Below are 55962 nucleotides of genomic sequence, written 5' to 3'. Positions count from 1 at the left end.
GGTCGAGGCCGACCAGCTTGCCGAACGTGGTGGAGTCGACGCCGTTGACGTTGGTGTAGCTGCCGTCGGCCTCGCCGTACGCGGTGCGCAGCGGGCTGGTGGCCTCGACGTCGGGGATCTTGTCGATCTTCTGGCGGACCTCGGGGGCCAGCGGCTCGTAGTTCGCCATGGAGACGCTGTAGTCGGCCTTCAAGGAGCCCGCGGCCATCTTGTTGATGGCGCTGCCCATGGAGGTCGCGACGACCGTCATGGCGGTGATGAGGGTCAGGCCGATCATCAGCGCCGCGGCGGTGGAGGCCGTGCGGCGCGGGTTGCGCACCGAGTTCAGGCGCGACAGCTTGCCGGTGACGCCGAACGGCTTCAGGAGCGGCGCGGAGGCGGCGATGAACGGGCGGGAGAGCAGCGGGGTCAGGATGATGACGCCGACCATGATGGTGGCCGCGCCGCCCGCCATCACGTAGTTGTCGTCGTTGAACAGCAGGACCGCGCCGAGGGCGACGATGATCGAGCCGATGGTGTTGCGGACGACGAGGCCGCGCGTGGTGGGCGTGGCGTGGACGCTGTTCATCGCGGCGACCGGCGGGATCTTCGCGGCGCGGCGGCCCGGCAGCCAGGCGGCCAGCATGGTCACGAGCACGCCGATCACGAGCGCGGCGACGATCGTCGTCGGGGCGATGATCAGAGGTCCGTCCGGCAGCGAGGCGCCGCCGGCGTTCATCAGGGCCTGCAGGCCGACGGCGACGCCGAGGCCGAGGGCGAAGCCCGTGACGGCGGCGACCAGGCCGACCAGGAACGCCTCGATGAGCACGGAGCGCGTCACCTGGCGGCGCGAGGCGCCGACGGCCCGCATCAGCGCGAGCTCCTTGGTGCGCTGGGCGACCAGCATGGTGAAGGTGTTGGCGATGATGAAGATGCCGACGAAGAGCGCGATGCCCGCGAAGATCAGCAGGACCTGGCTCATGGAGCTGGTCTGCTGCTCGATCTGCTCGTCCTGGTCGGAGGAGAGCTGGGCGCCGGTGACCGCGTCGGTCTCCTTGGGCAGGATCTTCTCGACGGAGGACTTGAGCGCGGCCTCGGAGGTGCCCGCGGCGGCCTTGACGTCGATCTCGTCGTACTCGTGCTTGCCCAGCGCCTTGAGCGCGGTCTTGTTGTCGAGGACGACGAGGCTGCCGCCCGCGACGACGCTGCCGTCGTCCGTGTCGAAGATGCCGCTGACCTTGGCGGTGTGCACGGGGCCGTCGGTGGAGAAGCGGACGGTGTCGCCCACCTTGTAGCCGGTGCGCTCGGCCGTACGGGAGTCGAGGGCGATGTCGGCGGCGGACTTCGGTCCCGTGCCCTCGGTGAAGTCGTACCGCGGGTCCTTGCCGTCCTTGGCGGGGAAGAAGTTGGTGCCGGTGGTGCCCCACTCGCCGCCCACCAGCTTGCCGTCCTTGTCGGCGAGCGCGGTGAAGCCGGACACGGTGCCGATGGCGGAATCGGCGCCGGGCAGCGACCCCGCCTTCCGGAGCAGGCCGTCGGTGAGGCGGCCGGGCTGCTTCTCGGAGTCGAGAGGGACGCCGTCGGGCTGGATGGCGACGGAGACGTGGTCGAAGCTCTTCGCCGACTTGTTCTTGTAGGCGTTGCCGAAGGTGTCGGTGAAGACGAGGGTGCCGGAGACGAAGGCGACGCCGAGCATGACCGCGAGCACGGTCATCAGCAGCCTGGCCTTGTGCGCGAGCACGTTGCGCAGGGCGGTACGGAACATGAGTCTGAGTCCTGGTGGAGGGTCGGGCCGGATGGGGGCGCCCCATAGGGGCGCGGGGAACTGCGTGCTCAGCCGAGGCCGGTCCGCGGCCCCGAGCGAATGCTCAGCCGACGCGGCGGCGTGGGGAGACCGGTGCGGGCCGAGCGGCCACTAGCTCGTACGCCCCTTGGCATCGAAGTGCTTCATCCGGTCGAGGACCCCGTCCGCGGTGGGCCCGTGCATCTCGTCGACGACCCGCCCGTCCGCGAGGAAGATCACGCGGTCCGCGTACGACGCGGCCACCGGGTCGTGCGTGACCATCACGACGGTCTGCCCGAGGTCCCGCACGGAGTTGCGCAGGAAGCCGAGGACCTCGGCGCCGGAGCGCGAGTCCAGGTTTCCGGTCGGCTCGTCACCGAAGATGATCTCCGGCTGGGAGGCCAGCGCGCGGGCCACGGCCACGCGCTGCTGCTGGCCGCCGGAGAGCTCGGTGGGCCGGTGGCTGAGCCGCCCGGAGAGGCCGACCATCTCGATGACCTGCTCCAGCCACTGCTTGTCCGGCTTGCGGCCCGCGATGTCCATCGGGAGCGTGATGTTCTCCAGGGCCGTCAAGGTCGGCAGCAGGTTGAACGCCTGGAAGATGAAGCCGATCTTGTCCCGGCGGAGCTTGGTGAGCTGCTTGTCCTTCAGCGTGGACAGCTCGGTCTCGCCGATCCGCACCGATCCCGAGCTGAAGCTGTCCAGGCCCGCGACGCAGTGCATCAGCGTCGACTTGCCGGAGCCCGACGGGCCCATGATCGCGGTGAACTCGCCCTGCCCGAAGTCGACGGAGACATGGTCCAGGGCGACCACCTGGGTCTCGCCCTGTCCGTACACCTTGGACAGGTCCGTGGCGCGGGCGGCCACGGCGGTGGCGCGGGCGGCGAAGGGAGTGGTGGTCACGGGGCGGTGCTCCTGTCGGGACGACGAGTGGGGACGTACTCCATCGTCACGGCCGATCCGCGTTCTGAAGTCAGCCGCTGTTCCGGTTCCCGGGGCCCTCTCGAGTCGGACTCGGGGGTGGCGTGTCATACCTGGGGATGACAGGAGTCCCTGATTCCGAAACCGGGACGGGGGGCGCCCGGGCGGCTAAATTCCGTCATTCCGTGCAGAGGGCCATGAGCCCGGCCGGGAGCGTGGAAGGGCCTCCGGCAAGTACCGATGGACCGTACCTGCGGCTGATGCACCCTCAGACGTCAATAAAATAAGACAACATCGGGCTGTCCTTCCGCTGTTCGGGGGATGCCTCCCGATAGGGTCGAATCCTTGATGCGGAGCCCACGGCCTGCCCGGATGGTGGAATGCAGACACGGCGAGCTTAAACCTCGCTGCCCCTCGGGGGCGTGCCGGTTCGAGTCCGGCTCCGGGCACATCCGCTGTCTCGCGGAACGCCTCCACCGCATATGCCTCTCGCACAAGCCTGACGTTGTGTCAGTTCACTTGCCCCCCAACGACGTTGACGCCTACGGCAGCCGTACCGTGTTGAAGCGGGCCGCGGTGTGCAGATCGCTCTCGATCGCCCGCGCGGTCTCGCGCAGCGCGGGGAGCAGGGCGTCGCGGGTCGCGTCGAGCGGTTCGGGTCCCGCGTGCCGCGCCACGTTCAGCGCCGCCACCACGCGGCCTGTCGCGTCCCTGACGGGGACCGCGACCGAGCGCAGGCCCTCCTCCAGCTCCTGGTCCGCGGTGGCGTGCCCCTCGGACTCGGCCCGCTCCAGGATCCGGGTCAGGGCGTCGGGGTCCGTCACGGTGTGCGCGGTGAGGGCGCGCGGCGGCGTGGCCTTCAGGAGGCGGGCGCGCTCCTCGCCGGGGAGCCCGGCAAGCAGGACCCGCCCCATCGCCGTGGCGTACGCGGGGAAGCGGGTGCCCACCGTGATGCGGACGCTCATCACGCGCACGGTGGCCGCCCGCGCGACGTAGAGGATGTCCGCGCCGTCCAGGACCGTCACCGACGCCGACTGGTGCACGCGGTCGGCGAGGTCGCGCAGATGGGGCTCGGCGAGTTCGGCGAAGCCGAGCCGGGACAGGGCGGCATGTCCGAGCTCCAGGATGCGGGGGAGCGGCCGGTACAGACCCCCCTCGTGCGCCGCGTACCCCTCCTGCCGCAAGGTGTGCAGACAGCGCCGCGCGGTGGCCCTGGGCAGCCCCGTGGCGGCGGCGAGCGCGGTCAGCGGCAGCCCGTCACCACGGGCCTCCCCGAGAGCACGCAGGACGGCGAGCCCGCGCGCCAGGGACTGCAGGAAGCCGGGCCCCGACTCGGCTCCGTCTTCGGCGGGACCGGGGTACTGCGCACCCGCGGGCCCACCGGCGGTCGGAGGGGGGCCCGCGCTTGCCTCTGCGCCCGCGTCGGTCTCTGCGCCCGAGCCTGCGCCTGCGTCGGCCTCTGTGCCCGCGTCGGCCCCTGAGCCTGCGCCCGCGTCGGTCTCTGCGCCCGCCCCTGCCCCCGCGCCCGCGCCCGCGTCGGCTCTGGCTTCCGCGTGGGGCTTCGTGTGCGCGTCCGCTCCCGCTTCGGCTCCTCTGCCCGTGCCTGCCCCGGCTCTCGCGTCGGGCTCCGCTCCCGCCCCACCTCCCGTGCCCACGTCCGCTCCCGGGCCCGCGCCGGCCCCCGACCCCGCCAGCCCCTCCAGACACTCCGCCTCCGCCCGCAGCCGCGGCAGCATCGCCTTCGCGAAGGCGTTCGCCGAGTGTCTGCTGGTGTGGCTCACCGCCGACAGGGCGTATCTGACCCGGCCTGTCCCGTCGCGTACCGGGACCGCCACCGCGATCAGGCCCGGTTCGATCAGTTGGTCGTCCAGGGCCCAGCCCGTCCGCAGGGAGTGCGCCACGCGGGACGCCAGGTCCGGTGGGGGTGTCGGCGCGGGGTCCGGGGGGAGTGCGGGGAACGCGTCGCCCGCGGGGCCCGCGGCCACCCTGGCCCGCCACGCCGCCCACATCTCCTCGTCCCACGCGGCGGCGAACAGCGCTCCGGGGGCGCAGCGCTCCGGCGGCAGCAGGTCGCCGATGCGGAACGCCACCGACATCGCGCGGCGCCGCGCGGCCTGCGTCACGAACCTGACCCCGTCGCCGTCCGGCACCGCCAGGGACACCGACTCGTCGAGCTCGTCCGCGAGCCGGGCGGTGCGGGCCGCGACCTCGCCGGTCAGGCCGCTCGCCGCGAGGTAGGCGTTGCCGAGCTCCATGAGGCGGGGCGCGAGGTGGAGCTCCTGGCCGCGCACGCGTACGTACCCGAGGCGGGCCAGCGTCGCCACGACCCGGTCGACCGTGGCGCGGGCCAGGCCGGTGGCGCGCACCAGGTCACTCGCGCGTGCCCCGTCCGCCTGTGTGAGCGCGCGCAGGACGGCGAGCCCGCGCTCCAGGGGACGTACGGACTCTTCCGGCACGACGCACTCCTCGCCTCGCTCGCGAAATCGGGTGCCGCACGACCGTTGACAGCGCACGGCCACGCCCAGAGACTCCCGTCAGCACATTATGAACGAAAGTTCACCAGGCGAACAAGGTCGGTAGGAACAAGGCGAGGAGTCTTCGATGCGCACCACCGTCGGGATCATCGGAGCGGGCCCCGCAGGGCTGCTCCTCGCCCGGCTCCTGCACCGGGCCGGGATCGACTCCGTCGTCCTGGAGAGCCGCGACCGCGCCTACGTGGAGCGGCGCCAGCGCGCCGGGATCCTGGAACAGGGCACCGTCGACGTGCTGCGCGAGGCGGGCGCGGCCGCCCGCATGGACCGCGAGGGGCTGCCGCACGACGGCATCGAGCTGCGCTTCGCCCGCCGCAGGCACCGCGTCGACTTCCCCGCCCTCACCGGCGGCCGCTCCGTGACGGTCTACGCCCAGACCGAGGTCTGCAAGGACCTCATCGCCCTCCAGCTCGCCGAGGGCGGCCCGCTGCTCTTCGAGGCGGAGGCGCTGGCCGTCGAGGGGGCGGAGAGCGAGAACCCCCGGGTCCGCTTCCGGCACCGCGGGCGTGAGGACACCCTCGACTGCGACTACGTAGTGGGCTGCGACGGCTTCTGGGGCGTGGCGAGGACCGCGATGCCCGAGGCGCTCTCCCGGGTCTACGAGCGCACCTACCCCTACGGCTGGCTCGGCATCCTCGCCGACGTCCCGCCCTCCCACGACGAGCTGGTCTACGCCCGCCACGACCGCGGCTTCGCCCTCCTCTCCATGCGGTCGCCGACCGTCACGCGCGCGTACCTCCAGGTCCCCGACGGCACCGACGCCGCCGACTGGACCGACGACGAGATCTGGGACGAGCTGGACCGGCGCCTGGAGACCGACGACGCCTGGCGCCTCGCACGCGGGCCCGTCACCGCGAAGTCCGTCACGCCGATGCGCAGTTATGTCCACGAGCCCATGCGCCACGGCCGCCTCTTCCTCGCCGGGGACGCCGCGCACATCGTCCCGCCGACCGGCGCCAAGGGCCTCAACCTCGCGGTCGGCGACGTCGTCACCTTCGCCCGCGCCCTCGTCGCGTACCGCGAGAAGGGCGACGCGAGCCGCCTCGACGCGTACTCCGACACCTGTCTGCGCCGCGTCTGGCAGGCCGAGCGCTTCTCGTACGCGATGACGACCATGCTCCACCGCGCGCCCGACGCCACCCCCTTCGACGACCGCATCCAGCTGGCCCGGCTCGACCGGATCACCACCGCACGCTCCGCCGAGACCGACCTCGCGGAGTCCTACACCGGATTCCCCCTGGACCAGCAGGACTGATCAGCAGGACTAGAAGGAAGAGCCCCGTGAACCCACCTGAGCGCACCTTCCGGGCCGTCGCGCCCGTCATCGCCCTGTGCTGGCTCGTCGTCTTCTTCGACGGCATGGACGTGAACATCTACGGCGCCGTCATGCCGCACCTCATCGACGACGAGGGCTTCGGCTTCACCGCGTCCACCGCGGGCACCGTCGGCTCCTGGACCACCTTCGGCATGCTCGTCGGGGCCCTCGGCTGCGGCACGCTCACCGACTGGCTGGGGCGCAAGCCGATGGTGACGGGCAGCGTCGTCGTCTTCTCGCTGGGCTCCGCGCTGTGCGCGCTCGCGCCGAGCGTGTTCGTCTTCGGCGCCGGGCGCTTCGTCTCCGGGGTCGGCCTCGGCGGCCTGATGCCGATCGGGCTCGCGATCGTCGCCGAGTTCGCGCCGCCGCGCAGGGCCGCGCTCGCCACCGGACTGATGATGACCTCGTACCACGCGGGCGGCATGGCCGCGACGGGCCTCGGGCTCGCGCTCGGCCCCGACCACGGCTGGCGTGTCGTCTTCTGGGCCGGGGTGATACCGGCCCTCGTCGCGGTCCCGCTCGTCGTCAAGTGGCTGCCCGAGTCGCCCGGCGTGCTGTTCGCCAAGGGGCGTACGCGCGAGGCGGAGGCGGTCGCCGCCCGCTACCTGCTGCCCGCCCCGACCCCGGCCGCGGCCCCCGAGGCGGGCGCCAGGGGCCGCTTCGCCGCCGTCGCCTCGCTCTTCGGTCCCGGGCGGCGCCTGGCGACCCCGCTGATGTGGCTCGCCTCCTTCGCGGGGCTGCTCCTGGTCTACGGAGTCTCCACCTGGCTCCCGGAGCTGATGCGCGCCTCCGGCTACTCCCTCTCCTCCTCCGTCACCTTCCTGATGGTGATCAACGCGGGCGGCATCGTCGGCATGCTCGTCGCCGGACGCACCGCCGACCGCTTCGGGGCCGTCAGGGTCTCCGCCGTCTGGTTCCTGCTCACCGCCTGCGGCGCGTTCCTGCTCAAGGCCCACCTGCCGCTCGGCGTGGCCTACGCCATCGTCTTCGTCACCGGCATCTGGCTCTTCTCCGCGCAGGTCATGGTGTACGCGGCCGCCCCCTCCGTCTACCCGCCCGCCCAGCGCGCCACGGGGCTCGGCTGGGTCACCGGCGTCGGGCGCACCGGAGCGGTCGTCGGGCCCTGGCTCGGCGGCGCGGTGGTGGCGGGCGGCAACGCCTCGCTCGGCTTCACCACCTTCGCGGTCGCCGCGATACTGGGCGCGGTCGCCATCTCGCTGGTGCCACTCGTGCGGAGGAACGGATCCCGTCCGGGAACAGTGCGGGCGGCCCCGGACGTTCTCGGTCACAGTGAGGGAAAGATCCTCCCCAGGCACTAGGCTCATCCCTTTGCCTACGCATTACTCTTGAACCAAAGCCACGCCCGGTGGCCATGGAGGAGTGAAATGAGGAGCAGTAACCCGGTCTTCTCGCGACGGGGGTTCAGCCGCGACAACGGCTACGCCGGCTTCGGCCAGCAGCCGCAGGCCGGGGGACCCGCAGGCGCGACCCAGACCCAGCAGGGCAATCCGTACGCGGGCCAGCAGGCCCCCGCGGGCAACCCCTACGCGACCAATCCGTACGCCCAGCAGGACGTGCAGTACGGCGCGCCCCAGGCGCCCGTAACGACCGCGGGCCGCATGACGATGGACGACGTCGTCATGCGCACCGCCACCACGCTCGGCACGCTCGTGGTCACGGCCGCGCTCGCCTGGGCGCTGCTGCCGGTCGACGACGCCAACATCAGCAAGTCGTACGGCATCGCGATCGGCGCCGGCCTCATCGCGATGGTGCTCGGCCTCGTCCAGGCGTTCAAGCGCAAGGCGTCCCCCGCGCTGATCCTGACGTACGCGGCGCTGGAGGGTGTCTTCCTCGGCGTCGTCTCCAGCGTCGTCGACAACCGCATCGCGAGCGGCGCGGCCATGCAGGCCGTCCTCGGCACGATGGCCGTCTTCATCGGCGTCCTCGTGGCGTACAAGGCGGGCTGGATCCGCGTCAACCGTCGCTTCTACGGCTTCGTGATGGCCGCCGCGATGGGCTTCCTGCTGCTGACCGCAGTGAACCTGCTGTTCGCGGTCATCGGCGGCGGTGACGGTCTCGGCTTCCGCAGCGGCGGCCTCGGCATCGTCTTCGGCATCGTCGGCATCCTGCTCGGCGCGTGCTTCCTGGCCCTGGACTTCAAGCAGGTCGAGGACGGCATCGCGTACGGAGCGCCGAAGGAAGAGGCGTGGCTCGCCGCGTTCGGTCTGACGATGACGCTCGTCTGGATCTACATGGAGTTCCTGCGCCTGATCGCCATCTTCTCGGGCAACGACTGACGGGACCCCGCCGGGTGACCGGCAAGCCGAAGGGCCCGCGGACCGATTCCGGTTCGCGGGCCCTTCGTCGTACGGGTGAGGGATTCTCGGAGGTGTGGGATCAGAGGGTGGGGGGTCGGCGGTCAGAGGAACTTGCGGGCAGCTCGCCTGAGGTCGTACTCGTGGATGATCGCCTTCGCGTGGCCGTACGCGAGGTTGTGTTCGGCGCGGAGCCAGCTGACCTTCTCCTCGAAGCGGAAGAGAGAGGGGCCTTCGTCCACGGCGCGCAGCCAGTCGGAGACTTCACGACCGGTGCAGTGGGGGATTCGGGCGAGCAGGTTGCGGTGGGTCTCCTCGGAGAAGACTTGGGACATCGGCGCCTCCGGACGCGTCGCGATGTGTTCCGTCCTTCACGCCACCGTGCCTGAGGGTTGGGGTGTTGGCAACAGTCCCGGAAAGGCGCATAAGGTCGCGGGGTGCTCGATACGACGCCTTTGACGGCCGCAGTGGACCAATTCGCCGACCGGTTGCGGGCGGCGCCGCAGAGCAGACTGCAGCGGGGGGCGGCGGCCGAAGCGCTGGCCCTTGCCAGGGAGTTGGCGGTGCGGGCCCAGCGCATCGAGGCGCCGTCCGCCGAGCCGCGGGAGATGCCGGACGCGGGGATGTTCGCCGCGGCTGATCAGATCACTGTGGCGGGGCGGGACTTGGCGCTGGTCCTCGCGGATCGCGGTGGGCTTGCGGAGGCGCTTGAGCTTGTCGCCGAGGCGCAGAGGAGGGCGGGGGTGTAGGTCCCTTGCGGCGGCCGCGGGCCCGCTCTGGCTGAGCGCGCAGTTCCCCGCGCCCCTGACGGGGCGCTCCCCGCGAAAGCTCAGACCGACGCGATGACCCGGTCCGCCAGGATGTAGACGTTCTCCGTGCCGCACTCGAAGGTCAGGGCGTAGGCGCCGGAGACTCCGGAGCCGCCGAGCAGGACCGGGGCGTGGCCGTCGCGCAGGGCGTCGGCGAGGAGTTCGGCGGTCTCGCGGTGGCCCGGGGTCATGCACAGCGTGGTGCCGTCCGCGAAGACGTACACGTCGAGCGTGCCCAGCGGTCCCGGGCGGACGTCGGCGAGCGCGGTGCGGGCACCGGCCAGCTCTTCCAGACAGGCCACCGTGCGCTCGTGGTCGCCGTAGCCGTCGGCGGGCGGGGCCTGCACCGGCACGAAGTCCGGGTGCGAGGGGTGCCTGCGGCGGGCGGCGGCCAGCTCGGCGGACTCCCCGGCGAACTCGTCGAAGGACGGGTCGGCGAACGGCTCGATGACCGGCTCGAGGCTGTCCGCCTCGATGCCGGCGAAGTCGGCCTGGCGGGGCAGGAAGAGCTCGTCGGCGATGCCGTCGTGCAGCCCCGGGAGGCCGCTGAGGAGGGACGGCGCGTCGGAGGCGTCGCGGGCCTCCTGGGCGGCCCAGAACGCGCGCGCCTCGGCGAGCTCGCGCTCCCGCTCCTCGGCGAGCGCCTCGGCCACGGCCGCGCGTATCTCGTCGGTGTCCGGTGTGGTGCGGGCGCCCGGCACCGTGGGGTGCGGTCCGCTCGCGGCACGGCTGTCGGCCAGCTCGGTGCGCAGGGCCGTGAGCTGCTTCCGGAGCCCGTACACGGCGTGCAGGGCGGCGGCGCCCACGGCCGTGGCAGCGGCCGTGGAGAGCAGCAGGGCAAGAGGCATGGCGCTCACTGACGTACTCCCGGTTTCAAGTCGACCCCCGACTTCCTACATCAGCTTGAAGCCTGCACGATCCACCTGTCAGTGCATTACGTCACGAATTGGACAGGTCTTTCGTCCCGGTGTTTATCCACAGATGCGGTCTGACCTGGGCATATGCATCTCCCCCAGGAGATAGGTCACATCCTGGGGGAGATTGGGTCACGAACAGATGCAGGGACTGAGCGTCAGCCTTGCGAACTGTGTGTCAGCGAATTCGCCCTAGCTGAGGCGTTCGATGACCATCGCCATGCCCTGGCCGCCGCCCACGCACATCGTCTCCAGGCCGAACTGCTTGTCGTGGAACTGGAGGGAGTTGATGAGCGTGCCGGTGATGCGGGCGCCGGTCATGCCGAAGGGGTGGCCGACCGCGATGGCGCCGCCGTTGACGTTCAGCTTGTCGAGCGGGATCTCCAGGTCGCGGTACGAGGGGATCACCTGGGCGGCGAAGGCCTCGTTGATCTCGAAGAGGTCGATGTCGTCGACGGTGAGCCCGGCACGGGAGAGGGCCTGCTTGCTGGCCTCCACCGGGCCGAGGCCCATGATCTCGGGGGAGAGGCCGGTGACGCCCGTGGAGACGATGCGGGCGAGCGGGGTCAGGCCGAGCTCGCGGGCCTTGGTGTCGCTCATGATCACGAGAGCGGCGGCGCCGTCGTTGAGCGGGCAGCAGTTGCCCGCGGTGACCAGGCCGTCGGGGCGGAAGACGGGCTTGAGGCCGCCGACGCCTTCGAGGGTGACGCCCGCGCGCGGGCCGTCGTCCTTGCTGACGACGGTGCCGTCGGGGGTGGTCACCGGGGTGATCTCGCGCTCCCAGAAGCCGTTCTTGATGGCTTCCTCGGCGAGGTTCTGGGACCTGACCCCGAACTCGTCCATGTCCTGACGGGTGACGCCCTTGGCGCGGGCCAGGTTCTCCGCGGTCTGCCCCATCGCGATGTACGCGTCCGGGATCAGGCCGTCCTCGCGCGGGTCGTGCCAGTCGGAGCCCGTGGACTCGGAGACGGCCTTGGTGCGGGCCTGGGCGTCGTCGAAGAGCGGGTTGCGGGCCTCCAGGATGTCGGACGAGCCGTTCACGCTGCGCGAGACCATCTCGACGCCCGCCGAGATGAACACGTCGCCCTCGCCCGCCTTGATGGCGTGCAGGGCCATGCGGCTCGTCTGCAGGGACGAGGAGCAGTAGCGCGTGATCGTACAGCCGGGAAGGTGGTCCATTCCCATCTGCACGGCCACGATGCGGCCCAGGTTGTGGCCCTGCTCGCCGCCGGGCAGGCCGCAGCCGAGCATCAGGTCGTCGATGTCCTTGGGATCGAGCTCCGGCACCTTGGCGAGGGCGGCCTCGATGATGGTGGCGGTCAGGTCGTCCGGGCGCAGGTCCTTCAGCGACCCCTTGAAGGCGCGGCCGATCGGGGTGCGGGCGGCGGAGACGATCACGGCTTCGGGCATCACGCGGCTCCAGGGGGAGGGGGCAGGGCTCCCTGTGAAGTTACCCGCACGTATTGCCTACGGTCACGTGGTGGAACATGTGACGCGGGACTCAGGCCGGGGGCCTTGGGCGGACTTTCCCCGCGGGCCGGTGGGGGCTGGCCGCGCAGTTCCCCGCGCCCCTGACCGGTCCGCCCCGGTCGGCGCCGAGGGAGCCCCTGGAAGGGGCGCGGGGAACTGCGCGAGCAACCCCCACCGGCCCGCAGCTGAAGGAGTCCCCTCAGTGGGGCAACGGCGACGCCTCCGGCGTCTGGATGCGGCGCCGGCGACGGCGCTTGAGGAGTGCCCACGGCCCCCGGGGGCCCGCCGGCATCGCCGCGGTGACCTCCGTACCGCCCTCGGAAGCCGCCTGCGCCGCCGCACGCGCCACCGGCAGGAACCCCTCGCGGCGCGAGACGTCGGGACGCTCCTCCTCGGGCCAGAGCCCGAGCGCCGCGCAGAGGGTCGGCAGCACGGCCATCGCCGCGGTCGCGTACCCCTCGGCCGAGGGGTGGTAGTTGTCGGGACCGAACAGCTCCCGGGGGTTCGCGTAGAACTCGGGGCCGAGCAGGTCCCCGAGCGACACCGTCCGCCCGCCCTGCTCGACCGCGCCGATCGTCTGCGCCGCGGCCAGCTGCCGCGAGACCCGGCGGGCCAGCCACCGCAGCGGCTGGTAGACGTTCTCGACGGTGCCGAGGTCGGGGCAGGTCCCCACGACCACCTCCGCCCCCGCTGTCCGCAGCCTGCGCACCGCCGCGGAGAGGTGGCGCACCGAGCGGGTCGGCGGCATCCGGTGCGTGACGTCGTTCGCGCCGATCATGACGACGCAGACGTCGGGCACCCAGGAGGGGTCCGAGAGGATCAGCGTGACCTGGCGGTCCAGGTCGTCCGACTGGGCGCCGGGCAGCGCCACGTTGCGCAGGTCGACGGGGCGCTCGGCGACCGCGGCGAGCCCGGAGGCGAGCAGCGCCGCCGGGGTCTGTCTGGCCCGGTGCACGCCCTGGCCCGCGGCCGTGGAGTCCCCGAGCATCGCGAACCGCACCGGTTCGCAGGAGGCGGAGCGGTCGGCGAACGCCCTGCCGTAGCGCCCGTCGGCCCGTGGCGGGTCCCCGTGCGCCCCGCCGCCCACGGACCGCTTCGCCAACTGCACCTCGGCGAGCACCACGCCCACCGTGGCGGCCCCGAGCAGCCCGATGCCGCCGCCGCCGTACGCCGCGCCCGCGGCGATCCGCCGTGCCACCCTCGCCCTCGACATGCCCTGCAGCCACCTCCTGGGGCCGTACCGCTGCATACGGCCGTACATCCACTCATTGCCCCGTAAGCACGGTCGGCCAATCGCAAGCGGAGGTGAACGGATGACCCGGACCCTTAGGCTGACCGCACCAATTCGTCGCACTACATCGCAGCCCGGAGACAACGGTGCAATTCCACGACTCGATGATCAGTCTCGTCGGCAACACCCCGCTGGTGAGGCTCAACAACGTGACCGCGGGCATCCAGGCGACCGTCCTGGCCAAGGTCGAGTACTTCAACCCCGGCGGATCCGTGAAGGACCGCATCGCGCTGCGCATGATCGAGGCGGCCGAGCAGAGCGGGGAACTGAAGCCCGGCGGCACCATCGTCGAGCCCACCTCAGGGAACACCGGGGTCGGCCTCGCCATCGTGGCCCAGCAGAAGGGCTACAAGTGCATCTTCGTCTGCCCCGACAAGGTGTCCCTCGACAAGATCAACGTGCTGCGCGCGTACGGCGCCGACGTAGTGGTCTGCCCCACGGCCGTCGATCCCGAGCACCCGGATTCGTACTACAACGTCTCCGACCGGCTCGTACGCGAGACGCCCGGCGCCTGGAAGCCCGACCAGTACAGCAACCCGAACAACCCGCTCTCGCACTACCACTCCACGGGCCCCGAGCTCTGGGAGCAGACCGAGGGGAAGATCACCCACTTCGTGGCGGGCATCGGGACCGGCGGCACCATCTCCGGTACGGGCGGCTACCTGAAGGAGATCTCCAAGGGCGCGGTCACCGTCGTCGGTGCCGACCCCGAGGGTTCCGTGTACTCCGGCGGCTCCGGGCGTCCGTACCTCGTCGAGGGCGTCGGTGAGGACTTCTGGCCGACGGCGTACGACCGCAACGTGACCGACGAGATCGTCGCGGTGTCCGACAAGGACTCCTTCCAGATGACGCGGCGCCTGGCCAAGGAGGAGGGGCTGCTCGTCGGCGGTTCCTGCGGCATGGCCGTGGTGGCGGCGCTGCGGGTCGCGGAGCGCCTCGGCCCCGACGACGTCGTGGTCGTGCTGCTCCCGGACAGCGGGCGCGGCTACATGAGCAAGATCTTCAGCGACGAGTGGATGAACGACTACGGCTTCCTTGAGCAGGCCGGGGACCTGCCGAAGGTCGGCGACGTGCTGCGCCGCAAGGAGGGCGGCGAGCTGCCCTCGCTGGTCCACATGCACCCCGAGGAGACGGTCGGCGAGGCCATCGAGGTCCTGCGCGAGTACGGCGTCTCGCAGATGCCCATCGTGAAGCCGGGCGCGGGACACCCCGACGTGATGGCCGCCGAGGTCATCGGCTCGGTCGTGGAGCGCGAGCTGCTCGACGCGCTGTTCGCGCAGCGCGCCTCGCTCTCCGACCCGCTGGAGAAGCACATGTCGGACCCGCTGCCGCAGGTCGGCTCCGGTGAGCCGGTGGCCGACCTGATGGCGGTGCTCGGCCGTGCCGACGCGGCGATCGTCCTCGTCGAGGGCAAGCCGACCGGTGTCGTCAGCCGCCAGGACCTGCTCGCCTTCCTCGCGGAGCAGCAGGGGCAGTGACCTGCGGGGCCGGAGCCTTGGGGTGAACTTCGCGGAAGTGGTACGAGCACGACACGTTCGCGCAGCACCCGCTTAACACGGCTCCGGCACATTGGTGGGTGTCGGCGTCAGGAACTCCGGAGCGGCTCCCGGGTCCGTGGACGCCTGGACGTGGCACTTGGCCCTGACCGGTGTGCGCGTCCCCCGCGGGGATCGCCGTCGTCCCGCCCCCTGGTTTCCGGGGGTGCGGCGGTCCCTGCGGGCGGCCTTCCGTGCGGGTCGGTGGGGGCTGGTCGCGCAGTTCCCCGCGCCCCCAGACACTCGCCCCTGCGGGGCTCGCCCGCCCTGGCTATGTGGCGCTCAGCGCCCAACTGGCCAGCAGCGCCAAGCGGTCCGCCGAATCCGTGCCCGGTTCCGCCGTGTAGACCACCAGGATCTGGTCGGGGTCGCCGGGGAGGGTCAGGGTTTCGTAGGGGAGGATCAGCTCGCCCACCACCGGGTGGTGGATGTGCTTCGTGCCGTGGGTCTTCTCCTTGACCTGGTGGTCGGCCCACAAGCGGCGGAAGGTCTCGCTCTTGACCGACAACTCGCCCACCAGTGAGGCGAGTCGGGCGTCGCCGGGCCGGCGGGCCGCGTCCAGGCGCAGATGGGCGACCGTCTCCGAGGCCACCGCCTCCCACTCGGGATAGCAGTCACGCGCGGGGCCTTCGAGGAAGACCTGGCGGGGGATGTTGCGCTCGGCGGGCGGCAGCGCGGACCAGCCGTTGAGGGCGTCGCCCAGGGAGTTCCAGGCGAGGACGTCCATGCGGCGGCCGAAGATGAGGGCGGGGGAGCGCTCGATGGAGTCGAGGAGCAGCCGCAGGCCGGGGCGGACCCGTGCGGCGGCGGGCCGCTCCTTGCGGGGGCGCGGCCTGGCCACCGTACGCAGGTAGGTGTGCTCGGTCTCGTCCAGGCGCAGCACGCGGGCGAGGGAGTCGAGCACGGCGTCGGAGACCGAGGGGCCCCTGCCCTGTTCGAGCCGGATGTAGTAGTCCACGCTCACGCCCGCCAGTTGCGCGACCTCCTCCCGGCGCAGGCCCGGTACGCGGCGGCGGCCGTGCGAGGCGAGCCCGACCTCGTCGGGCTGTATGCGAGCGCGCCGTGAGCGCAGGAAGTCTCCGATGTCCCCGTCCATGGGGCCGATCCTAGGCTGGCGCGCCCGATCGAGCCTGGTACTGCCAGACCCAGGAAAAGCACAGCCCTGGGTAGCGGTCGGCCGGTTGAGCAAAGTGGTGATCGCCGCCGGACGCACGGTCCGGACGGCGGGGATCGCCAAGGGAGTTCGGACATGTCGTACGAGAAGCTGCAGGGCCGCACCGCCGTCGTCACCGGGGCCGCGAGCGGCATCGGCGAGGCCACCGCACGGCTGCTCGCCGCCGGGGGCGCCGCGGTCGTCCTGGTCGCCCGGCGCGCCGAGCGCCTCGCGGAGCTGGCCGCCAAGATCGAGGCGGACGGCGGCAGGGCGCTCGCCGTCGCCGCCGACGTCACCGACCAGGCGTCGGTGGACGCCGCCGTGGAGCGGGTGCACGCCGCGTACGGAACGGTGGACCTGGTGGTGAACTCGGCGGGCGTGATGCTGCCGAACCCGGTCACGGACGGGCGCACCGACGAGTGGCAGCGGATGCTGGACACCAACGTGGCGGGCGCGCTGCGGATCGTGCGCGCCTTCGCGCAGGACCTGATCGAGGCGGCGGGGGAGGGGCGTACCGCGGACCTGGTGAACATCTCGTCCATCGGCGCGCACATCGCGTTCCCGCACTACGCGGTGTACGGCGCGACGAAGGCCGCGCTGACCTACCTGTCGGAGTCGCTGCGCACCGAGTTCGGGCCGCGCGACGTGCGCGTCACCAACATCGAGCCGGGCTTCACGGACACCGAGCTGCGCGGGCACGTCGACAACGCGGAGCTCTCGGGGCTGCTGGAGGGCATGTTCGACGAGGTGGGCTCGCTGGCCTCGGAGGACGTCGCGGACCTCATCGCGTACGCGGCGAGCCGTCCCCGGCACGTCAACCTGCGCCAGCTGATCGTGCTGCCCACGCGTCAGGTGTGAGCGGCGGGGCCCGGCACGGGTCTCAGCTGTCCCACTCCGAGGTGCGCTCCTGGCGCCGCTGCCCGAAGTTGGCCCCGCGCACGGCCTGCACCGCGTTGATGCCGACGATCCCGGCCCAGGTGGTGAAGAGGCCGGGCATCCCGGCGTTGACCACGCCGATCGCCGAGAGCGGGACCGCCAGGATCAGCGAGATGATGCCGAAGCCGAACCGCTCGCTCCACGAGTCCAGGGGGTTCGAGGGGGATCGGCTGCCGCGGGCGACCACCATCTGCTGCTCGGCGAGATGGCGGCGCATGCGCCGGTCGATCGTTCCGTCGAGGCGCTGCTCGACCTTCCCGAGGAACGAGTCGACCAAGGCGGAGTCGTACTCTTCGCCGAGCTCTCTGCGGGCGTGCAGAGTGGCGTCGAGTTCCTTCTTGAGTTCGGCGTCACGGGCTTCCATACCCCGTTACGTTACGGCGCGGCGGCCTCCGTGGCGGTGGGGCTAACCCCCCTTTCCGGCCGGGGCTCAGCCCCAGGGGCGCGCGGGTCGCGCCGGGCCAGTGCCCAGTAGAGCACCGCGGGCACCACGAGCCCCACGATCCACGAGACGTCGGCGCCGCCCAGGGGGTCGACCAGCGGGCCCGTGTAGAAGTGCGTGACGAGGAACGGCAGCTGGGCGAGGAGGCCCACGCCGTAGACGAGGAGCGCGTCCCAGCGCCAGGCGCCGTAGCGGCCGCGCGGGTCGAAGAGGGCGGGGATGTCGTACCGCTCGCGCGAGATCAGGTAGTAGTCGACCAGGTTGATCGCCGACCAGGGCGTGAAGAAGGTCAGCAGGAACAGCAGGAAGTCCTTGAAGGACGACAGGAAGCTGTCCTTGCCGAGCAGCGCGACGGCCGTGCCCGCCACCATGATCACCGCGATGTAGGCGGCCCGTCCGCGCGGCCCGATGACCTTCTGGCCGCGGAAGCCGCTGATGCTCGTGACCATCGACATGAAGCCGCCGTAGGTGTTGAGCACGTTGATGGTCAGCTTGCCGAGCGCGATCACGAAGTACAGGAAGGAGGCGATCAGACCGGTGCCGCCGAGGCCGACGACGTAGCCGACCTGGTTGGCGAGGAAGGCGTCCCCCGCGCTCGCGGCCACCAGGACGCCGAACGTCATCGACCACTGCGAGCCGAGCGCCGAGCCCGACAGGGTCCACCAGAAGGTGGCCTTCGCCGACGTCGTACGCGGCAGATAGCGCGAGTAGTCCGCGACGTAGGGGCCGAAGGCGAGCTGCCAGGACGCCGAGAGCGAGACGGCGAGCAGGAACATCGGCAGGTCGAAGTGGGCGTCGTGCAGGAGCGCGGAGAGGTCCACGCGGTCCAGGAGGCGGATGCCGAGGTAGACGAACGCGAGCGCGCAGATCACGCTCGCGACCCGGCCGAGGACGTGGATGACGCGGTAGCCGACCGCCGCCATGACCGCCGTGACGACGGCGAAGAGCACGATGCCTGTGGTGTCGTTCGTGTGCGTGAGCTCGGCCGTGGCCTGTCCCGCGAGCACGCTGCCGCTCGCGAAGAACCCCACGTACATGAGGATCACGAGCAGCAGCGGGACGACCGCGCCCTTCACGCCGAACTGGGCGCGTGACTGAATCATCTGGGGAAGACCCAGCTTCGGGCCCTGCGCCGAGTGCAGGGCCATCACCGCGCCGCCGAGCAGGTTGCCGACCACCAGACCGACGAGCGACCAGACCACGTCGCCGCCGAAGACGACGGCGAGCGCGCCCGTGACGACCGCGGTGATCTGGAGGTTGGCGCCGAGCCAGAGCGTGAACTGGCTGAACGCCGTGCCGTGCCGTTCGTCGTCGGGGACGACGTCGATGGAGCGCCGCTCCACGAGATCTTCTGCTGCCATGATCCGCTGAACCCCCTGCTGTACTCGACGAGTTGGTGGGTGTTGACCGGCTACTTCTTGGTGATGCCGTGCTTCTGTGCCCACTCCTGGGCGACGTCCTCCGGGTCCTTCTTGTCCTTGTCCACCAGGCGGTTGAGCTCGGTGAGGTCCTCGGTGCTCAGGCGGGCGCCGAGCCGGGCGAGCGCCTTGCGCACGGTCGAGTCGGCCTTGCGGTCGGCGATGAGCGGGACGACGTGCTGGCCGGGGACGAGGTTCTTGGGGTCGGTGAGGACGACCCACTTCTCGGCGACGATGTCGGTGTCGGTGGTGAAGAGGTTCGCCACGTCGACGTCGCCCTTGCGCAGCGCGCCCTTCACCAGCGGGCCGGAGGAGTCCAGGGACTTGAACTCCTTGAACTCCACGCCGTACACCTCCTTGAGGCCGACCGCGCCCACCTCGCGCTTCTTCACCTCGGGGGCGGCGCCGATGACGAGCTTGCCGTTGTGCTTCGCCAGGTCGGCCAGGGACCTGAGGCCGTACTCCTTCGCGGTCTCGCGGGTGACGACGAACGCGTCGGAGTCCTCGGCTATCCCGTACGGCAGGATCTGCAGGCCGCGCGGCAGGGCCATGGCGAGGGCGTTCTGCATCTCGCCCTCCTCGGTGGCCTTCGCCCCGGTGTCCAGGTAGTGCAGGAGGGCGCCCTGGTACTCGGGCAGCAGGTCGATGTCGCCGCCCTTGAGCGCGGGGATGAGGATCTCGCGGGTGCCGAGGTTGGGGCGGACGTTCGTCTTGACGCCCTCGGCATCGAGGGCCGCCGCGTACAGGTATCCGAGGACCTGGTTCTCGGTGAAGTTGGCGGTGCCGATGGTCACGCCGTCCTTGCTGGAGCCACCGCCCCCGCCGCCGGAGCCCCCGCCGTCGAGCGAGGTGATGCCGCCGCTGCACGAGGCGAGCGCGGGGACGGAGGCGGCGGCGAGGAGCCCGCCGAGCAGTTTCCTGCGGTTGAGGGGAGGCATCTGGTCTGCTCCTAGGCCGACTTGGCGGGACGATGACGGAAGAGGACGCGCTGGAGTCCGGAGAGCGCGAGGTCGAGGACGACGGCGACGAGGGCCACGAGGACGGCGCCGCCGAGCACCTGGACCAGGTCGCGCTGGGCGAGCCCGTCGAAGACGTAGCGGCCGAGCCCGCCGAAGGAGACGTACGCGGCGATGGTGGCCGTCGCGACGACCTGGATCAGGGCGAGCCGCAGGCCCGTCATGATCAGCGGCAGCGCGAGCGGCAACTCGACCTGGAGGAGCACCTGGTGGGCCCGCATGCCCTGGCCGCGCGCGGCGTCCTTCACCTCCGCGTCGACGGCGGTCATGCCCGCGTACGTGTTGGTGACGATCGACGGCACCGCGAGGGCGACGAGCGCGATGTAGACGGGCCACATCGACAGGCCGCTCGCCAGGAAGACGAGGACGACGAGCCCGACGGTGGGCAGCGCGCGGCCGAACGAGGAGAGGTTGATGGCGACGAAGGCGCCGCGTCCGGTGTGCCCGATGAGCAGGCCGATCGGCAGCGCGATGGCGGCGGCGACGAGCGTGGCGAGGAGCGAGTACTGGAGGTGTTCGGCCAGCCGGTGCCCGATGCCGTCGGGACCCGTCCACTGCTCGCCGTCCACCAGCCAGGCGCCGAGGTCCTTGAGGAGTTCGTACATGTCACGCGCCCTTCCGGCGGCGGGTCCAGGGCGTCAGGACGTACTGGAGGGCGACGAGCAGCGCGTCGGCGACCAGCGCGAGGAGCAGCGTGAGGACGACGCCGACGATCACGGGGGTGGGGAAGTTGCGCTGGAAGCCGTCGGTGAAGAGCTGCCCGAGCCCGCCGTCGCCGATGTAGGTCGCGACGGAGACCAGCGAGATCGACATGACCGTCGCGATGCGTACGCCCGCCATGATCACCGGCAGGGCGAGGGGGAGTTCGACGGTGAGCAGGGTGCGAAGGGGGCGGGTGCCCATGGCCTTCGCGGCCTCTTTCGTCCTGGCGGGCACGGAGTCCAGGCCCTCGACGGTGTTCCGCAGGAGTACGACGAGGGTGTAGATCGTCAGGCCGATGACGGTGGTGGTGCGGGTCAGTCCGCTGACCGGGAGCAGCAGCACGAAGACGGCGATGGACGGGATGGTGAAGAGCACGTTCGACAGCCCGAGGAGGAGTCCGCGCAGGGGGCGGACGCGGTGCGCGAGGACTGCCAGCGGCAGGGATATCAGCAGTCCCAGGGCGACGGCGGAGAGGGCGGCCTGGAGGTGGGAGAGGGTGAGGGTGGTGAGGTCGTCTCTGTGGTCGGTGATCCACGACCAGTCGATGGTCACGGGGTGCGCTCCGCTGCGGCGGGGTTGGTGCCTTCGTCGTCCGTGTCGTTCGGGTCGTCCGTGGTGCGCGGGGCCGTCTGCCCCGCGAGGTCCGCTGGCGGGTGCGGACCGTCCTTGGTTGCTCGCGCAGTTCCCCGCGCCCCTTGCAGGGGCTCCTCGGCGCCGACCGGGTCGGACCAGTCAGGGGCGCGGGGAACTGCGCGACCAGCCCCCACCGGCCCGCGGGATGACCGTCCCCGTTCATGCGCCGCACCCGCCCCGTCGTGGATGTCCTCCCGGGACGACACCCCGGTCAGGGCACCTGCCTCGTCGACCCGGGCCACGAGCCCGGTCGGCGCGGACAGCGACTCGTCGAGCGCGGCAAGCAACGAGTCGGAGTCCCGCAGCGCCCGCACGGGAACATCGGCGGCGTCCCCGTCCTTGTGCCGCCACGCAAGAGGCGTACCCGCCGCGTCCAGGCGAAGCGTCCACGCGCCGCCCTCGGGCGCCGGTCCCTGAGGGACATCCGCCAGGGTCTCGAGAGAGAGCAGCTTCAGACCGCGCTCCGCGCCGAGGAAGTCCGCGACGAAGTCGTCCGCGGGGCGGGCGAGCAGCTCCGCGGGCTCGGCGCACTGCACGAGGTGCCCGCCGGTGCGGAAGACGGCTATGCGGTCGCCGAGCCGTACGGCCTCGTCTATGTCGTGGGTGACGAAGACGATGGTCTTGTTCAACTCCCGCTGGAGGCGCAGCAGTTCGTCCTGGAGCTGGGTGCGGACCACCGGGTCCACCGCGCCGAAGGGCTCGTCCATGAGGAGCACCGGCGGGTCCGCGGCGAGCGCGCGGGCCACGCCGACGCGCTGCTGCTGGCCGCCGGAGAGCTGGTGCGGGTAGCGCTTGCCCGCGTCGGCGGCGAGGCCGACCGTCTCCAGGAGCTCGGCCGCCCTGGCCCGCGCCTTCCTGCGGCCCCAGCCGAGCAGCAGCGGCACCGTGGCGATGTTGTCGAGGACCGTGCGGTGCGGGAAGAGCCCGGACTGCTGGATGACGTAGCCGATGGAGCGGCGCAGTTCGGCCGCGTCCTGTTCGAGGACGTCGCGGCCGCCGACGCGGATGGTCCCCGAGGTCGGGTCGACCATTCGGTTGATCATTCGGAGGGTCGTCGTCTTGCCGCAACCGGAAGATCCGACGAGTGCGGTCACGCCGCCTTCCGGCATCTCGAGGCTGAGGTCGTGGACCGCTGTGGTGCCGTTCGGGAAGCGTTTGTGGACCGTATCGAATTGGATCATGAGGAGTCCCTTGCCCGGCTGTATATCGTCATGCAGAGTTCTTGCTGTCTGAATAGGTTGTCAATGCTCCGGCGTAAATCACTGGTAACAAGTGGCCGGTGGGCAAGACGGAGCGTCCGATTGAGGAGGGAATGCGAGTGAAGTCGTCTCGTATCGCGGACAGGGCGACCGACGACAGGGAAAAGGTCGTCGTCCTCGACGGCCGGGGACTGATGGTCGCAGATGTCGTACGCCTGGCCGAATCGGATGCCATGCCCGTTCCGGCGACCGACGGGATGAAGCGCGCCGAGGACTCGTGGAACGCGGCACGCGAGATCGCGGCCTGGGGGCGCGTCTACGGTCGCTCCACCGGCGTCGGCGCGAACCGGAACGAGGACGTGCCCACCGAGGCGGCCGCCGACCACGGTCTGAGACTGCTGCGCTCGCACGCAGGGGCCATCGGCGAGGAACTGCCCGCGCGGCAGGTCCGCGCGATGCTCGCGGTCCGCGCCAACCAACTCCTCGCGGGCGGCGCGGGCCTGCGCCCCAGCGTGGTCACCGCCCTCTGTCAGGCCCTGGAGACCGGCGCCTACCCCACGGTCAACGAGTTCGGCTCGGTCGGCACCGGCGACATCGCGGCCCTGGCCCAGATGGGCCTCGCGCTCGCGGGCGAGCACCCCTGGCAGGGCCCCGGCGCCGCGCCCGAACCCCAGCCCCTCGACAACAACGACGCCCTCGCCCTGATCAGCAGCAACGCCCTCACCCTCGGCCAGTCGGCGCTCGCCCTGCACGAGCTGCGCGGCCTGATCGGCGCCACCCAGGTGGTCGCCGCGCTCTCCCTGATGGCGGTCGACGGGTCCTACGAGGCGTACGCGCTGCCCGTCCACGAGGCGCGGCGCCACCCCGGCTCGTACGCGGTCGCCGAACGCATGCGGCGCCTGCTCGGCGCCCCCGACCGCCCCACGCCGCCGCTCGGCCGCATCCAGGACCCCTACGGCTTCCGCTGTGTGCCGCAGATCCACGGCCCCGCGCACGACGCGGCCGACGCGCTCGAGAACGTCCTCACCGTCGAGATCAACGCGGCCGCCGAGAACCCGCTGATCTCACCCGACGACCTGGCCGCCTACCACCACGGCGGCTTCTACCTCGCCCAACTCGCCCTGGCCCTCGACCACTTCCGGCTCGCCACGACCCAGGCCGCGCGCCTTTCCACCTCGCGCCTGTCCACCCTGAACGAGCCGGGCTTCACCCGCCTGCGGCCCTTCCTCGCCGACGGCGAACCTGCCTCGTCGGGCGTCATGATCCTCGAATACGCGGCCGGGGCGGCCCTCGGCGACCTGCGCGCCTTCTCCGCGCCCGCCTCGCTCGGCCACGCGGTGCTCTCCCGCGGCGTCGAGGAGCAGGCCAGCTTCGCCTCGCTCGCCGCCCGCCAGACCCTGCGCGTCTGCTCGGCGTACCGCCTGGTGGTGGGATGTGAACTGGTCGCTGCGGTACGGGCGTTGAGGCAGCGCGACATGCGCCTGGACCCCGAGCTGCCGGTCGGCCGCGCCTTCGCGCTCGCCGACGAGGTCCTTGACGGGGAACTCGCCGACCGGCCGCTGACGGATGATGTGACGGCGGCCGCGGGGCTGCTCGACCGGTTCACCGAGCTGTGGACGGAACCGGGCGGCGCGAACGGAACGGCCGCCGAGGGAATGGGTGTTGTGAGGGGAACGGTATGAGTGACAGTCCTGCGGCGCGGCTGCAAGTGCTCTTCGAGGGGCACCGGCTCACGCCCACCCAGCGCCGCATCGCGCACTGCATGGTGCGCCGGGCGGCCGACGTCCCCTTCCTCTCCAGCGTCGAACTGGCCGAACTGGCCGGAGTGAGCCAGCCGTCGGTGACCCGCTTCGCGGTGGCGCTCGGCTTCGACGGCTATCCGGCGCTGCGCAAGCACCTGCGGGACGTGGCACCCGCCGAGGCGGCAGCGGGCGACTCCCTCAACGAGTACCAGCAGGCGGTCCAGGCGGAGATCGAGAACCTGCGCCACCTCGCCGAGCTGCTCGCCGACCCCGATCCGGTGGAACGCGCGGGACGGCTCCTGGCCGCCTCCCGCCCGCTGCCCGTGCTCGGCCTGCGCGCCGCCGCCTCCCAGGCGTACGGCTTCGCGTACTTCGCCGCCAAGGTCCACCCCGACGTACGCCTCCTGAACGAGGGCGGCACGATGCTCGCCGACCGCGTCGACGCGGCGGTCAGGGCCGGTGCCACCGCCCTGCTCTGCTTCGCGCTGCCCCGCCACCCCCGCGAGGTCGTCGACGCCCTCGCCTACGCGCGCTCGGCGGGCCTGACCGTGGTCACGGTCGCCGACTCGGCGTTCGCCCCGGTCGCCGCCCACTCCGACCTCCTCCTCCCCGCCGCGGTCGGTACGGGCCTCGCCTTCGACACGGCGTGCGCCCCGATGCTGCTAGGCCGGGTCCTCCTGGAGGCGATGTGCGACGGGCTCCCCGACGCGCAGGCGCGCCTGGAGGAGTTCGACGTACGGGCGGCGGCGCGCGGCCTCTTCGTGGAGTGACGGCGCCGCGCCACGGGGCACGGCGCCGCCGGTCCTCGGCGCGGGTCAGACCTCCAGGCCCGCCTCGATGCGCTTGAGCTGGTGGCGGGCCATGGCGAGGTTCGCCCGGTCCTTGTCGAGGGCCAGATAGAGGAAGAGGCCGTTGTTGTTGCGCCCCTTGATCAGCCGGATCAGGTGGTACTGCGAGCCGAGCGAGATCAGGATGTCCTCGATCTCGTCCTTGAGGCCCAGGAGTTCCATCGTGCGCAGCTTGGCGCGCACCACGTCCGTGTTCCCCGCCGCCGCCACGGACAGGTCCAGTTCCTTGCCGCCGCCGATCGTGCCGAGGGCCATGCCGCTCGTGTAGTCGACCAGGGCGGCGCCGACGACCCCGTCGATGGAGGTGGTGGCTTCCTTGAGTGCGGTCTCCGTGTTGGCCATGAGTCGTGCACTTCCTTTCCGTCTGCTGGGTGTCCGCGATGACGAGGACGGTGAGGGTGTGGTGGGGGGCATGGGTCAGGCTTCCTCCGCTCGTACGACGGCGGCGTCGACCAGGTCGCCGATGAGCGCGCTGGAGCGGCGGGCCTCCAGATGCAGCCGGCCCACGTTGATCTGGGGCTCGGCGAGCAGGGTCAGCACGGCCGACGAACCGGCCGCGTAGGTGGCCACGTATCCGTGGTCGGCGCGGATCAACAGCTCGCGGAAGTCGCCCTGGTGGGTCGCGTCGGAGAGCCGCAGGGCCACCGCGAGCGCCGCCGCGGTGAGGGCGCAGACGCCCTCCGCCTCCACGTCCGCGGCGTCCTGCGCGAGCACGAGCCCGTCGACACTGGCGGTCAGCGCGCCCCTGAGCTGCGGGAGCCGGGTCCGCAGCCGTCTCAGTTCGCCGATCACATCGGCTTCCGAAGCCATCGGCTTCCTCCTCCCGGTGCGCTTCCAGAGCGCCATGAGCTTCATGGGGGACAGGACTCGGCCCGATGAGCGGTACGGGCATTCACAGGGTTGCCTCCAGCGCGTCGCGGACCCGGCGTAGCAGGGCGATGTCCGGCGCCGCGGCGTCCACCGGGACCGGCAGGGGAAGTGCCGCCCCGGCCGCCGCCGGGTCCCGCGGCCGCGGGGGTTCCACGAGCCCGGCGGCGGCCAGCCGTCTGACCTCGATCAGGGCGTGGAACGTGGGGCGGCCGAGCGCCCAGGCGATGGCGGTCGGGGTGCGGACGCCGTCGGCCAGGCGCAGCAGGGCGCGCTGGCGTCCGGTGAGGGTCTGCCCCGGCGCGGGAGGACGGGGCACCACGGGCGCGGTGTCGACGTCGGCGCAGGGCCAGATGCCGTCGAGGAGCGCCCGGCGGCGCCGCGTCTCGCGCTCCACGGCCTCGGCGCACACGGGACGCACCCGGCCGAGCCAGTGCGCGACGCCGTAGCGGAACCGGGTGGGGCCGCGGGCGGGGCCGAGCACGAAGAACGCGGCGTCGTACAGCGCGCCGAGATGGCACATCTCCAGCTCTCCCGCGGCCACCCGGCCGCTGTCGACCAGATGGCGTCCCACCTCGTGCCGGGTCCCGGCGAGCGTGAGGGACTCCTGCCAGCCCTGCCTGGGCAGCGACCCGCCCGCCGTGAGCAGGACGTCGATGCCGGGCGCGGCGGGGCTCTCCGCGTGCACGACGCGCCCTTCGACGAGGTAGAGCGTGCCCTGGTCGCGCAGGAACGCGCCGGTGGCCCGCTCGTCGGCGAGGCGCATCAGCATGGGCGACGTGGCGGGCGCGGTGATCCGCAGGGCGCTCACCGCAGCACCAGGCGCTCGGACAGGTCCCGCAGCCGCATGCGGGCGAGGGCGAGGTTGCCGGTGCCGCGGTCGAGCCAGAGGTACAGGAAGACGCTGCTGTCGAAGGTCGTCTCGACGAAGCGGAGCAGGTGGAGTCCGGCGCGGGTGGTGAGGATGAGGTCCTCGACGGGGAGCCCTTTGACATCGTCCGCGCTGTCGTACGCCGTGTCGGCCGGTGCGAACGCCCGGTACTCGGCGGCGGAGCGGGCCACCTCCGCCGTCTCCGCGGCGGTCGCCTCGTGGTCGCCGTTGGGCGATTCGCCGACCGAACCGAGGGCGAGCCCGCTGGTCCAGTCGACGATCGCGGCTCCACGCGCCCCGGGCAGTGTCATCGCCTCGAGCAGACACTCGTCGATTCCGGGCACGCTGCCTCCCCTTCCCCAGGTGGAACCGGGTGGTCCCCACCACCCGACCGAGTGGTTCTCACCACTCGGTGGGAGGAAAGTACGCAGCGGAACCCCGGTTCCGTGAGGAATGGGCATTTCCCGGGGGAACATGCCCGATCCCGACGGGATCGGTTCACGAGAGCATCCGGGACGGCCCGCGAATGACCGGATCCATCGGGCAAGCGATCGAGTGCTCAGTCCTCGCCGCGCGCCTTCATGACCGCCTTGTTGACCGCCCAGAGGCCGACCCCGATGGCGATCAGCACGCCCGCCCGGACGTAGACCTCGGCCGGCCGGTCGGCCAGGGGGCTCGCCAGGATCAGCGCGGTGAGCGCTCCGAGGACCGGAAGGACCGTCGGGGTGCGGAAGTGCTTGTGCTCGACCGGGTCGCGGCGCAGGACCAGGACCGCCACGTTGACCACCGCGAACACGCACAGGAGCAGGAACGCCGTGGTGTCGCCGAGGCCCTCGATCTCGCCCGTGGAGACCAGGCCGATGGCGAGCAGCGAGACGAAGACGATGCCGACCACCGGGGTGCGGCGCCGGGAGAGGACGCGGCCCATGGCGCGCGGCAGGATGCGCTCGTTGGCCATGCCGTAGCAGAGCCGCGAGGCCATCATGATGTTGATCAGCGCCGAGTTGGTGACCGCGAACAGGGCGATCAGGGCGAAGAGTTTGTGCGGGAAGTCGACGCCGCCCGCCTTCACCACTTCGAGCAGCGGGCCGCTCGATCCCTCCAGGGTCTTGTAGTCGACCAGGAGGGAGGAGACCAGCGCGACCAGGACGTAGATCGTGCCCGTCACCGCGACGCCGATGAAGATCGCGCGCGGGAAGGTGCGCACCGGATCCTTGGTCTCCTCGGCCATGTTGACCGAGTCCTCGAAGCCGACGAAGGCGAAGAAGCCGAGGGCGGTGGCCCCCAACACTCCGGTCATCAGGGCGTATCCCGTGCCGTTCGCCTCGAACTCGGTGAGCCTGGCCGGTTCGCCGTCACCGGTCAGGACGGCGTACGCGCCGATCCCCAGGATGATGACGAGGCCCGTCAGCTCGACGAGCGTGAGGACCACGTTCGCCTTCACCGACTCCGAGACGCCGCGCATGTTCAGGGCGGCGAGCAGCACGATGAAGGTGATCGCGATCAGGGTCGGCGGCAGCGCGTCGCCGGTCAGCTCGCCGAGGTAGTCGCCGCTGAACGCGCGGGCCGCCGCGCTCGCCGACGAGAGCCCCGAGCACATCACCATGAAGGCGATGATGAAGGTGAGGAACGGCGCCTTGAACGCCTTCTGGGTGTAGAGCGCGGCACCCGCCGCCTTCGGGTACTTGCCGACCAGTTCGACGTACGAGGCGGCCGTCAGGAACGCCACGACGAAGCCGATCGCGAACGGCAGCCACAGCGCGCCGCCGACCTTCCCCGCGACCTTGCCCGTGGTGGCGTAGATGCCGGTGCCGAGGATGTCGCCGATCACGAAGAGGATGAGCAGCTTGGGGCCGATGGCGCGGTGCAGCCCGCCTTCCTCGGCGGGCTGTGGTGCGGTGGTGGACGTGTCCGATGTCGTCACAGGTGCCTCCCCCGGAACCGATGCGGATCTGGAGGGTGGGTCTGCCCGTGATCCACGTCACCATGCGCGAGTTGAGGAAGCTCAGAGGTGGCGCAGCGCGTCCCGCTCCGCGCCGCCGCCCGCCTCCGCCACGATCTCGTCGAGCGTCTGCGGCTCGCGCACCGCGGCGAAGCGCACCTCGTCGGCGTACGACGAGAAGCCGTAGATCCCGGGCCTGGCCAGGCTGTTGTACGAGTAGTGGTGCGCGAAGTAGTAGGCGCCGGTGTCCAACGCCGCTACGTAGTCGCCCTGTTCGAGCAGGGGCAGCGGGCGGTTCTCGGCGAGCAGGTCGCCCGCGAAGCAGGCCGGGCCCGCCACGTCCTGGCCGACGGCGGGACCGGTCCTCGGCCTGCCCTTCGGGTCGTAGGCGGCGATCCGCAGCGGCCACGACGCGGGCGCGTACACGGTCCGCGTCGCCACCTGCACGCCCGCGTGCGTCAGCGCGATCGGGCGGCCGCCCGCCTTCTTCACGTACTCGACGCGGGCGAGGAGCGTGCCCTGCTTGGCGAGCAGCGAGCGGCCGAACTCGGTGACCAGTCCGTAGCGACCGTCGAGCAGTCCCGGCACGCGGGCCTTGAGGCGGCGCGCGTACTGCGCGTGGGTCGGACTCACCTCGTCCGAGGAGAAGTTGACGGGGAGTCCGCCGCCGATGTCGATGGTGTCGATCTGGCGTCGCCCGGCGCGTTCGTTGATCTCCTCGGCCAGTTCGTACGTCGCGGTGACGCCCCGCACCATCATTTCGAGGGTCATGCCCTGCGACCCGGAGTGCGCGTGCAGGCGGGTCAGCCACGGCCGGTCGAGGTAGGCCTGGAGCAGCCAGTCGCGGGCGCCGGGGTCGCAGAGCGGCACCCCGAACTTGGAGGTGGCCGTCGCCGTCGACACCGCGCCGATCGAGCCGCCGCCGATCTGCGGGTTGATCCGCAGGCCGACGGGCGATCCGGTCGGCGCCGACTGGACGAGCGTGTCGATGCGGGCCAGCTCCTGCGGGTTGTCCGCGTTCACGGCGATGCCGAGCGCGAGGGCCTGGCGCAGTTCGGCGGGGGTCTTGGCGGGGGAGTCGAGGACGGTGTCCGAGGGCGCGATGCCCGCGGCCCTGGCGATGCCGAGCTCGCCGGGGCTCGCCACCTCGGCGCCGATGCCCGCCGAGCGCAGCAGCCTGAGCACGGGGACCAGCGGGGCGGCCTTGACCGCGAAGGCGTGCAGGACGGGGGTGCCGGGCTCGACGACGGCGTCGAAGGCGGCGCGCAGCTCGGCGGCGGCCGCGCGGATGCCGGTGACGTCGAGGAGGCCGACGACGGGGGCGGCGGGCCCCACGACGCCCTGTTCGACGGCGGCGCGGACGGCCTGGTCGCGGCGGGTGGCGCTGTCGCCGCTCCCGCGCAGGTCCTGAGTCTTTTCCTGGTCGTGTTCCTCGTCGTGGCCCATGTGATCCAGCCAATCATCCGGGGCGGGGCACCGCTGGCGTACTCGTGCATTCGTTCGCTATTGACTAGCTCTATTCAGGCCATCAGGATGTGAATATCAAGGTCACAGTCGCATGCTAGGAGGCACCGCCATGTCAGGACCCCGCCCCGTTCGGGCACCTCGCGGCACTGAACTGAGCGCCCTGGGATGGCAGCAGGAAGCCGCCCTCCGCATGCTCCAGAACAACCTCGACCCCGAGGTCGCCGAGCACCCCGACAAGCTCGTCGTCTACGGCGGCACCGGCAAGGCGGCCCGCGACTGGCGCTCCTTCGACGCGATGGTGCGCACGCTGAAGACCCTCAAGCAGGACGAGACGATGCTCGTCCAGTCCGGCCGCCCGGTCGGCGTGATGCAGACCCACGAGTGGGCCCCGCGCGTCCTGATCGCCAACTCCAACCTGGTCGGCGACTGGGCGAACTGGGAGGAGTTCCGCCGCCTGGAGCAGCTCGGCCTCACCATGTACGGCCAGATGACCGCGGGCTCCTGGATCTACATCGGCACGCAGGGCATCCTCCAGGGCACGTACGAGACGTTCGCCGCGGTCGCCGCCAAGCGGTTCAACGGCACCCTCGCGGGGACGATCACCCTCACCGCCGGACTCGGCGGCATGGGCGGCGCCCAGCCGCTCGCCGTGACGATGAACGACGGCGTCGCCATCTGTATCGACGTCGACCCGCGCGCCATCGAGCGCCGCATCGAGCACAAGTACCTGGACGTGCGGGCCGACAGCCTGGCCCACGCCCTCCAGCTGGCCACCGAGGCCCGCGACGCCCGCCGCCCGCTCTCCATCGGCCTCCTCGGCAACGCGGCGGAGCTGCTGCCGCAGATGCTGGCCGAGGGCGCGCCCATCGACATCGTGACCGACCAGACCTCGGCCCACGACCCGCTCGCGTACCTCCCCGTCGGCGTCGACTTCGACGACATGGAGACGCTCGCGACCAAGGACCCGGCGGGCTTCACCACCCGCGCCCGCGAGTCCATGGCGCGCCACGTCGAGGCGATGGTCGGCTTCATGGACGCGGGCGCCGAGGTCTTCGACTACGGCAACTCGATCCGCGGCGAGGCCCAACTCGCGGGCTACGACCGCGCGTTCGCGTTCCCCGGCTTCGTGCCCGCCTACATCCGCCCGCTCTTCTGCGAGGGCAAGGGCCCGTTCCGCTGGGCGGCGCTCTCCGGCGAGGCGTCCGACATCCACAAGACGGACAAGGCGCTCCTCGACCTCTTCCCCGAGAACGAGTCCCTCCACCGCTGGATCAAGATGGCGGGCGAGCGCGTCCACTTCCAGGGCCTCCCCGCGCGCATCTGCTGGCTCGGCCAGGGCGAGCGCGACAAGGCGGGCGACATGTTCAACGACATGGTCGGCAACGGCACGCTCGCCGCGCCCCTCGCCATCGGCCGCGACCACCTGGACTGCGGCTCGGTGGCCTCCCCCTACCGCGAGACGGAGGGCATGCTCGACGGCTCCGACGCGATCGCCGACTGGCCCCTCCTGAACGCCATGGTGAACGTCGCGTCCGGCGCCTCCTGGGTCTCCCTCCACCACGGCGGCGGCGTCGGCATGGGCCGCTCGATCCACGCGGGCCAGGTCTCGGTGGCCGACGGCACGGCGCTCGCGGGCGAGAAGATCCGCCGCGTCCTCACCAACGACCCGGGCATGGGCGTGATCCGGCACGTGGACGCGGGGTACGACATCGCGGAGCGCGTGGCTGACGAGCGTGGCGTGCGGGTTCCCATGCGGGAGGGCGAGTGAGTAATCCAGCCTCTCGGGCGGCCGGGAATTCAGCGGCTCCGGGGGCCGGTAATCCAGCCCCTCCGGCGTTTGAGGAGCGGGGTCCGGGGCAGAGCCCCGCGACATCGGCCCCCTCGTTCCAGGAGATGTGGCGCGACCTCAAGCCCATCGGCAGGGACACCGGTTCAAACGGCTACCGCCGCTACGCGTGGACCGGCGCCGACGCCGACTGCCGGGCGTGGTTCAAGGCACAGGCGGACACCCGGGGCCTCACCTACGAACTGGACCGCAACGGCAACCAGTGGGCCTGGCTCGGCGACCCGCGCCAGGGGGACGCCGTCGTCACCGGATCCCACCTGGACTCCGTCCCCGACGGCGGCGCCTTCGACGGCCCCCTCGGCGTCGTCTCCTCCTTCGCCGCGCTCGACGAACTCCGCCACAGGGGAGTGGAGTTCACCAGGCCCCTCGCGCTGGTCAACTTCGGCGACGAGGAGGGCGCCCGCTTCGGCCTGGCCTGCGTCGGCTCACGCCTCGCCGCAGGACAGCTCACCATCGAGGCCGCGCACAAACTCCGCGACGGCGACGGCGTGACGCTGCCGCAGGCGATGGAGGCGGCGGGCTACGACCCGTACGGCATCGGCGCCGACCCCGAACGCCTCGCCCGCATCGGCGCGTTCGTGGAGCTGCACGTCGAGCAGGGCCGCGCCCTCGACCTGTCGGGCGACCCCGTCGGCATCGCGTCCGCGATCTGGCCGCACGGCCGCTGGCGCTTCGACTTCAGGGGCGAGGCCAACCACGCGGGCACGACCCGGCTCGTGGACCGCCGCGACCCGATGCTGAGCTACGCGGAGACGGTCCTCGCCGCCCGCCGCGAGGCCGAACTCGCGGGCGCCGTGGCCACGTTCGGCAAGATCTCCGTCGAGCCGAACGGCGTCAACGCGATCCCGTCCCTCGTCCGCGGCTGGCTGGACTCGCGCGCCCCCGACCAGGAGTCCCTGGACACGGTCGTCACCGGCATCGAGAAGGCGGCCCGCGAGTACGCGGAGCGGCACGGCATCGACCTCGACGTCGTACGCGAGTCGTTCACGCCGGTGATCGAGTTCGAGCACGCGCTCCGCGACGAGCTGGGCGCGATCCTGGGCGCGGGCACGGACAGGCCGCTGCCCGTGCTCGGCACGGGCGCGGGACACGACGCGGGTATTTTGTCCGGCTCGATCCCGACCGCCATGCTGTTCGTACGGAACCCCACGGGCGTCTCGCACTCCCCGGCCGAGCACGCCGCGGAGGACGACTGCCTGGCCGGGGTGACCGCACTGGCGGACGTACTGGAAGGGCTGGCGTGCAGGTGACGACGGAGCGGACGGACACGTACTGGCTGGAGCACGCCTGGCTCGGCACCCATGTCGAGCCGGGCGTGGCGGTGGACGTGACCGGCGACCGGATCACGGCGGTCCGCACGGGCGCCGAGGCGCCCCCACCGGGTGCGGAGGTGCTGCGCGGCCTGACACTGCCCGGCCTCGCGAACGCCCACTCGCACGCCTTCCACCGGGCCCTGCGCGGCACGGTCCAGGTCGGCTCCGGCACCTTCTGGACGTGGCGCGAGGTCATGTACTCGGTGGCGGACCGGCTGACGCCCGAGACGTACCACGCGCTCGCGCGTGCGGTGTACGCGGAGATGGCGCTCGCGGGCATCACCACGGTCGGCGAGTTCCACTACCTCCACCACGGCCCCGGCGGCACGCCGTACGCCGATCCCAACGCGATGGGCGAGGCGCTGATCCAGGCGGCCGCCGACGCGGGCGTGCGCATCACGCTCCTGGACACGGCGTACGTCGCCTCCGGCCTGCTCGACGAGGAGCGCGGCAAGGAGCCCAACCACCATCAGCTCCGCTTCTCCGACGGGACGACGCAGGCGTGGGCGGAGCGGGCCTCGCTCCTCAAGGACCGCGACCACGCGCGCATCGGCGCGGCGATCCACTCCGTACGGGCGGTCCCCGCGCGGCAGTTGGGCACGGTGGCGGAGTGGGCCGGGGCCCGCGGCGCCCCGCTCCACGTCCACCTCTCCGAGCAGACGGCGGAGAACGACGCGTGCCTCGCCGTCCACGGCCGCACCCCGACGCGCCTGCTCGCCGACCACGGCGTGCTCGGCGCGCGCACCACGGGCGTCCACAACACGCACCTCACGGACGAGGACATCGCGCTGCTCGGCGGCACGTCGACGGGCACCTGCATGTGCCCCACCACCGAGCGCGACCTGGCCGACGGCATCGGCCCCGCCGTCCGCCTCCAGCGGGCGGGCAGCCCGCTCTCGCTCGGCAGCGACAGCCACGCGGTGATCGACATGCTCGAAGAGGCGCGGGCGATGGAGCTGAACGAGCGGCTCCGCTCGCACACGCGCGGCCACTGGACGGCGGCGGCCCTGCTGCGCGCGGCCTCCGCCGACGGCCACGCGGCCCTCGGCTGGCCCGACGCGGGCGCCATCGAGCAGGGCGCTCTGGCCGACCTCACGACCATCGCCCTGGACTCGGTCCGCACGGCGGGTCCCGTCCCGCGCCTCGGCGCCGAGACGGTGCTCTTCGCCGGGACGTCGGCGGACGTCCGCCACACGGTGGCAGGGGGCCGTCATGTCGTACGCGGCGGTGTCCACGCCCTGGTCCCCGACGTGCCGTCGGCGCTGGCGGAGGCGATCGCGGCGCTCAGAGACTAACCCGACCCGCGCGACCCGGCCCCTGCCACGGGGCTCCGCCCCGGACCCCGCTCCTCAAACGCCGGAGGGGCTGAATTTTCCCCCCGTGCCGCAGGGCACATAGCCCGTCCGGCGCTTGAGGACGAACTCGGCGAAGCCGGTGATCGACCGAGCCCCGTCCGGCGGAGCCGGAAGTTTTCGGGAAGGGGCGGGATCGGGGAAAGAACCGCCGGAGGCAAGACGCCCGCCCCCACCCACCCGCAGAGGAACCCATGCCCACCACCCTCATCACCAACATCGCCAGCCTCGTCACCAACGACCCCTCCCAGGGGGACGGAAGCCCCATCGGCCTCCTGACGGACGCGGCCGTCGTCCTGGACGGCGAGAACGTCGCCTGGGTCGGCCCCGCCGCGAAGGCGCCCGCCGCCGACACGACGTACGACGCGGAGAACCGGGCCGTGATCCCCGGCTTCGTCGACTCCCACTCCCACCTGGTCTTCGCGGGCGATCGCACGCAGGAGTTCAACGCCCGTATGTCGGGCCGGAGTTACTCGGCGGGCGGCATCCGCACGACGGTGGCGGCGACGCGCGCGGCGAGCGACGAGGAACTCGAGGCCAACGTCGTCCGCTACCTCGCCGAGGCGCTGCGCCAGGGCACGACCACGTTCGAGACGAAGTCGGGCTACGGCCTCACGACGGAGCACGAGGCGCGGGCCCTGCGCATCGCGTCGGCGCACACGGACGAGGTCACCTACCTCGGCGCGCACATCGTCTCCCCCGACTACGCGGAGGACCCGGCGGCGTACGTGGAGCTGGTGACGGGCGAGATGCTCGACGCCTGTGCCCCGCACGCCCGCTGGATCGACGTCTTCTGCGAGAAGGGCGCCTTCGACGGCGACCAGGCCCGCGCGATCCTGACGGCGGGCAAGGCGAAGGGCCTGCACCCCCGCATCCACGCGAACCAGCTGTCGTACGGTCCTGGCGTCCAGCTCGCGGTGGAGCTGGACGCGGCATCGGCGGACCACTGCACGCACCTGACGGACGCCGACGTCGACGCCCTCGCGCAGGGCGACACGGTGGCCACCCTGCTCCCCGGCGCCGAGTTCTCCACCCGGGCCGAGTGGCCGGACGCCCGCCGCCTCCTCGACGCGGGCGCCACGGTCGCGCTCTCCACGGACTGCAACCCGGGTTCGTCCTTCACCTCCTCGGTCCCCTTCTGCATCGCCCTCGCCGTACGGGACATGGGCATGACCCCCGACGAGGCGATCTGGTCGGCCACGGCGGGCGGCGCGGCGGCCCTGCGCCGCGACGACGTCGGCCGGATCGCGGTGGGCGCCCGCGCCGACCTGGCCCTTCTCGACGCCCCGAGTCACGTGCACCTCGCCTACCGTCCCGGCGTGCCGCTGGTGACGCGCGTGTGGCGGCGCGGGGAGCCGGTGGCCTGACACGGGAGTGAGCTCTGGGGCGCCTGGGGCCACGGCCCTTGGCCGGAATCGCATGGGGCGCACAACCGGCCAGGCGTGGCAGCCTGGAACGGATGTCCGTGGAGGTCCGCGGATGTCTTACGGGGGAGGCAGGAGTGGAGACCGACAGTGCTGTGAGGACCCGGCGCCGTGAGATCACCGTGCTGGTGACGGAGGACGACACGCTCGACAGGAAGGCGTTCACGCGCCTTCTTCAACAGGAGCCCGGGCTGCGCCTGGTCGGCGACGCCGAGGCCAGGACGGACGTGGTGCGCGAGGCCGTCCGGCTGGCACCGGACGTGGTCCTGGTCGACCTGGAACGTACCGAGAAGCCCCTGGAGACGGTGGCGGCGCTCCGCAGGCACTGCCCCTGCGCGCGCAGCGTCATCCTGACCACGGCGGGGGACGTCGCGCAGCTGCGCAGGGCGGTGGCGGCGGGGACGTCCGCCTTCGTCATGAAGACCGTCTCGATCAGGGGCCTGCGGGACGTCCTCAGGCGGGTCATGGCGGGCGAGCGGGTACTCGACCCGGACCTGTCCGTCCGCGCCCTGCTCACCGAACGATGTCCGCTCACCCCGCGCGAATGCGAAGTCCTGGGCGTATCACGACAGTCGACGACGGTGGCCGAGATAGCGGCCACCGTCTCCCTGTCTCCGGGCACGGTGCGCAACTACCTGTCACGAGCGATCACGAAGACGGGCGCGCGCAACCGCCACGAGGCGGCTGCGGCGGCGGCTCGGCTGGGCTGGATCTGAGCGGTCGCGGGGCGGCGGGGACCGTCGGGCGTCACCGGCCGGTCAGGCCACCCGTCCGCTCCAACCGGTCCGGCCAGCTCGGCCAGGACGTACGCGCAACTGCTGCGCGTCGAGCGGCGAGTCGGCTGCGGTGGCCGTCCGGCCGGGCCGGATCTGGGCGCTCGCCGCGCGGCGGGCCCGCCAAGCCTCACCGGCCGGTTCCGCCCCGCTGCGCGGGATCGGCCAGTTCCGGCAGGACGTCCGCACAGAACCGCTCCACGCCCGCACGGGCCACCGCCCCGCCGACCGCGCCGAAGTCCACCTGCCACAGGAAGCCGTCCACGTCGAGGACGTCGGCGATCTGCCGGATGCGGTCGGCGACCCGGTGCGGGCCGCCCACGACCGCGCCGCCGAGGGTGCGGAACGACTCGGGGGTCATCGCGCGGATCGCCCGGCTCATGCCGGTGTAGCCGCGGTAGTCCGTGGAGACCGTCGTCGTCCACGCGTCCGTCGACTCGGCCCACACGCGCAGGTAGTGGGCGAGCAGCGGGTCCGCCGTCGCGAACGCCTCGCCGTCGTCCCTGCCGACGTACAGCGGCAGGCTCGCGAGCACCCGCGAGCGGCCTTCCGGGCGCCCGGCCTGCGCGAAGCTCTCCCGGTACACCGCGATGTGGTCGGCCATCTCCTCCAGCGGCGTCAGCGCCGGAGTCACCAGGAGCCCGTGCCCCTGCTCGCCCGCCCACGCGAAGCTCGACCGGGAGCGGACGGCCGCGATCCAGGTCGGCGGGTGCGGGGACTGCACGGGGCGGGGCAGCGCCGTCGCGTCGGCGAACCGGAAGTACGGCGTGTCGACCGTGACCTTCTCCTCGGTCCACAGGCGCAGGACCGCGTCCACCGTGGCGGTGAACCGCTCGCGGCTGCCGTCCATCGGCACCCCGAACGCCTCGAACTCGTAAGGGAGATACGCCCGCGCGAACCCCACGTCGAGCCGCCCCCCGCTGAGCGCGTCCACCATCGCCGCCTCCGACGCGAGCCGCAGCGGATGGTGGAAGACCGGCAGCACGCAGCCGGTCATCAGCCGCACCCGCGTCGTGACGGAGGCGACGCTCGCCAGGAACGCCAGCGGGCTCGGACAGTAGCCGCCGTAGGCGCGCAGATAGTGCTCGGTGATCTTCACGTGGCTGAGCCCCGCCTCGTCGGCGAGCCTGCTGAGGTCGAGCAGCGTCCGGAAGTACTCGGGCGCGGGCAGCCCGTGGTGTTCGGCATCGGGCAGGAACGACAGGCCGTGCTCCATGACGTGGGTACTCCTTCAGATGACGGCGAACACGAAGAACACGACATGGGCCACCACGAGCGGCGCCACGTCCGGCACCGCCCAGAACACCAGGCCGTGCACGACCCCCATCACCACGCCGCCCACCAGGGGGAACATCGCGCCCTGCCAGGTGGACATGAAGAACGCCTGCATGACGACGAACAGCACGATGGAGGTGGAGAGCGCGACGAAGGGCCCCGCGTCGCGCAGCCAGGTGAGGGCGATGCCCCGGAACACCAGCTCCTCGGAGGCGACCTGGACCCCGGTCAGGCCGAGCGCCGCCCACAGCGGAAGCACCTTCAGGGCGGTGAGGTGATGCCGGATCCACCCGCCGCGCGAGCGCCCGAGCCAGGAGCGCAGGGAGAGCCCGCGGTCCTCGCGGGGCCGTGTGCGGACGGGGGTGGGCGCGCGTACGCCCGTTCCTGAAACACCCACGTGCCGTGCGGAGTTGGCGGGCACGGCAGGCCCCCGCCGCCGCCCGCCTCCCGACAGTTTCACCTCGATCAGCGCCCGGCAGATCAGCGACCCGATGGCCAGTTCACCGATGCCGAGCAGCACCCCGAGACCGAGCAGCTCGGGCCGGGCGAGGCCCGAGACCAGCATGCCGGGCCCGATCCCGGTCACCGCCAGGAGCGCCGCCACCACCACGACGTGGCTGGCCCCCGCCGCGGCCAGCTCGAAGACGTCGGCGCGCTGCGCCGTGTTCCAGCGGGCCGGGCCGATCCGGGTCACGGCCGCGAGGTGCCGCACGGCGCGGAACAGCACGGCCTTGCCGAGCCAGTAGTAGAGGAGCACGACCGCGACCAGGACGAGGACGCGCAGCGGCGTACTCATCGGGCCGTCCCCCAGGCCGAGGCGGCGGGGCGGGTCGGGCGGGCCGCCGAAGGCCGCGCCCGGTGGTAGCGCCAGACCCAGGTGTTGAAGAGGGCGTGCCCGACGACGGCGGGCAGCACCGTGCCGGTGACCAGCACCGCGCCCGTGCACAGCGCGGCCAGCGGCAGCTTGGAGAGGACCTGGCCCCAGCCGAAGAACACGTGGGAGACGGCGAAGACGAGCTGTGCGCCGAGCACCGCGCCGACCACGACGAGCACGGGCCCCGCCCGCAGCGCGAGGCCCAACAGCACGCCCCGGTAGACCAGTTCCTCGGCCGCCGCCACCGCGAGCAGCAGCGGGAGCCGTACCCGCAGGTCCGCGGAGGTCGGCGCGAAGTCGTTGCGCGCCTCGATGAGCCCGGTGCGCCGCCCGGCGGGCGCGGCCCCCGCGACGGCGACCCCGGCGGGCCGCGCGTGCCCCGAACGCAGTGCCACCGGACGGTCGTCGCGCACGGAGTGCCCGGCCCGCCGCCCCCACCACCGCGTCACCGACCGGTCGGCGCGGGTGGCCGCGTACGCCACGAGCGGACCGAGCAGCAGCCCCGCCCCGAGACCCGCCCAGCCCGCGTCCCGCACCGGCCGCAGCACGCCCGTGCCGAGCAGCGCGGCGCCGCCGAGCACGGCGAGGCCGCAGACGCCGAGGTGCAGACCGAGCATCGGCAGCCGTCGCAGGCCCGCCCAGCGGGTGTGCAGATGGGCGGCGACGGTCATCGACGCGAGGCCGAGGACGACGACGGTGGCGGCGAGGAGCGGACGGGTGTCGGCCGGTACGGCGCCGGTCAGTTCAGGGGAACGGATGAGGGGCATGCCGCTGGAACCCTCCGTAGGCCGGGAACCGGGGATGGGCCGCCGTCGGGGCGCTGGGCAGCGGCAGGGTGAGCAGGTCGGGGCTCCAGAACCGGGCGACCACGAAGCCGAGTGCGGCGGCGTCCACGGTGGTCAGATCGCCGCCGTAGAGGCGCTTGCCGGTGTCGTGGAAGGCCCGCACGAGAGCGCGCACGCAGGCGTCGGGATCCGCGACCGCAGGATCCGGCGGCAGGTCGTCGGCGTTCGCCTCGTCGCAGTCGCCGTAGCGCTCCTCGACCACGCGGGCGCCCTGGGGGGACGCGGCGAGGACGACGTTGCTCTCCAGGTCGAAGATCGCCTCGTCGTCGGCGGCGGACCCCGTGGCGGAGCGTGCGGCCGCCCCCGTGGCGTGGTCCTGGACGCTCGTCCAGGTCGCGAGCGCCCGCACCCCGACGCCTTCCAGGAACGCCTTGTACATGGCGGACTCCAGGCGTACGTCGATGCCGAGGCCGACGGCGACCGCGGGGATCTGCCCGCCCGGCTCGCGGATCAGGCAGGCGACGGTGAAGCCGGGCAGGTCGGCGCTGGGCAGCAGGTGGAACTCGGGCTGCCCGCCCAGGGGATGGCAGTGCCTGGCGACGATCCTGAGCAGCGCCGCGCAGCGTGTCCCTGGCCGGATGCGCACCGACCTGGTCCCGCCGTACCAGTGCCCGACGGCCGCGTCGATCTGCACCATCTCCTGGAGCGCGCCGAGCGCCGCCTTGTGCGGGTCGGTGTGCGCCGCGGTGCCGGTGGTGACGGCGGGCTGCACCCAGGGTTCGCCCTCGGCGTCGCGGACCACGTAGCCGACCGTCGTGAGCTGCGCGGGCACCCAGGTGTCGGTGCCGTCGCGCAGACAGGTGAGGCGGCTCCAGCCCAGCGGTTCGTCGGGGAGAGGACGCCGGAAGGGGAAGCCGTCGCTCGCCAACTGCTCCTGGGTGTACGGGACGTAGGAGCCGACCGGGAAGTGCGGCTCGTCCGCGAGGTCGGCCTCGGGGGCGAACCGCACGGGGAAGGCGCCGCTCACGGCGGCGACGTACCCGGCGTAGCGCTCCACCACCTCGCCCAGGGTGCGGATGTGCGACTCGTGGGGACGTATCCCGTAGCCGCCGATGTGGTAGCTGCCCAGCTTGGGGCGCGGCTGGTCGCGCAGGACGTGGACGCCGGTGAGGTCGCCGCCCGAGACCATGAGGCGGGGCGCGTACCGGGGCCGGGTGAGGAAGCCGAGCTGGGGCATGAGGCCGCACAGCGGCGCGTGCATGCGGCGGCGCAGCCGGCGGGTCTGCGCGTCGGGCGGCTCGACCAGGCGGAGTCCCGACGCGGTGCGCAGCTCAGGCATCGACCCACCGCCTGACGTCGAAGTAGACCTCGGTGCCGTCGCGTTCGGGCACCGTGCCGCAGGACGGGCAGCCGGGCAGCCTGAGCACCTCGGAGTAGACCATCTCCATCGACGGCAGATAGACGCCGAGCACCTTGCCGACCGTGCTGGTCATGCCGGTGACCGCCATGTTCAGCGCTTCGAGCGCGGTGTGCGAGGCGAGCAGCGAGGAGAGCACGCCGGTGCCGCCGTCGCCCTGCTCCCCGGCCGCGGCGCCGGGGCCCGCCAGGGCCTTCTTGTAGCGCTGGTAGGCGGCGCCCTCGCGGAGGTTCATCACCACGCGGGTCTCGAAGCAGGTGAAGCAGGCCGTGCTGTCCGGCACGAACGTCGGTCCCACCAGGAGCAGCGGGCCGTCGAGCGCGGCCTGGATCCAGGGGGTGCCGAGCGCGAGCGCGACCCGGTTCAGGACGGCGAGGCGCAGCGGGTGCACGGCGTCGGCGACGTGCACGAGCAGACAGCCCCGCCAGTCCTCGAAATTCTCCACGAACCGCTCGAAGGCGAGGCCGTCCTCCAGGACGTCCAGCGGGCACTCGTCCAGGAGCCGCAGCTGCTCGGCGTGCGCGTCGGGCGCGGTGACGGTGAGCTGTTCGTGCGCGCCGAGCAGCCCCGCCACCTGCGCGGCGGCCGTGCCGCCCAGGACGCGCAGGGACGGCAGGGTGGCCTCCTCGACGCGCCCGCTCGCCGTGCGGTCGAGGTAGGCGTCGAGCGCGGTGGAGGGGCCGTGTTCGAGTACGGCGAGCTGGTCCAAGTGGTCGATCAGCGCCTCCAGTTCGGTCCTGGTGACCCCGGCCTCCTTGGCGAGCTCGGCGCGGTCCCTGGTGCCGTCGAGACCGCTGACGAGGGTGCTGAGGCGGCCGGCGCCGCTGTGGTCGACGAGCGTGATCGACTGTGGATTCCATACGCCGGAGCGCAGTTCCACCGTGTTCCTGTCGTGCGGGACCACCGCGTAGACGGACTTGATGCGCACGGTGCGGCTGGTGCGTCGCGTGGACACGGACTTCTCCTCCCGGTCGGGTCAGCCCATGAGTGCGGCGGCAGTCACGGACAGATCGGTGCGCCCCTGCCGGGGCGCGTTCAGGTACTGCAGTTCGATGAAGGCGTCGGCGACGTCGTCGGGAGGCAGCCGCAGCCCTTCCTCGTCGCGCTCCACGGTGGTGACGGAGGCGAAGAAGTCGAGGAGGGTGCGGCAGGCGCGCTGGTCCATCACCTCGTCGAAGGGGCGCCCGGTGCGCTCCTGCCACCAGTCGCGGCGCGCGCCCTCGTACGTCGTCAGGGACTGGTAGAGCAGGCGCGGCGCGATGGCGGCCGAGGCCAGCTCGTAGTCCTCCTCGAAGGCGAGCGGGTCGCGGTTGTAGTCGAGGAGGCGGCCCCGGGCGTGCGAGAGGTAGCGGCCTTCGAGCACCGAGGTGGCGCCGGAGCCGAACCCGGCCCAGTCGGAGCGGAGCTGGAAGTAGGTCAGGTCGCTGTGGCAGAGGTGGTCGGGGGAGCCGAAGTGGCTCATCGCGTACTCCGGGAAGCCCGCGTCGACGAGCAGCTCGGCCCCCGCGGCGTAGCCCCGCTTCTGCTCGTCGCGGTCGATGTGCCGGTTGCCCCTGCCCAGTTGGCGGCGCATCACCGTGCCGTGCGCGGGCCGGTAGGGGTACAGCGCGACGTGGGTGAGCGGCAGGTCGAGCGCGGTGCGCACGGCGTCGTACGTCTCGGCGGGCGGCTGCCCGGGGAAGCCGCAGATCAGGTCGATGCTGATGTCCTCGAACCCGGCGTCGGCCGCCTCCTGGACGATGCGCCGTGCCTGGTCCGCGTCGTGGCTGCGGCCCAGGGTGCGCAGCCGCCGGTCGTCGAAGGACTGCACGCCGCTGCTCAGCCGGGTGAAGCCGACCTCGCGGAACGCCGCGAGCTTGTCGGGGTCGAGGGTCTCGGGGCTGCACTCGATCGTCGCCTCGCGCAGTCCGGCACGCGGGTCGCCGAGCAGCGGGAACGCCTCGTGCAGGGCCGCGCTCACCTTCGCGATCTCTTCGAGGGAGAGGATGGACGCGGTGCCGCCGCCCCAGTAGATGATGGTCGGCCGGTAGCCCGCGGCGCCCAACGCGGCGCCGCGCTCGGTGAGTTCGTGGCAGAGCGCGTCGATGTAGCGAAGCCGCGGCTGGTCGGTCTCCTTGAGCAGCAGCTCGGCGGTCGGCACCTCCGTGACCCAGTCGCAGAAGTGGCACTTGGAGCGGCAGAACGGGATGTGCAGGTAGACGAGGAGGTCCCGGCCGGCGCCGGTCCCTCCGGCGGGGGCGCCCGTCACTCCAGCCTCCCCAGGACCACCGAGTGCACGGCCGCCCGCAGCACCCCGTCGATGCCGAGCGCCGCGTGCAGCTCGTCGTCGACGAAGCTGGCGCAGTCGGTCGAGCCGAGGCCGAGCGAGGTCACCGCGAGGTGCATGTTCTGCGCGATGGCGCCGGACTCGTGCAGCACGAAGCGCAGGCCCCTCGGCCCGTACTTGCGCATGCTCCGCCAGGGGCTCGCGACCATGACCACCAGCGCCGCGGCGGTGTCGAAGGCGATCGCGGTGCCCGGCGTGGTGAAGGCGTCGAGCACCCGGTCGACGCCCGCCCTGCCGTCCTCCTTGACCAGGACGTCGCGGACCGGCTGGTAGCGGTAGACGCCCACGTCGAGTCCGCTCACGTCGAGCGCGACGACGTGCAGGGCGACCGGGAACAGGCCGCCCCCGCTGGGCGCCGTACGGAAGCGGAACGTCTCGTGGCCGCCGCGCAGGAGCTCCACGTCGGCCTCCGCCGTGAGCCCGTCGGCGAGCCGCAGGACGGTGGCGAGTTCGGCGGCGGCGATGGGGTCCCCGCTGTAGCGGCGTACGCTGCGGCGGCGCATCAGGGCCTCACCGAGCTCCATCGTGGCCGCGACGGACGCGGGCAGCTCGGTCCGCTGGTGGGTGGCGACCGGGTCGTCGTCGAGCTGGGCGAGCGTGGTGACCATGGAGTCGCCGAAGTAGTCGGCGGCGGACAGGACGCCCTCGCGGTCGTGGGCCCGCAGTCGGCTGGCCGTCAGGAACTCCTCGGCCACGCGGCTGCCGGTCGCGGCGGCGGGTTCGGCGCCCAGGTTGTCGAAGCGGAGCTGGTGCGTGCGCACGCCCACCGACCGTGCCTCGGGCGCCAGTACGCGGTAGGCGTTGATGCCGAGGCTGAACTCGGTGAGACCGGAATCCTCGTTCATGGGGTGGGCCCTCCTGACCGGTGCCGCTCGCCCGTCTCGCCCGCAGAGCCCGTCTCGCCCGCGGCGGCCGTCTCGCCCGCCGCGTCGAACATCTGGGTGCTGGCGGGCACCCGCCGGGCGAGCGCGATCGACTGGTCCTTCAACTGCTCCTCGCTGACCGGGTTCGCGTACGCGCCGAGGGCGAACGTCGCGTGCGCCCACTCGCTGAGCTCGACGATCCCCAGGCGGTTGCCCTCGGCGTCGTGCAGGCTCGCGCCCCGCCCCATGGAGTCGCCCGCCTCACCCCGGTAGAAGGGGCTGTCCCGGAATTGATCACGGAATTCGTCACGGATCTTCTGGGGCAGCGGAAGGTCATAGGGTCCGGCCACGACGGTGCCGCCCGCCGCTTTCCAGGACGCCAGTGCCGCGTCCATGTCCTCGACGGCGAACATCACGGTCGGGCCCTCGCCGGGGAAATTCCGCTTATTGACGGTGAGCAGTATGCCGTCGCTCGAAACGGGTGCGTGGAAAGAAATCTGCTCGGGCGAGAGCGAGCGGGCGAGCCGGAGCCCGAGAAACCCCTCGTAGAAATCGATTCCGGCGTCGACGTCGTCGACAGGAACATTGATGATGACAGGTTTGGGAATCATCTCTCTCTTCTTCCTGCGGCGCCGTGCCGCCCCTGGAGGTGCCGGGCCGCGCGCGCCCGGCACCCCTTCTGCTTACGCCAGCGGGCGCACTACGGCTCCGCAGGACGTGGACGTACAACCTGCGCAGCAGGAGGACGCCCCGGGCACCACGACGCCGAAGGCGGCGCCGTCGGCCGCCGACACGAGGCCCGGCTGGAGGGCCGAACTGCGGTGCTCGACTACGATCACGCTCTCGATCTTCAAGTGAATTCACCTCCCGGATCACTTATCGATGAAGCGCGGAACGTGAATGGTGAATGTCCCGCACAAGTGCCCAAGTATCAGAAGGCCGGAACTCGCCTGTCAACGCGGAATTCACCAGGCCGCGTCATCGATAACCGGTGACAAATGTCATTGCTGAACGATTGCGACCCCTTTCCCCAAAACGATCTACTGCTACTCTGGCGCGGCTCGATGGCGTCGGAATCAGGCGAGGGGCTAGGGGCGAGGGGCGAGGATGACGGCGGCGGAGATTCTGGTGCGCGTGCGTGATGTCGATGTCGTCCGGCGGCGCGGCGGCGCCCGGATACGGGCCCTTTCCGGGGTCGGCCTCGACGTGCGGCGCGGTGAGCGGGTGGCGCTGCTCGGCGCCAACGGCGCGGGCAAGACGACGCTGACCCACGTCATGCTGGGTCTGCTGCGGCCGAGCGCGGGCACCGTCGAGGTGCTCGGCGGCCCGCCGGAACCCGCGCTCGCGGCGGGCGAACTCGGCGCGATGCTCCAGGAGTCGGGCCTGATGCGCAATGTCCGCGTAGGCGAACTGATCACCCTCATCACCGAGTTGTACGGGCGCCGCACCAGCGAAGAGGTCCTGGCCGAGTGCGGACTCGGCGAGTTGAGCCGACGACAGGTGACGCAGCTGTCGGGAGGCGAGCGGCAGCGCCTGCGCCTCGGCCTCGCCCTTGCGGGACTGCCCCGGCTGCTCTTCCTGGACGAGCCCACCGTCGCCCTCGACGTGGCGGCGCGCGCCCGCTTCTGGGAGATCCTCAACGAGCGCGCCAGGGGCGGCGCGACGGTGCTCTTCACCACCCACTACCTGCACGAGGCCGAGCAGTTCGCCGACCGCGTCGTGGTGCTCAGGGCGGGCCGGATCGTCGCCGACGGCACGGTCGACGAGCTGCGCTCGGCCTTCACCGAGAGCCGCGTCTCCTTCCGTACGGACGAGCCGCTGCCCGACAGCATGCTGCGCGGCCTGCCCGGCGTGCGGACGACCGAGGAACGCGACGACGGCACCCGCGTCCTCACCACCACCGACAGCGACGCGACGCTCGCCGCGCTCTACGCCAAGGTCGGCGGCGCCGCCGGGACCGTGCCGCGCGGCCTCACCCTCACCACGGCATCCCTGGAGGACGCCGTCGCCACCCTCCTCCAGGAGGACCACTGACATGCTGCGCTACGCGAAACTGGACACCCTCTGCCTCATCCGCAGCGGCTACTTCCTGACCTTCTCGGTGCTCTTCTCCGCGGGCTTCTACCTGATGTTCACCGTGGTGGCGTCCGACGCCATCTCGGACAGCCCGGACTTCGCCCGCGACTACATGCTCTCCATGTCGGTGTCGGGCGCGTTCTTCGGCGCGCTCAACGCGGCGGGCATCCGCCTCGGCGCGGAGCGCGGCGAGGGCTGGGCCCGCCAGATCCTGCTGACCCCGCTCTCGGGCCGCGCCTACCTGGGCGCCAAGGCCCTCACCGCCTGGCTGGCCACCCTGCCCGCGACCCTGGTGGTCTTCGCGCTTGGCGCACTGGTCAACGACGTGTCGATGCCCGCGACCGACTGGCTCGCCGCGCTCGCCGTGATCTGGGCCGCCAGCGCGGTCTTCGTGGTGGCGGGCCTGGCCGTGGGCCTCGTCGCGGTGGGCGAGGCCGCGCAGTTCACCTGCCTCGGCGTCTTCTTCCCCCTGGCACTCCTGGGCGGCCTGTGGTTCCCCCTGGACGACTTCCCCACGACTTTGCGCCAGGCAGCCGACTACCTCCCGACCCGCTCCCTGGACCAACTGGCCACGCTGGTCACCCCGGGCGACACGGACACACCCTGGCTGCGCCCGCTTCTGGTGCTGGTGTGCTGGGGGGTGGCCCTGGGAGGGGTGGTTCTTGCGCGGTCACGGGCGGCGGTGTTGGCGCGGGTGTGAGGGGCGGGTGTGAGGGGCGGGTCACCAAGTCGCCCTGGACCGCAGGATGCCTTCCGGACGATCGAGCCAGAGGTGCTCACCGGCCTCGTCGTACGTGAGCCCGAACCGCCGGTAGTCCGGCCGCCCGGCAAGGCACTACGCGCTGTACGCCCCGACCAGCTCGGCCCAGAGGTCCCGCTCTCCGTAGACGGTCACCGCTCGGTCGCGCCACCATTCGCCGTAATCGACGATCGCGACCGACGTTCCTCCCTCGTCCCAGAGCTGCACCTGCCTCTCCGCGCCTTCTCCACGATGAGTCAGGGACACGTCCGGCAGATACAGCCCCAGCGCGAAGTCCTGAGCCCAGCCACGCCCCAGGACTTCTTCAGGGTCGATGGGCGAGGCAACCTTCCGGCTGTCGACCGGGGGCACGAGCTGATTCTTGGGGCGATGGCTCCGAACCCACATGTAACAGGCCCCGCCGACGAACCGACCTGACGCGACCCCTCCACGCACCCGCAGCTTCGTACGGCTGCCGTGGAGATCACCCTGTCGTACGGAGCGGTCGCCACCCAGCCCTCCAGGCCGGCCTATGCCGAGGGCGCGCGACTGGGCGCTCCCGCCGCGATCCAGGTCGCCGACCGGTTCCACCTGTGGCAGGGCATCGGCCGAGCCGTGGAAACATGTGTCGCCGCCCACCGCGAGTGCCTGAACGGACTCACAGCGCCAACACGAACGGACGCTGAGGCGTCGCCCAATGACTCGGTGTGCGGCGGACCGGACCTTGATGGCCGGCGGGCGCAGCGCAAGAAGGCCGCGCACGCCTTGGTCCACGAGCTGCTCGCCCAGGGCCACTCCCGCCTGGCGATCGCCCGGCATCTGGGCTGGGGACTCAACACCGTGCTGCGCTACGCACGTGCCGCCGCCTGGCAGGACACCCTCCGGGAGAACCGACCCCGGCCCAGCCGCCTGGACCCCTACAAGCCCTATCTGGAGCGCCGGTTCGCCGCAGGCTGCACGAGCGTCACTCGCCTGCATCGCGAACTGACCGCCGAGAACGCCCCCGTCACCTATCAGATGGTCCGCGCCTACATTGCCACCCTGCGCGCCGCACCGCCGCAGGCGCCGCCCCCGCCACCGACCGTGAGGCGGGTCACCGGCTGGCTCACCCGCCACCCCTCAACCCTGAAGGAGGACGAGCGCGCCGCGTTGAAGGACGTCCTGGCTCGCTGTCCTGAACTGGATATCGCGGCCGAACATGTCCGCGGTTTCGGTGAGATCCTGGCTCACCGGCTGGGTCCCACGCTCCCCGCATGGATCGAGGCCGTCGATGCCAGCCAGCTGCCCGGCCTCACGAACTTCGCCCTCCACCTGCTCCGAGACCTCGATGCGGTGACCGCCGGTCTCACCTTGCACTGGAGCTCCGGCGGCACGGAAGGCGCCGTGAACGCCGTGAACCGCATCAAGAAGATCAAAAGGCAGCTCTACGGACGAGCCGGATTCGAACTACTCCGCAAGATGATCCTGCTTCAGTGACCGCCGTGACACGTTTCTCCAGGGCAGAGCAGCCGACGCGGCACCCGTCACCCCTGGGGCGTGGCCCGTCGCGACCAGCCGCGCGTCTCACCCTCGTCGATAAGACGTCGCCCAGCCCTCCACAGGGAGGCGGATGCCTCACCGATCACTGCCTTGCGGGCCCGGACATCGTCAGCGGTGACGCCCGGAGTACGCCACGTACCACCGCGCGCCATCCAGTTGAGAAGGAGTGGCTGCAGCCGGTCCATCGCCTTGGCGAATTTGGCTTCGGGAGTGCGACGTTCCTCGAATTCGTCCCACAGAAGCCGCACGCGCCGAGCCTGATCCGCCGGAAGCAAGCTGAAGAGCTTGTCGGCAGCCGCTACTTCCCGGTCGTGCTGATCGCTCCCCGCGGCACTGTCGTACAGAGGGGTGTCACCGGCGTAGATCTCCACCAGATCGTGCAGGAGGACGAGCTGAATGGTGTGACCTACGTCGATGGGTTCGTCGGAGTGTTCGGCGAGGATCACCACCATCATCGCCAGGTGCCAGGAGTGCTCCGCGTCGTTCTCACGGCGGTCCGTCGCAGCAAGGGGAGACTGACGGAGGATGGTCTTGAGCTGGTCGATCTCGACGAGAAAGGTGAGTTGGGCATGCAGGCGATCATCGAGGTCGTCGGGGAATGGTGTCTTCTCGGCAAGTAAACCGCGGCGCTCATCACTCATGGGCTTATCGTGGCATGCACGGTCCGGCTCGCAGGGCGAATCATGGTCCACAACCCCCAGACGAACACCGCTTCAGGCGACGACCGGCTTGGGTGACCCTCCGCGACCACTCCCCAAGATCTGTGCCAGAGCCCATTTCTCACCATCCAAGAGCACGGAGGGCCTCCTTCAATATGTGCGCCGAGGCTTCCGGTGAAGCGGGTCCGTTCCTCGCGCGCCTTGGGTAGACGATCAGGAAAGGAACTGGCGACCCCATGAGGCCAGTCGTTCTCGTGCCTTCTCCCCGAACAGGGCGTACTCCTCGTACCCGTCGAACTCGTTCAGATATGCGGCGACATCGCGGCGGTCCCGGAACACCATGACTCCGGTAGAAGACTCCACTGTTGCAATCTGATCGTCATAGACCGTGAACGTGTTCAAGGGAGCGACGGGCATGTGGCCGCTCAGCGGGATCACTCCGAGACGCACGCTCGGTAGGAGGCTGGCAGCCGCCAGCCGCTCCAACTGCACCGCCATGGCGGGGGACGGGAGATAGGGCCACCTGACGGCCTGCTCGGTCAGAATGAAGGTGAACCGCTTCGACGTGTCACGGAGGACGGCTTGTCGCTCCAGCTTCTTCGCTATGGCCTCGCGGTGGTCGCCGGGAAAACGGGAAAGGCTTGCGGCGACGTACTCGGGGGTCGCTAACAAGCCCGTGACCATGGACGGCAGTAGGTACCGGAACTCGGTGGACCTTCGCTCGAACTCGGCGAGCTCGTTCTGCTTCTGTTGCAGACCGACCTGAAGCTGGGACCAGGTGTCCTGCCACTCGTTGGCGCCTGCCGCCTCGGTACGCTCGTCGCGCGTCATACGGGCCCCCTCCTGCCCTGTGGTGTGCTGAATGTGCCCGTCAGAGCGGCAGTTCACCCGTTGCGACGGCGCCGATGAACGGGGCCCACGCGGTCGCGGGGAACACGACGGCGGGCCCTTCCGTGACCTTGGAGTCCCGGACGGGGACGACACCGGGGAGGCCGTCGGCGACTTCGAGGCAGAGGCCGCCGGAGCCGTTGCTGTAGCTGCTCTTGCGCCAGACGGTGATGTTCAAGTCAGCGTCCACACTTGCCACTTCCGTACTCCTCAGCTGCTCTCTCGATCATCCTCAGCGACTCCTTGGGCGGCATTGCCGCGGCTTTGAGGCGACCGTACGCGCTCGTGTACTGCCCCACGAGTTCCGGTTCGTCGATGATCTGCCCGCTGTACATGCCCTCCGTGTACATGATCGGCGGGGCATCAGTGAAGGTCATGAGCCAGGTCGTGCCCATCATGAAGGGGTGCGCTCCGGCATTCCACGGAAGGATCTGTGGAATGAAACGACGGCGCTCGGCGACGGCGAGGATATGGGCGAGCTGCTCCGCCATCTCGTCCTCCCCGATGATCGGTTGCCGAAGGATCGACTCGTGCAGCACGATCCAGCACTCGGGCCCCTTCGCGTCTTCGAAGAGCCACGCTCGCTCGCGTCTCGCCTCGACTTTGGCTTTGATCGATTCCTCGGAATCGTGGGGGAGACTGGCGTGGATAACCGCGCGAATGTACGGCTCCAGCTGAAGTGGCCCGGGGATCAGGGTTGGGTTCCACTCCTCAATCTCCTTCGCTCGCGCTTCCAGATCCACGATGTGGGCGAAGTACTCGGCGTGCTTGCTCCTCCGGGCCTTGTGCACATCCGCGCACCGCCGCTCGAAGAACCCGTCAGTCTTCAGGAAATGGTCCACGTGCCGGGCCAGTTCGATGGGCATACGCCGCTGGCCGCGTTCGATCTCACTGAGATACGACGCCCCGAAGTAACTGCCCTCCACCGTCTCCTGAAGCGTGCGCCCCGCCGCCTCCCGCTTCCAGCGCAGCTCCTTGCCGTAGAAGGCGGGGACGCTCGCCGAGCCGTCGATGTCCTTGCGTGCCGCCACAGTTGACCGCCTTCCACACCTCGCACTGTGGAACCCAAACCCCTGTCACGCTACGCCGCCCCCACGCCACTGTGTGACCAATCCATCACAGAGCGCACGGAAGGCGTACCCCGCCATGAGAGACCCCGAGATCGAGTTCGCCCTCCTCGCCGTCCCCAAAGCGGTCCCCGAACTCCGCCGCACCCTGAGCGAATGGCACCCGCACGGCCCCCACCCCGACGTACAGCTCTGCGTCAGCGAGCTGCTCAGCAACGTGATCCGCCACCTCGGCGAGGGAACCCCCGTCACCGTCCGCCTCACCCGCGCCCCCGGCCGGATCCGCGTCGCCGTCACCGATCCCGATCCCCGCGCCTGGCCCCTGCTCCGCAGCGCGGGCAGCGACGACGAGACCGGTCGCGGACTCGCCCTGCTCGACGCCGTCTCGCTCCGCTGGGGCGTGGAACAAGGGCCCGACAGCAAGACCGTCTGGTGCGAGCTGGGGGAGGGGTAGGTGCTGCGCCGCCTCCTCGCCCGGCTCCTGCCCGGCACGGGCACCCGTCGCGCTCCCGTCGCGGAAGCGGAAGCGGAAGCCCAAGCGGAAACGGTGGCGGTAGCGGAGGAGTCCCCGCTACGCCCCGGCCCGAGCGCCCCGACCCGCCTCCCGCGCAGCCCGTACGCACGTGACGCCGCCGAGGGTCGTCCGGTCGACGTGAGCGGTGCTCCTCTCGCCCGCCCCTACTACCGCGCCGCCGAACGCCGCCTTCTCCAGGCGGAGCGACGGCTGGCGCTGGCCCTCGCCCTGGAAGGCGTGGACTACGGCCCGGCGGTCATCCACGGCATGACGCTGCCCGCCTGACGTGCCCGCCTGACGTGACCACCCGGATGCGACCCTGGCCCCATGAAGACCATCGGCCTCATCGGCGGCATGAGCTGGGAGTCCAGCGCGGAGTACTACCGGCTGCTCAACGAACTCGTGCGGGAGCGTCTCGGCGGGCTGCACTCGGCGCGGGTCGTGTTGTACTCCCTGGACTTCGCCGAGATCGAGCGGCTCCAGGTCGCGGGGGAGTGGGAGCGGGCCGGGGAGGTGCTTGCCGTCGCGGGCAAGGGAGTTGAGGCGGCCGGGGCCGATCTCGTGCTCATCTGCACCAACACCATGCACAAGGTGGCCGACCAGGTGCGCGACGCGCTCTCCGTGCCGCTGCTGCACCTCGGGGACGCCACCGCCGCCGCTGTCCTGCGCGCGGGCGTACGACGTGTGGGGCTGCTCGGGACCGCGTTCACCATGGAGCAGGACTTCTACCGCGAGCGGCTCGCCGGGCACGGGCTCGACGTGGTCGTCCCCGACGAGGCAGGGCGCGCCCTCGTGCACCGGGTGATCTACGAGGAGTTGTGCCTCGGAGTGGTCAGAGAGGCGTCGCGGGCCGCGTATCAAGAGGTCATCGCGGACCTCGTGGAGCGGCAGGGTGCCGAGGGCGTGATCCTCGGGTGTACCGAGATCGAGCTGCTCATCGGAGCCGAGGACAGCCCGGTCCCGGTGTTCCCCACCACCCGGCTGCACGCCGAGGCCGCCGTCGAAGCGGCACTCGCCGAGGAGGTGTGAAGGTTCCGCGAACGGTCAGGAGATGGGTGTGGGGCCCGTCCGTTCTGACCGGAAGAGTCAGTGGACGGGCCCCACGGGAACCCTCACAAATGGCGTGACGCCGCGTCACTCCTCGACCGTCAGCCCCTTGCGGAGCTTGACGAGCGTGCGCGAGAGCAGGCGGGAGACGTGCATCTGGGAGATGCCGAGCTCGTCGCCTATCTCCGACTGCGTCATGTTCGCGACGAAGCGCAGGGCGAGGATCTTCCGGTCGCGCTGCGGCAGTTCGGCGATCAGGGGCTTCAACGACTCGACGTACTCGATGCCTTCGAGTCCGTGGTCCTCGTAGCCGATGCGATCCGCGAGCGCGCCCTCGGAGTCGTCCTCCTCCGGCTGCGCGTCCAGGGAGCTCGCCGTGTAGGCGTTGGACGCGGCCATCCCCTCGACGACCTCGTCGTTGGAGATGCCCAGGCGCTCGGCGAGCTCGCCCACCGTGGGGGCGCGATCAAACTGCTGGGCGAGTTCGTCGCCCGCCTTGGCGAGGTCCAGACGGAGTTCCTGCAACCGGCGCGGTACCCGGACCGACCAGCTGGTGTCGCGGAAGAATCGCTTGATCTCGCCGACGATCGTCGGCATCGCGAAGGTGGGGAACTCGACGCCGCGGCTGAGCTCGAAGCGGTCGATCGCCTTGATCAGGCCGATGGTGCCGACCTGGATGATGTCCTCCATCGGCTCGCTGCGGGAGCGGAACCGGGAGGCGGCGAACTTCACCAGGGCGAGGTTGAGTTCGACGAGGGTGTTGCGGACGTACGCGTATTCGTGAGTGCCTTCCTCGAGCGATTCGAGGCGCTCGAAGAGGGTCTTGGACAGGGCCCGCGCATCCAGCGGCCCCACCTCGTCGTACGGCGGGATCTCGGGAAGGTCTTGGAGCCCTTCGAGGGCTTCGGGGGCCGTCGTGCTGGGCGTGGCCTCCGTGGCAGGACCCGGGATCTCGGTTGCGGAGCGGGTAGGCGGGAGTGTCGACGTCGCTTGGTCAGTGCGCGATTCGTCGAGCCGGGGTGACATGGTGTCCTCCATCGTTCTCGGCATATGGCTGCCGATGCCAGTACGTGCACTGCGGTGTGCGGCGCCTCCAAAGCCGTCGTGTCGATTGCTGTCTCTTCTACCCCTACCCGCTTCGGCAACTCGGTCGCAAGTGCGTTCCGTGGCGAAATGTCCGAATTCTGGGGGATGTTCGGGTACCCCGGACCGTACGGAAGGCGTAATGTTCAGGGGCGTCATCAACAGCCACGACGGTCGGAAGAGAGTGACGGCATGGACCGCGGGACGGTCGGCAGCGCACACAGGGGCCGGCTTCTGGTCGAAGTGCGGAAGGCGGGCACGAGTGCCGTGGTGACCCCTGCGGGTGAGTTGGATCACCACACGGCCGATCTGTTGCGCGAACCACTCGAAAACTGCCTGGCAGACGGCTACGCACGCCTCGTCGTCGACTGCTCACGTCTTGAGTTCTGCGATTCCACGGGACTCAATGTGCTGCTCGGTGCCCGGCTCAAGGCCGAGGCCGCGGGGGGCGGAGTCCATCTGGCCGGGATGCTGCCGGTGGTGGCCCGGGTCTTCGAGATCACCGGTGCGGAGGCCGTCTTCACCGTTCACGAGACGCTCGAATCGGCCCTGGCCGACTGAGTTCATGAAGGTCGAACGCGAAAGTTACGCGTCAGTTGTCTCTGTGTGATCAAGGCGTTACCAGCGTCACATGGTCCATACCGAATAAGTGGGTGTTCTCACGGTTCGGCCGGGCAGGAGAGACCTGGATCCGCCAACAGACAGACATCAACAGCCAGAGACGGCGAGCAGCCGATGCCCAGCAAGTGCCCCTCGACGCGTCCTCCGACGTGTCGCCCGATGTGTCCCCCGATGTGTACAGAGTCCTCAGTTTCCTTGTCGGTGAGGTGAAGCGCTGATGAGCACCACCCGGCCTTACTCGCCGGGCGACCGCGGCCCGGAGTCCGAGGCCGCCGTCGCGGACGCTCCCGCGGGGCGTCAGGTCCGCCGGCTGAGCCTGAACGGCGCCAGTGGCATCGTGCCGCTCGCCAGGGACTACACGCGCCAGGCGCTGTACGCGTGGGGCTGGCTGCCCGCGGAGGGCGCCGACCGGCGTGCCGCCGCCGAGGACGTGCTCCTCGTCGTCTCCGAGCTCGTCACCAACGCGTGTCTCCATGCGGAGGGCCCGGACGAGCTGTGGCTCTCCTGCGACGGGAAGGTCCTGCGGATCGAGGTCTCCGACCGGGGGACGGGGCAGCCCGCGCCGCGTACGCCGCACCGGGCGGGGCGGCCCGGTGGGCACGGGATGTTCATCGTGCAGCGGCTCTGCCTGGACTGGGGTGTCGTGCGGGCGCCCGGGGTCACGGGGAAGACGGTGTGGGCGGAGCTCGGCGCGCCCGCCTGACCGGCGCGGCTGAGCGGATCCTTTGGCGTCGGCTCGTCTTCCGCGGGTTCGTTGTGGCTGGGCGCGCCGTCCCCTCCTTTTAGCCGCGGGTCCGTTGTGGTTGCTCGCGCAGTTCCCCGCGCCCCTTACGGGGCTCACCTGCGCAGTCCGGAGGGCGCCCCCTTAGGGGCGCGGGGGACTGCGCGGCCAGGCGTGATGCGCCCGCAGGTGAACACAGCCCGCTCCCGACCCGCGACCCATCCTGTTACCCGTGGTTAGTGCGCGCCGGATCCGGCGTGTCCTTTGTCTTCCCTCGACAACGCCCCAGGCGTACCTTGAGCGCCCAATCTGATGTGCCGTCAGTAACTCCGCACCCGCGGCACGCCCGACCGGCATGAGGGGAACACGAGGTGTCGTACCAGAAACGAGGGGCCGCGCTCGCGCTTGCCGCGGCCCTGGCCGGCGGCTCAGCGGTGCTGATGGCCGCTCCAGCCGCGCAGGCCACGGTCCAGGACGTCAACTACCAGTGCAAGACGCCCATCGGCAACAAGGGCGCGGTCTCGCCGATCGACATCAAGAGCGTCAAGAGCGGCAGCGGCTACAAACTCACCATGTCCTTCCAGAAGGGCGTCTCCTCCAGCCCGGTGGAGCTCGGCAAGGGCGCGATGAAGCCAAGTGCGGTGATCAAGCTCGGCGGCGC

Annotated in this window: 55 protein-coding genes, 1 tRNA gene and 1 pseudogene (2 of these 57 cut by a window edge); 23 read left to right on the top strand and 34 right to left on the bottom strand. The window is 71.4% G+C overall.

Translation table 11 applies throughout. The annotated features are described in order from the left end of the window. Both KY5_RS16605 and KY5_RS16600 read right to left on the bottom strand, forming a co-directional pair. Positions 1-1744: the 5' portion of an ABC transporter permease gene (locus KY5_RS16605; protein WP_098242983.1), read on the bottom strand. 767 nt of this gene lie to the left of the window's left edge; only the first 1744 of its 2511 coding nucleotides appear in the window; its start codon is at positions 1742-1744; its stop codon lies beyond the left edge, outside the window. A 150-nt stretch (positions 1745-1894) separates the two neighbouring features. Continuing rightward, positions 1895-2665, bottom strand: a complete 771-nt coding sequence (locus KY5_RS16600; RefSeq protein ID WP_098242982.1) for an ABC transporter ATP-binding protein — start codon at positions 2663-2665, stop codon at positions 1895-1897. A 384-nt stretch (positions 2666-3049) separates the two neighbouring features. On the opposite strand from KY5_RS16600, the gene KY5_RS16595 reads away from it, so the two are divergent. Continuing rightward, a tRNA-Leu gene (locus KY5_RS16595) sits at positions 3050-3132 on the top strand. Positions 3133-3225: 93 nt separating this feature from the next. Here the strand turns inward: KY5_RS16595 and KY5_RS16590 are convergent. Further along, positions 3226-5139 carry an IclR family transcriptional regulator domain-containing protein gene (locus tag KY5_RS16590; protein WP_234362750.1) on the bottom strand — a complete coding sequence of 638 codons (1914 nt, stop codon included), beginning with the start codon at positions 5137-5139 and terminating at the stop codon, positions 3226-3228. A gap of 145 nt (positions 5140-5284) precedes the next feature. Between KY5_RS16590 and KY5_RS16585 the strand changes: the two genes are divergently transcribed. The 3 genes from KY5_RS16585 (at position 5285) to KY5_RS16575 (ending at position 8826) form a co-directional block, all read left to right on the top strand. Further along, the gene (locus KY5_RS16585; RefSeq protein WP_098242981.1) at positions 5285-6469 is read left to right on the top strand and encodes a 4-hydroxybenzoate 3-monooxygenase; all 1185 of its coding nucleotides are present in this window, start codon (positions 5285-5287) and stop codon (positions 6467-6469) included. Positions 6470-6495: 26 nt separating this feature from the next. After that, positions 6496-7848: an MFS transporter gene (locus tag KY5_RS16580; RefSeq protein WP_234362749.1), complete on the top strand. Its 1353-nt coding sequence runs from the start codon at positions 6496-6498 to the stop codon at positions 7846-7848. A 66-nt stretch (positions 7849-7914) separates the two neighbouring features. Then, the gene (locus KY5_RS16575) at positions 7915-8826 is read left to right on the top strand and encodes a Bax inhibitor-1/YccA family membrane protein (RefSeq protein ID WP_098242980.1); all 912 of its coding nucleotides are present in this window, start codon (positions 7915-7917) and stop codon (positions 8824-8826) included. Positions 8827-8948: 122 nt separating this feature from the next. On the opposite strand, the gene KY5_RS16570 is transcribed toward KY5_RS16575, so the two are convergent. Further along, the gene (locus KY5_RS16570; RefSeq protein WP_055545457.1) at positions 8949-9179 is read right to left on the bottom strand and encodes a DUF4287 domain-containing protein; all 231 of its coding nucleotides are present in this window, start codon (positions 9177-9179) and stop codon (positions 8949-8951) included. A gap of 102 nt (positions 9180-9281) precedes the next feature. Here KY5_RS16570 and KY5_RS16565 point away from each other — a divergent pair, with 102 nt between their 5' ends. After that, positions 9282-9593 carry a hypothetical protein gene (locus KY5_RS16565; RefSeq protein ID WP_199843106.1) on the top strand — a complete coding sequence of 104 codons (312 nt, stop codon included), beginning with the start codon at positions 9282-9284 and terminating at the stop codon, positions 9591-9593. A gap of 80 nt (positions 9594-9673) precedes the next feature. Here KY5_RS16565 and KY5_RS16560 read toward each other — a convergent pair whose 3' ends face one another. The 3 genes from KY5_RS16560 to KY5_RS16550 all read right to left on the bottom strand — a co-directional run bounded on the left by KY5_RS16560 (position 9674) and on the right by KY5_RS16550 (position 13250). Then, entirely contained in the window at positions 9674-10501 is an 828-nt protein-coding gene (locus KY5_RS16560) for a hypothetical protein (protein ID WP_098242979.1), read from the bottom strand. Positions 10502-10759: 258 nt separating this feature from the next. Next, positions 10760-11977, bottom strand: a complete 1218-nt coding sequence (locus KY5_RS16555; protein ID WP_098242978.1) for an acetyl-CoA C-acetyltransferase — start codon at positions 11975-11977, stop codon at positions 10760-10762. A gap of 259 nt (positions 11978-12236) precedes the next feature. Then, entirely contained in the window at positions 12237-13250 is a 1014-nt protein-coding gene (locus KY5_RS16550) for an SGNH/GDSL hydrolase family protein (protein ID WP_234362748.1), read from the bottom strand. A 164-nt stretch (positions 13251-13414) separates the two neighbouring features. Here KY5_RS16550 and KY5_RS16545 point away from each other — a divergent pair, with 164 nt between their 5' ends. Then, positions 13415-14806: a cystathionine beta-synthase gene (locus tag KY5_RS16545; protein WP_098242976.1), complete on the top strand. Its 1392-nt coding sequence runs from the start codon at positions 13415-13417 to the stop codon at positions 14804-14806. Positions 14807-15134: 328 nt separating this feature from the next. Here the strand turns inward: KY5_RS16545 and KY5_RS16540 are convergent, their stop codons facing one another. Beyond that, positions 15135-15959, bottom strand: coding sequence for a helix-turn-helix transcriptional regulator (locus KY5_RS16540; protein ID WP_098242975.1), 825 nt, complete (start codon positions 15957-15959; stop codon positions 15135-15137). Positions 15960-16112: 153 nt separating this feature from the next. On the opposite strand from KY5_RS16540, the gene KY5_RS16535 reads away from it, so the two are divergent. Further along, a complete protein-coding gene (locus KY5_RS16535) occupies positions 16113-16874 on the top strand; it encodes an SDR family oxidoreductase (RefSeq protein ID WP_098242974.1) in 762 nt (253 codons plus the stop codon). A 22-nt stretch (positions 16875-16896) separates the two neighbouring features. Here KY5_RS16535 and KY5_RS16530 read toward each other — a convergent pair whose 3' ends face one another. The 6 genes and pseudogenes from KY5_RS16530 to KY5_RS16505 all read right to left on the bottom strand — a co-directional run. Then, positions 16897-17316, bottom strand: coding sequence for a hypothetical protein (locus KY5_RS16530; protein WP_098242973.1), 420 nt, complete (start codon positions 17314-17316; stop codon positions 16897-16899). 11 nt (positions 17317-17327) lie between these two features. Next, on the bottom strand, positions 17328-18755 hold the full coding sequence (locus KY5_RS16525) for a purine-cytosine permease family protein (protein WP_098242972.1): 1428 nt from the start codon (positions 18753-18755) through the stop codon (positions 17328-17330). 50 nt (positions 18756-18805) lie between these two features. Then, a complete protein-coding gene (locus KY5_RS16520; RefSeq protein WP_098242971.1) occupies positions 18806-19750 on the bottom strand; it encodes an ABC transporter substrate-binding protein in 945 nt (314 codons plus the stop codon). Positions 19751-19761: 11 nt separating this feature from the next. Next, positions 19762-20433, bottom strand: coding sequence for an ABC transporter permease (locus tag KY5_RS16515; RefSeq protein ID WP_098242970.1), 672 nt, complete (start codon positions 20431-20433; stop codon positions 19762-19764). Between the two features lies 1 nt (position 20434). Next, positions 20435-21082, bottom strand: coding sequence for an ABC transporter permease (locus KY5_RS16510; RefSeq protein ID WP_098242969.1), 648 nt, complete (start codon positions 21080-21082; stop codon positions 20435-20437). 242 nt (positions 21083-21324) lie between these two features. Further along, a pseudogene (locus tag KY5_RS16505) lies at positions 21325-22344 on the bottom strand (ABC transporter ATP-binding protein); the annotation flags it as partial. A gap of 131 nt (positions 22345-22475) precedes the next feature. Between KY5_RS16505 and KY5_RS16500 the strand changes: the two are divergent. Next, positions 22476-24044, top strand: a complete 1569-nt coding sequence (locus KY5_RS16500; protein ID WP_098242967.1) for an aromatic amino acid ammonia-lyase — start codon at positions 22476-22478, stop codon at positions 24042-24044. After that, the gene (locus tag KY5_RS16495) at positions 24041-24874 is read left to right on the top strand and encodes a MurR/RpiR family transcriptional regulator (RefSeq protein WP_098242966.1); all 834 of its coding nucleotides are present in this window, start codon (positions 24041-24043) and stop codon (positions 24872-24874) included. The genes KY5_RS16500 and KY5_RS16495 overlap by 4 nt, the downstream gene beginning before the upstream one ends. Positions 24875-24919: 45 nt before the next feature. On the opposite strand, the gene KY5_RS16490 is transcribed toward KY5_RS16495, so the two are convergent. The 6 genes from KY5_RS16490 to KY5_RS16465 all read right to left on the bottom strand — a co-directional run bounded on the left by KY5_RS16490 (position 24920) and on the right by KY5_RS16465 (position 30078). Next, positions 24920-25294 (bottom strand): hypothetical protein, encoded by a 375-nt coding sequence (locus KY5_RS16490; RefSeq protein WP_098242965.1) that lies wholly within the window; start codon positions 25292-25294, stop codon positions 24920-24922. A 75-nt stretch (positions 25295-25369) separates the two neighbouring features. Next, positions 25370-25762: a roadblock/LC7 domain-containing protein gene (locus KY5_RS16485; protein ID WP_098242964.1), complete on the bottom strand. Its 393-nt coding sequence runs from the start codon at positions 25760-25762 to the stop codon at positions 25370-25372. An 82-nt stretch (positions 25763-25844) separates the two neighbouring features. Beyond that, positions 25845-26591, bottom strand: coding sequence for a hypothetical protein (locus tag KY5_RS16480; RefSeq protein WP_098247292.1), 747 nt, complete (start codon positions 26589-26591; stop codon positions 25845-25847). Positions 26592-26626: 35 nt separating this feature from the next. Then, positions 26627-27034 (bottom strand): hypothetical protein, encoded by a 408-nt coding sequence (locus tag KY5_RS16475; RefSeq protein WP_098242963.1) that lies wholly within the window; start codon positions 27032-27034, stop codon positions 26627-26629. 215 nt (positions 27035-27249) lie between these two features. Next, on the bottom strand, positions 27250-28614 hold the full coding sequence (locus KY5_RS16470; protein ID WP_098242962.1) for an APC family permease: 1365 nt from the start codon (positions 28612-28614) through the stop codon (positions 27250-27252). A gap of 81 nt (positions 28615-28695) precedes the next feature. Continuing rightward, positions 28696-30078, bottom strand: a complete 1383-nt coding sequence (locus KY5_RS16465) for a diaminopimelate decarboxylase (RefSeq protein WP_098242961.1) — start codon at positions 30076-30078, stop codon at positions 28696-28698. 130 nt (positions 30079-30208) lie between these two features. Between KY5_RS16465 and hutU the strand changes: the two genes are divergently transcribed. The 5 genes from hutU to KY5_RS16440 all read left to right on the top strand — a co-directional run bounded on the left by hutU (position 30209) and on the right by KY5_RS16440 (position 36750). Beyond that, entirely contained in the window at positions 30209-31867 is a 1659-nt protein-coding gene (gene hutU, locus KY5_RS16460) for a urocanate hydratase (protein ID WP_098242960.1), read from the top strand. A 125-nt stretch (positions 31868-31992) separates the two neighbouring features. Continuing rightward, entirely contained in the window at positions 31993-33195 is a 1203-nt protein-coding gene (locus KY5_RS16455; protein ID WP_098242959.1) for an allantoate amidohydrolase, read from the top strand. Beyond that, on the top strand, positions 33192-34553 hold the full coding sequence (locus tag KY5_RS16450; RefSeq protein WP_098247291.1) for a formimidoylglutamate deiminase: 1362 nt from the start codon (positions 33192-33194) through the stop codon (positions 34551-34553). Before KY5_RS16455 ends, KY5_RS16450 begins: the two co-directional genes overlap by 4 nt. Positions 34554-34804: 251 nt before the next feature. Next, the gene (hutI, locus tag KY5_RS16445) at positions 34805-35977 is read left to right on the top strand and encodes an imidazolonepropionase (RefSeq protein ID WP_098242958.1); all 1173 of its coding nucleotides are present in this window, start codon (positions 34805-34807) and stop codon (positions 35975-35977) included. Between the two features lie 134 nt (positions 35978-36111). Continuing rightward, positions 36112-36750, top strand: coding sequence for a LuxR C-terminal-related transcriptional regulator (locus KY5_RS16440; RefSeq protein ID WP_159072534.1), 639 nt, complete (start codon positions 36112-36114; stop codon positions 36748-36750). Between the two features lie 187 nt (positions 36751-36937). On the opposite strand, the gene KY5_RS16435 is transcribed toward KY5_RS16440, so the two are convergent. The 8 genes from KY5_RS16435 to KY5_RS16400 are packed head-to-tail and all read right to left on the bottom strand — an operon-like array spanning position 36938 to position 44958. Beyond that, positions 36938-38023, bottom strand: coding sequence for an LLM class flavin-dependent oxidoreductase (locus tag KY5_RS16435; protein ID WP_098242956.1), 1086 nt, complete (start codon positions 38021-38023; stop codon positions 36938-36940). A gap of 15 nt (positions 38024-38038) precedes the next feature. Beyond that, positions 38039-38878: a type II CAAX prenyl endopeptidase Rce1 family protein gene (locus tag KY5_RS16430; protein ID WP_098242955.1), complete on the bottom strand. Its 840-nt coding sequence runs from the start codon at positions 38876-38878 to the stop codon at positions 38039-38041. Continuing rightward, on the bottom strand, positions 38875-39723 hold the full coding sequence (locus KY5_RS16425) for a CPBP family intramembrane glutamic endopeptidase (RefSeq protein ID WP_098242954.1): 849 nt from the start codon (positions 39721-39723) through the stop codon (positions 38875-38877). Before KY5_RS16425 ends, KY5_RS16430 begins: the two co-directional genes overlap by 4 nt. Then, on the bottom strand, positions 39701-41080 hold the full coding sequence (locus KY5_RS16420; RefSeq protein WP_098242953.1) for a YcaO-like family protein: 1380 nt from the start codon (positions 41078-41080) through the stop codon (positions 39701-39703). Before KY5_RS16420 ends, KY5_RS16425 begins: the two co-directional genes overlap by 23 nt. Then, positions 41073-42113, bottom strand: a complete 1041-nt coding sequence (locus KY5_RS16415; RefSeq protein WP_098242952.1) for a TOMM precursor leader peptide-binding protein — start codon at positions 42111-42113, stop codon at positions 41073-41075. Before KY5_RS16415 ends, KY5_RS16420 begins: the two co-directional genes overlap by 8 nt. A 21-nt stretch (positions 42114-42134) precedes the next feature. Beyond that, on the bottom strand, positions 42135-43406 hold the full coding sequence (locus KY5_RS16410) for a coproporphyrinogen-III oxidase family protein (protein ID WP_159072533.1): 1272 nt from the start codon (positions 43404-43406) through the stop codon (positions 42135-42137). Then, the gene (locus KY5_RS16405; protein ID WP_098242950.1) at positions 43403-44329 is read right to left on the bottom strand and encodes a SagB/ThcOx family dehydrogenase; all 927 of its coding nucleotides are present in this window, start codon (positions 44327-44329) and stop codon (positions 43403-43405) included. Before KY5_RS16405 ends, KY5_RS16410 begins: the two co-directional genes overlap by 4 nt. Continuing rightward, complete coding sequence (locus tag KY5_RS16400; RefSeq protein ID WP_098242949.1) at positions 44326-44958, bottom strand: VOC family protein; 633 nt, start codon at positions 44956-44958, stop codon at positions 44326-44328. Before KY5_RS16400 ends, KY5_RS16405 begins: the two co-directional genes overlap by 4 nt. 523 nt (positions 44959-45481) lie before the next feature. Here KY5_RS16400 and KY5_RS16395 point away from each other — a divergent pair. Together KY5_RS16395 and KY5_RS16390 are read left to right on the top strand one after the other, a co-directional pair. Further along, positions 45482-46381 (top strand): ABC transporter ATP-binding protein, encoded by a 900-nt coding sequence (locus KY5_RS16395; protein ID WP_234362747.1) that lies wholly within the window; start codon positions 45482-45484, stop codon positions 46379-46381. A 1-nt stretch (position 46382) separates the two neighbouring features. Continuing rightward, positions 46383-47123, top strand: a complete 741-nt coding sequence (locus KY5_RS16390) for an ABC transporter permease (RefSeq protein ID WP_098242947.1) — start codon at positions 46383-46385, stop codon at positions 47121-47123. A gap of 135 nt (positions 47124-47258) precedes the next feature. Here KY5_RS16390 and KY5_RS42525 read toward each other — a convergent pair whose 3' ends face one another. Then, on the bottom strand, positions 47259-47534 hold the full coding sequence (locus tag KY5_RS42525) for a hypothetical protein (protein ID WP_098242946.1): 276 nt from the start codon (positions 47532-47534) through the stop codon (positions 47259-47261). A gap of 105 nt (positions 47535-47639) precedes the next feature. Between KY5_RS42525 and KY5_RS16380 the strand changes: the two genes are divergently transcribed. Further along, on the top strand, positions 47640-48638 hold the full coding sequence (locus KY5_RS16380) for a transposase (RefSeq protein WP_234362746.1): 999 nt from the start codon (positions 47640-47642) through the stop codon (positions 48636-48638). A 47-nt stretch (positions 48639-48685) separates the two neighbouring features. Here KY5_RS16380 and KY5_RS16375 read toward each other — a convergent pair whose 3' ends face one another. From KY5_RS16375 to KY5_RS16360, 4 genes are all read right to left on the bottom strand, one after another. Continuing rightward, complete coding sequence (locus KY5_RS16375) at positions 48686-49342, bottom strand: HD domain-containing protein (protein ID WP_098242945.1); 657 nt, start codon at positions 49340-49342, stop codon at positions 48686-48688. A gap of 231 nt (positions 49343-49573) precedes the next feature. Then, entirely contained in the window at positions 49574-50191 is a 618-nt protein-coding gene (locus tag KY5_RS16370) for a DUF5753 domain-containing protein (protein WP_098242944.1), read from the bottom strand. Between the two features lie 40 nt (positions 50192-50231). Further along, entirely contained in the window at positions 50232-50438 is a 207-nt protein-coding gene (locus KY5_RS16365) for a DUF397 domain-containing protein (protein WP_418952784.1), read from the bottom strand. After that, a complete protein-coding gene (locus KY5_RS16360) occupies positions 50428-51279 on the bottom strand; it encodes a helix-turn-helix domain-containing protein (protein WP_098242942.1) in 852 nt (283 codons plus the stop codon). Before KY5_RS16360 ends, KY5_RS16365 begins: the two co-directional genes overlap by 11 nt. 115 nt (positions 51280-51394) lie before the next feature. Between KY5_RS16360 and KY5_RS16355 the strand changes: the two genes are divergently transcribed. The 3 genes from KY5_RS16355 to KY5_RS16345 are packed head-to-tail and all read left to right on the top strand — an operon-like array spanning position 51395 to position 52858. Continuing rightward, entirely contained in the window at positions 51395-51769 is a 375-nt protein-coding gene (locus tag KY5_RS16355; RefSeq protein ID WP_098242941.1) for an ATP-binding protein, read from the top strand. Continuing rightward, the gene (locus KY5_RS16350; protein ID WP_098242940.1) at positions 51770-52114 is read left to right on the top strand and encodes a hypothetical protein; all 345 of its coding nucleotides are present in this window, start codon (positions 51770-51772) and stop codon (positions 52112-52114) included. It begins immediately after the preceding gene. Between the two features lie 42 nt (positions 52115-52156). After that, a complete protein-coding gene (locus KY5_RS16345) occupies positions 52157-52858 on the top strand; it encodes an aspartate/glutamate racemase family protein (protein ID WP_098242939.1) in 702 nt (233 codons plus the stop codon). 105 nt (positions 52859-52963) lie between these two features. Here the strand turns inward: KY5_RS16345 and KY5_RS16340 are convergent, their stop codons facing one another. Next, a complete protein-coding gene (locus KY5_RS16340) occupies positions 52964-53902 on the bottom strand; it encodes an RNA polymerase sigma factor SigF (RefSeq protein ID WP_098242938.1) in 939 nt (312 codons plus the stop codon). A 249-nt stretch (positions 53903-54151) separates the two neighbouring features. On the opposite strand from KY5_RS16340, the gene KY5_RS16335 reads away from it, so the two are divergent. The 3 genes from KY5_RS16335 to KY5_RS16325 form a co-directional block, all read left to right on the top strand. Further along, a complete protein-coding gene (locus KY5_RS16335; RefSeq protein WP_098242937.1) occupies positions 54152-54520 on the top strand; it encodes an STAS domain-containing protein in 369 nt (122 codons plus the stop codon). A gap of 277 nt (positions 54521-54797) precedes the next feature. Then, positions 54798-55283 carry an ATP-binding protein gene (locus KY5_RS16330; RefSeq protein WP_098242936.1) on the top strand — a complete coding sequence of 162 codons (486 nt, stop codon included), beginning with the start codon at positions 54798-54800 and terminating at the stop codon, positions 55281-55283. A 389-nt stretch (positions 55284-55672) separates the two neighbouring features. Further along, positions 55673-55962 carry the beginning of an LPXTG cell wall anchor domain-containing protein gene (locus KY5_RS16325; RefSeq protein WP_199843104.1) on the top strand. 466 nt of this gene lie beyond the right edge of the window, so only the first 290 of its 756 coding nucleotides appear in the window; the start codon lies at positions 55673-55675; its stop codon lies beyond the right edge, outside the window.

It is taken from the genome of Streptomyces formicae, assembly GCF_002556545.1.
In the GTDB taxonomy this organism is placed as follows: Bacteria; Actinomycetota; Actinomycetes; order Streptomycetales; family Streptomycetaceae; genus Streptomyces; species Streptomyces formicae_A.
This window is presented reverse-complemented; position numbering and strand designations above follow the sequence as displayed.

Bases quoted from the DNA above. Each gene is read 5' to 3' on its own strand.
- KY5_RS16585 (WP_098242981.1), top strand. From the start codon at position 5,285: ATGCGCACCACCGTCGGGATCATCGGAGCGGGCCCCGCAGGGCTGCTC.
- KY5_RS16575 (WP_098242980.1), top strand. From the start codon at position 7,915: ATGAGGAGCAGTAACCCGGTCTTCTCGCGACGGGGGTTCAGCCGCGAC.
- KY5_RS16570 (WP_055545457.1), bottom strand. From the start codon at position 9,179: ATGTCCCAAGTCTTCTCCGAGGAGACCCACCGCAACCTGCTCGCCCGA.
- KY5_RS16560 (WP_098242979.1), bottom strand. From the start codon at position 10,501: ATGCCTCTTGCCCTGCTGCTCTCCACGGCCGCTGCCACGGCCGTGGGC.
- KY5_RS16555 (WP_098242978.1), bottom strand. From the start codon at position 11,977: ATGCCCGAAGCCGTGATCGTCTCCGCCGCCCGCACCCCGATCGGCCGC.
- KY5_RS16550 (WP_234362748.1), bottom strand. From the start codon at position 13,250: ATGTCGAGGGCGAGGGTGGCACGGCGGATCGCCGCGGGCGCGGCGTAC.
- KY5_RS16540 (WP_098242975.1), bottom strand. From the start codon at position 15,959: ATGGACGGGGACATCGGAGACTTCCTGCGCTCACGGCGCGCTCGCATA.
- KY5_RS16535 (WP_098242974.1), top strand. From the start codon at position 16,113: ATGTCGTACGAGAAGCTGCAGGGCCGCACCGCCGTCGTCACCGGGGCC.
- KY5_RS16530 (WP_098242973.1), bottom strand. From the start codon at position 17,316: ATGGAAGCCCGTGACGCCGAACTCAAGAAGGAACTCGACGCCACTCTG.
- KY5_RS16525 (WP_098242972.1), bottom strand. From the start codon at position 18,755: ATGGCAGCAGAAGATCTCGTGGAGCGGCGCTCCATCGACGTCGTCCCC.
- KY5_RS16520 (WP_098242971.1), bottom strand. From the start codon at position 19,750: ATGCCTCCCCTCAACCGCAGGAAACTGCTCGGCGGGCTCCTCGCCGCC.
- KY5_RS16515 (WP_098242970.1), bottom strand. From the start codon at position 20,433: ATGTACGAACTCCTCAAGGACCTCGGCGCCTGGCTGGTGGACGGCGAG.
- KY5_RS16500 (WP_098242967.1), top strand. From the start codon at position 22,476: ATGCGAGTGAAGTCGTCTCGTATCGCGGACAGGGCGACCGACGACAGG.
- KY5_RS16495 (WP_098242966.1), top strand. From the start codon at position 24,041: ATGAGTGACAGTCCTGCGGCGCGGCTGCAAGTGCTCTTCGAGGGGCAC.
- KY5_RS16490 (WP_098242965.1), bottom strand. From the start codon at position 25,294: ATGGCCAACACGGAGACCGCACTCAAGGAAGCCACCACCTCCATCGAC.
- KY5_RS16485 (WP_098242964.1), bottom strand. From the start codon at position 25,762: ATGGCTTCGGAAGCCGATGTGATCGGCGAACTGAGACGGCTGCGGACC.
- KY5_RS16480 (WP_098247292.1), bottom strand. From the start codon at position 26,591: ATGCTGATGCGCCTCGCCGACGAGCGGGCCACCGGCGCGTTCCTGCGC.
- KY5_RS16465 (WP_098242961.1), bottom strand. From the start codon at position 30,078: ATGGGCCACGACGAGGAACACGACCAGGAAAAGACTCAGGACCTGCGC.
- hutU (WP_098242960.1), top strand. From the start codon at position 30,209: ATGTCAGGACCCCGCCCCGTTCGGGCACCTCGCGGCACTGAACTGAGC.
- KY5_RS16455 (WP_098242959.1), top strand. From the start codon at position 31,993: ATGTGGCGCGACCTCAAGCCCATCGGCAGGGACACCGGTTCAAACGGC.
- hutI (WP_098242958.1), top strand. From the start codon at position 34,805: ATGCCCACCACCCTCATCACCAACATCGCCAGCCTCGTCACCAACGAC.
- KY5_RS16435 (WP_098242956.1), bottom strand. From the start codon at position 38,023: ATGGAGCACGGCCTGTCGTTCCTGCCCGATGCCGAACACCACGGGCTG.
- KY5_RS16430 (WP_098242955.1), bottom strand. From the start codon at position 38,878: ATGAGTACGCCGCTGCGCGTCCTCGTCCTGGTCGCGGTCGTGCTCCTC.
- KY5_RS16425 (WP_098242954.1), bottom strand. From the start codon at position 39,723: ATGCCCCTCATCCGTTCCCCTGAACTGACCGGCGCCGTACCGGCCGAC.
- KY5_RS16420 (WP_098242953.1), bottom strand. From the start codon at position 41,080: ATGCCTGAGCTGCGCACCGCGTCGGGACTCCGCCTGGTCGAGCCGCCC.
- KY5_RS16405 (WP_098242950.1), bottom strand. From the start codon at position 44,329: ATGAACGAGGATTCCGGTCTCACCGAGTTCAGCCTCGGCATCAACGCC.
- KY5_RS16400 (WP_098242949.1), bottom strand. From the start codon at position 44,958: ATGATTCCCAAACCTGTCATCATCAATGTTCCTGTCGACGACGTCGAC.
- KY5_RS16390 (WP_098242947.1), top strand. From the start codon at position 46,383: ATGCTGCGCTACGCGAAACTGGACACCCTCTGCCTCATCCGCAGCGGC.
- KY5_RS16375 (WP_098242945.1), bottom strand. From the start codon at position 49,342: ATGAGTGATGAGCGCCGCGGTTTACTTGCCGAGAAGACACCATTCCCC.
- KY5_RS16370 (WP_098242944.1), bottom strand. From the start codon at position 50,191: ATGACGCGCGACGAGCGTACCGAGGCGGCAGGCGCCAACGAGTGGCAG.
- KY5_RS16355 (WP_098242941.1), top strand. From the start codon at position 51,395: ATGAGAGACCCCGAGATCGAGTTCGCCCTCCTCGCCGTCCCCAAAGCG.
- KY5_RS16345 (WP_098242939.1), top strand. From the start codon at position 52,157: ATGAAGACCATCGGCCTCATCGGCGGCATGAGCTGGGAGTCCAGCGCG.
- KY5_RS16340 (WP_098242938.1), bottom strand. From the start codon at position 53,902: ATGTCACCCCGGCTCGACGAATCGCGCACTGACCAAGCGACGTCGACA.
- KY5_RS16335 (WP_098242937.1), top strand. From the start codon at position 54,152: ATGGACCGCGGGACGGTCGGCAGCGCACACAGGGGCCGGCTTCTGGTC.
- KY5_RS16330 (WP_098242936.1), top strand. From the start codon at position 54,798: ATGAGCACCACCCGGCCTTACTCGCCGGGCGACCGCGGCCCGGAGTCC.